Here is a 57,671-nt window from a genome sequence, read left to right as displayed (position 1 = left end):
GTACCGCTTCTTGAGAAATTTGGTACGGAAGAACAAAAAGCAAAATATTTATCTGCTATCGCTAGTGGTGACCATACGTTTACTGTTGCGTGGTTGGAGCCTAACGGAAACTACAAGCCTTCAAATGTAAAACTACATGGTACATTGCAAGATGACGTTCTGACGTTGAATGGTGTGAAATCATTAGTACCAGACGTAGAGCTTGCTAGTAGCCTACTCGTACTAGTGCGTACTTCTGAAGGGCAAGGTGCGGAAGGAATATCATTAGTCATCGTGGATTGTGATGATGTATCACTACATGTGGAGCCTCAAAAAAATATGGATGAAACACGCTTGCTTGCCGAAGTGACTTTTAACGATGTTCAAGTTTCCAGTCAGCAAATTCTTGGCACTATTGATCATGGGTGGGATGTTTTACAAGAGGGTTTATTATCATTTAATGCAGCCCTTTGCTCATCGATTGTTGGAAGTATGGAAAAAATCGTTGAAACTGCCGTCGAATATGCAAATATTCGTGAACAGTTTAATCAACCAATTGGAAGATTCCAAGCGATTAAACATCGATTAGTCGATATGAAAATGGATTTAGAAACAGCTCGTTCATTAGCTTATTATGCCAACTGGGCGATTGAAAGTAATGCAGATGATAAAGTAGAAGCGGTTTCAAGCGCTCGATTATTTGCTACCGAGGCATTTATTAAAGTGGCATCGCAAAGTATTCAAATTCATGGTGGTATTGGGTTTACAGAAGAACTTGATTGCCATTTATACGTGAAACGCGCTCGTTTCTATGAGAATTACTTAGGAAGTACACAGCAATATTATGAACAGGCAGCAGTTGCATTAGGTTGGTAATATCAGCAAGTTGATTATCTTGCTTCTTACATATTGTAAACGCAGCATTCTCAATGTGTAAGACTGTTAGAAATCTTATATTTGAAAGGGTGGGGAAAGACATTGAAAACATTGAATAATTTGAAAGACTATCAAAATGTCATTAACGGTAAGGCTATTCCATCATCTTCAGGTAATAAAATTGATAGCTATGATCCCGCAACTGGTAAGGTGTGGGCAACTATTCCTTGTAGTACTATTGAAGATGTTGAAGCAACCGTGACGGCAGCGCGTACTGCCCTTCCAGATTGGTCAGCGCTTCCTGCTAGTGAAAGAGCAAACTATTTAAGACGTATTGGCGATATGATTTCACAATATGGCGATGAATTGGCTGAACTCGAAACAAAAGACAATGGTTGGGTTATTCGTGAAACGAAGTTTGGACTTATTCCTATCCTCTCAAGTATGTGGTATGATGCCGCTGCCGCTGCTATAAATGTTGGAAGCAAAGGCGAAACAGTACAGCTTGGGCCAAACACAGTAGGATTTACAATGCGTGAACCTTTCGGGGTTGTCGTTGGCATTATTCCTTGGAATTCCGCATTGTGGACATTTACGGTAAAAGCAGCTGCAGCACTTGCAGGTGGGAACACAGTTATTATTAAACCTTCTGAGCTCGCAGCAGCAGCACCGCTCCGTTATGGTGAAATTATTCAGAGTATCTTACCACCTGGTGTATTAAATGTAATTTCTGGAACAGGTGCTGAAGTGGGCGATGCCCTCGTTCGTCATCCGAAGGTTAATAAAGTAAGCTTAACGGGTTCAGGAAAAACTGCGCAGGCAATTGTCCAATCTACAGCGCAACAACCTAAGTCAATGGTATTCGAACTTGGTGGGAAATCACCAAATATCGTTTTTGAAGATGCCGATTTAGCTAAAGCAGCAAGCGGTGTCACAGTAAATGGAATTTTTACTGGTAATGCAGGACAACTTTGTGTCGGAGGCTCTCGTATCTTAATTCAGCGCTCTGTCTTAGATAAAATGATTGCTCTTATGAAAGAAGAAATGGCAACACATATTCAATTAGGTAACACATTAGATATGCAAACGCCAATGGGACCAGTTGCCAATGAATTGCAATACAAAAAAGTTTGCTCGTATATTGAGTTAGGGCAACAAGAGGGTGGAGAAATCATCGTGGGTGGTCGCTATGGTGGTGCCAACTTGTTACCAGGTCAAGAGGAGCTAAAGGATGGCTATTGGATCGAACCAACCTTATTAAAAGTAGAAAGTAATAACTTGCAAGTTTGCCAGGAAGAAATCTTTGGACCAGTTGCCGTCGTAATTCCGTTTGATACAGAAGAAGAGGCACTTGCGATTGCCAATGATACAGAATTCGGACTAGGTGCGGGCGTTTGGACTTCTGATTTAAATCGTGCACATCGAATGATTCGTTTGATCGAATCTGGTAATGTTTGGGTGAATACGTATCGCATCGTTGGAACTGAACTGCCATTCGGTGGCCAAAAAGCGAGTGGTTTTGGTACAGACTCTGTACTGGAATTTACGCGTGAAAAAACATGCTATATTCAAATTGGCTAATAGGCAACGACCAATATAGAGGTATGGAAAATATAGTCGTAGGACAAGTAAAAATGAAACGGGGAATAGTATGCCACAAGCAAAAAATGGGCTATTTTATGGATGGTATATTGTTTTAACAAGCTTCTTAATTATGTTTTCGGCATTTTCCATTGTAAATTCTCTTCACAGTTTATTTCTTGTGCCGGTAACAAGCGAATTGGGCATGACAAGAACGACTTTTTCTATTGTTCTTTCTGTAGGGGGGCTAGGTGTCGCCATCGCATCACCTTTTATGGGCAAGCTACTTACTAAAGGCAACATGAAGTTAATTATGTCTGTATGCGTTATTTTTGCAGGCTGTGGCTTTATGTTATATTCCTTTGCACAATCGGCAATTTATTTTGCCATCATTGCTTTTATTATAGGGGTATGTGTTGCTGGATTTTCCAATATTCCGATATCCATTATGCTGACGAATTGGTTTTATGAAAAAAAGGGGCTAGCTATGGGATTAGCATTTGCTGGTTCAGGCGTTGGAACGGCTGCTCTTAGCCCTATATTAACAACGTTGATTTCTAATTATGGTTGGCGAACAACATATGTGATAGCAGGTGTACTAATTATCGTCATATCGCTACCATTAATTTTATTTTTCACAAAGAAAAACCCTGCAGAGAAAGGGACAACAGCTCTTGGGGCAGAACATATCGAAGAGGAGCAAGCAAATACTACCCAATCAGGTTTAACGTTGGCGGAGGCAAAGAAATCAGGCATGTTTTGGCTATTTATTTTCGGTGTCGTATGCTTTGCCCTTGTTGCAGGCGGAGTTCAAATGCATATACCAGCTTATTTAATAGATATTGGCCATCCTGCGCTATTCGCTGGAACAATTTTCGGTCTATTATCTTTATCTAACACGGTCGGTAAACTGATTCTCGGAGCCATTTTCGATAAATTTAGAACAACGGGTGGAATACTATTCGTAGGTGTTTGTATGACAATAGCGATGGTGTCATTGCTATTGTCAGGAGCTAAGAGCTTTGCGTTCGTATTCGCTATCGCATACGGATTTAGTATAGTTATCGCATCGATCGGCCCTCCATTTATGACAGATGATTTGTTTGGTAAAAAAGATTTTGGTGCCATCTTTGGCTTTGTACAAATATTCTTCGTTGCAACGAGTTCACTTGGCGTAATTGTATCTGGTCTTATCTACGATCTTACGCAAAGCTATAAAGTAGCATGGATTATTTTTTTAGGATTATTTATACTTAGTGTGCTATGTATTTTACTCGCAACTAGTATGACAAAGAAAAAGCGCTTAAATGTTGAAGCGATTGTCATGGAAGAAAGTGTTGAAGGTATTTAATATTGTTCAACATGATAGAAAGAGAGTTTCCTCTAAAAGGAAACTCTCTTTTTGTTATAGCTAAATAAAACTCATTAATTCACCAGGTAACGTTCCAATAATTAATTTACCCGCTTTTAAATGTTTCAAGGCAATGATTTGATTGCTTGTATTATCAATTGCTCGAAATATATGTATATATTGCTCAAGTAATATTTTTCCAGCATCTGTAATCGCAATTTTTTTCCCTATACGATCAAAAAGTGGAATGCCGAGCTCCATTTCTAATACTTTAATTTGATGGCTTAGCGTTGGTTGAGAAATATTTAATTTTTCAGCTGCCTTTGTAAAACAAAGTTCATCGCATAGTACTTTAAAGTATTCAAGCTGGCGTATTTCCATAGACGTACATTCTTTTTTTTATTTCTTATTTATACCATGAATATTATGTAGATTCTTAAAATCTAGTGGATTATGGCACCTCTACAGCCATTCACCTTTAACCTATAATTCCGAAAGAAACGAGCGATTAGAACGTTTAGTATAAAGTGCATACGGTTAACCTATTCATACTAAATCAAATATTTACATGGAGGTGTATATTGCTTGGATAATATGGCTAATTCGAAATTTCCTCCGTTAATGATTGAGCTATCTGAAAAGTTTTCTCCTTCTGATGATATAAGCTTAAAAACTTTACAAATAGAAGACAATACGGTATTTATCTTTTACTTAAAATCAGCAATAGATGGTGCTAAATTGCATGATATGCTGATAAAACCTTTTTTCGATATGAAATCAAATCAAAGTTTTACATTCTATATTGAATCGTTACCAAACTTAACAAATATGCAATTTGGGGAAGAGCTTCTAATCGAAATAACGAAGGGATATCTCCTATTAGCAATCAATGATGCGTTTTATTTAATTGATATTAAATTAGTAAATACAATGGCTTTACAGCAAACAATCATTGAGCCAACTGTATATGGTCCCCAAACCGCTTTAAGCGAGGATATTGAGACGAATTTAAACATCATTCGCCAACGCTATCATGAACCAACATTAAAGTATGACACGCATGCTTTAAAAGGAAAAAGTCATAAGACTTTAATCATTATGTATGATGAAAAAACAGTAAAGCAATCGGTTCTTCAAAACATTCAAGAACAAATAGAAAATCTCGATATCCCACTTATTCAATCGACGGGAGAATTACAGCTACACTTAAATGGCTCTAAATTTTCCCTTTTTCCTATTACTATTCTAACGGAGCGACCTGACCGTATTTCTTATAATCTTGCGGCAGGAAAAGTGGTAATTATGTTAAACGGGAGTCCTCAAGCTTTAATTGCTCCCGTTGTATTTTTTGACTTTATGACATCGATGGAGGATAACTATCATACTTATTGGATCACTTCATTTACATTGATTCTCCGATATATCGGTTTATTTGTCTGTTTTGTATTACCAGCTATGTATGTTGCGATAACCTCTTATACGCCTGATATTCCAAGAACGGAATTGGCCCTTACTGTTGCTGGTAGTCGAGTTGGCGTTCCATATCCGTCCTTTATCGAAGTAATATTTATGCTTATTTTTATGGAGTTTCTTACAGAGGCAAGTATACGATTACCAAAGGCTATTAGTGCAACGGCTACGACAGTTGGTGGCCTAATTTTAGGAACTGCGGTTACTGAAGCTACATTAGCATCCAATATTATGATTATTATTGTGTCAGCTGTTGCGATTACGAGCTTTGTCATCCCAATTAGTGAGATGAGTTTTTCTATTCGCATTTGTAGATATTTATTAGTGATCTATACGACACTGTTCGGTATGATGGGGTTAATTTTAGGTTCTTTATGGCTGTTAATGTTCTTAGTCAATAAACGGAGTTTTGGTGAGCCCTATTTAAAAGTCTATTGGCGGTCAGATAGGAAGGAATTAGAGGTGCGATCAAAAGGATGAGCAGGTACCTATATTACTTTATACTTGTCACAATGGTTACAAATCTTATAGCATCTGTGCCAAGAATATTAATGAGAGAAAGTACAAATGGTGTTATATTATCCATGATAATTGCAGTCATTTTTGGCGTTATTCTGACGATCATTGTCATTAATTTGTTTAGTTACTTCCCAAATATGACCTTACCAGAAATAATGAAAAAGAGTATGCCTAAATGGTTTTATTATCCTGTCTTATTATACTTTGGCTGTTCATGGTTTGTAGCGGGGCTCATTACGCTTACAACGTATGTTTTTATGTTTAATACATTTTTGTCCTATGAAACATCTATTACTATTACAACGCTGGCATTTTTATTAGTTATTTCTTTTGGATTGTTTATAAAAGAAAAAAGTGTACTTTATATGACAGAGCTAATACTGATTATTTTTTTACCTGTCATTATCTTTTTAATTATAAAAATATATACTGAGCCAAAATTAGAATGGGACTTTGTCAAAATTGCATTTACGTACATCAATGATTATCCTAGCTATAATTCCTTTTCAGCATCTATGTATATTTTTATTGGCGCAGTGAACATCATTATTTTTAATAAATACATTCAAATAAAGAAAAAAGCAGGCATAAAGCAATTTGCCACATTAGCTATTGTAGGTGCCTTTACTTTATTTACAACCTATTTCATACCGATTGGATTTAATGGCTTTGAGCAAATTGAAAATCTTACGTTTCCATGGATTACTACAAGTGATTCAGTACGTATGAAATACTCACTTATTGAACGCGTCACATTTCTTTTTGTCATCGTATTTATTGCGGTTGCCTTTATTAGCTTACTGATACATTGGTATGTGTCGTTAAAATTATTTGAAAGTATTTTTCATTTTAAAAAATTCAAATGGAAAGAGACAAATCTGACACCATTTTTAGTTGTTCTTCTATTTGGGATTATTGCAATCGCTACGACACGCGTAATTAATGAATTTGAGTTAGTGAAATTATCAGTGCTTTTTTATGACTTATTACCGTTATTTTACGGTGTTTTAATCGTCAGTTTACTAACTGCTAAACGGAGGCTCAAATTATAATGGCACATATAAAATATTTTGCTATGATGATTGTCGTTATAAGCTTCCTTTCAGGCTGTGGCTTTAAAGATATTGATAACCGAGTATTTGTTACAGGGATTGGAATTGACCCTGCCGAAAATGATGAAGGGGAATATAGAGTTACGCTGAAATTAGCGATACCTGTATCCATTAAATCAAAGAGTAATACTAGTTCAAGTTATCAATTTTTAGTGCATGAGGGAGATAATATCGGAGAGATTATCCAAATATTAGAGACTCATACAGATAAGGTTTTAGAGTTTGGACATGCAAAGGTTATTTTAATTAACGAAATCCTGTTAGAAGAAAACTTGAAAAATTTTATGGATTATTTATTTAGAAGAGGGGATATCCAATCTATTGCCTATATAGGGGCTGCTAGAGAGTCAGCTGAAGAGGTTTTAAGAACCTTACCAAAAGGGGAATCAGTAGTAGCGTCTCCGTTAACTAAGTTTTTTGGTGAAACGGGCAATGATAGTCCATATGTCGTTTCTGTCTATTTATATGAGATACGAAGGGATTTTCACAGTAAAGGGATAGATCCAATACTACCTATCGTTGAAATGAATAAACCTGGTACACAATTAATTGTAAATAAATTATTAGTTGTCGGGGATAGTGGAAAACCACTTGAACTTTCATCTAAATATACGCAAGCTTTTAATGCTCTTAAAAACAGCATTCCTGGATATAGTTTTAGACTCGACAGCGACGGTTTTAAATTATTAATAAATATGATGACTACTAAAATGACATACGATATTATTCAAGAAAATGGGCAACCGCAATCTATAAAAGTTAATGTCGAGATGTCTGGAACAATAAGCCAGTCAAACAAGACATTACTAATGGATAAATTGGAAGACTATAATAAATTAGCTGCGAGAGAAATAAAACAGGAATTAGAAAAATTTTTCATTACCCTTCAAGAGGAAGAACTTGATCCTTTTGGATTTGGATTGAGATACCGAACTATGCAATTACATCAAAAGGGCACCATTAATAAGTGGAAAAATGCTTATCCTACATTACCATTTGATGTCACAGTTGACGTCAATTTAAAAACTACAGGAACAATTGATTAAATTCTTGATACAAAGTATTTTAAGGCAGGAACGATAAACTATACGCAATGTAAAGAGCCTTTCTAATTTTTACTATAGAAAGGCTCTTTTTAAAAATTATTTGTCATTCGGGTAATGTATCGCTTCTTTAAATTCATCGGTAGCTAGTATATTGTAAAACATATTTCGTTCGTTTACGTTTGCTATTGTACCTGTAACTGTTTGGTCTATCCATAAGTAGTATTCGTCATCGTTAATTTTTATCTTATATTGCGGAACGATTTCATTGTCTACTTCTCCAAATTCTCTCGCTTTTTTTATTGTTTTCTCTATTATTTTAATATCTTTCGTATCGGATATTGTTTGGAATGTATCAGGTTTTACATCCTCGAAATTAATTAGCTCTTGAATTTCAATAGTGGTTGTTTCCTTCGTATCGTTACATGCAACTAGCCATAAAGAACAAATCATTAATATAATACCTTTTTTTATGTTCACCTTACTTCACCTCTTTTTTTGTTGCGTTAAACTATATATACCCATTTTTATATTTTTTTCACACTTTTGTCAAATACGCATTGTTCATGTATATTTGATAATCAGCAAAGAAGGGCATAATCTTTTGCAATATCGTATAATTGATGATTTAAACAAACGATTTAAAGAAAAAAAACGAATTATTATAATTCAAAAACTGTTTAATGTTCGTATAAAATAACCGAAAATGCCCTTTGCTCACAAGCTGGAGACATTGTCTGTTGAGCAAAACACGAATATTACATGGAAGCACAAAATGTAGAGTTGTTGGAGCGGATTGGTAGACGCTTGTAATTTAGAAGATTTACCATAGCCTAACGCGATTATTAGTTTAAGCAATCGTATTTTGTTATCTATCATGATTTTCATAATAGGCTTCATCCGCATATTTATAGTCTGTTCCTTTTAGATAAGCTAAAATGATTTTCGGCCGTTTTAGTAAAATCCAGTCGCCATGTTTATCAAACTTTCTACTTGAAGTTATCATCCCATTTTGAATCGTCCCGTATTTTTTCCCATTCTTTTTTCACCATACTTTTAATCGTTTTGCAAAATCTGCATCTTCCGCCATAAGCATATTTTCATTAAATCCACTAATGGATTCATAATCTTTTTTATAACACCAAAAGATACCGACTGAAATTGCTCCATATTTAAAGAGTAGTGGGCCAATTAATAACAAAGTTGAAACAAAAATTCCTAAAGACATTCTTTCAAATTTCCCTGTAACACCACCACCAATGTACTTTCCAGTCATTAAGTTGTCCACGGCTTTAGACAATACATGTGCATTCATTTGCGTATCCGCATCAATTGTAACGATAATTTCACCTCTAGCGATTTTAATTCCAGCGTTTCTAATTTTCGAAAGGTTCTTATCATTATTTTTTAATGTTATACAGTGATATGTTTTAGCAATTTCTTCTGTTCGGTCTGTACATCGATTTAACACAACAATGATTTCAACCTGATCTTTTAATAATTTGGAAGCTTCTATTACAGATTCTAAGCATTTTCCAATGTACTTTTCTTCATTATGAGCGGGTATAACAACTGAAATCCTTATATCTTCTAAAAAATTAGCCTTTTCACTGTTCACAACATCGCTCCTTTAATAAAGCAATTTGTACATCCTTATCAATAAATCTTTTCTTAATGAATTGTATGAACCAATGGAATTGAATATTTTCTTAGACATATTCATGTTTAATAGCTTATTAAGCATTTTCCTATTGGAAGCGGGGAACTTGCTACGAGTTAATCCTGCACGAGTGATTCTATCAAAGGGGAGTAATCGCTTTTCATAACTTTTTCATAACTACTAAATAAGGGGCTACGGATGGAGAAGCGGAGACATGTTGCCTTTGTAATAGGTGACGCATCTAAAAAAGCCTTACTACACTTAAATGTAATAAGGCTCTTCATTTTATTTAATCGTATAAATTAGATGCTCCAGTGTCTATTTGGGCTTCAAAGTAACGATTCCAAGGAAGACTAACATCTGAATCAGTTAATGTAGGCGCAGAACTAAAGAACACTAAACCTAAGCTTCGAGGTCCATTAATTTTTTCAATAACACGTCGGCCAGAAAAAGATTTGACAACCTCATTTTGGGCTGCTTGCATTTGAGTAAGCATGAAATTATCTATAGCTTTTATTTGAGAAGTAGACATCGTACTAGACTTACCAGGCACACCACTTTTCATATTCCATTCGTTACCTTTATACGTATTTATAATTTCATTTTTAACATTTTCTTGTCGATTCGATTTGTAACTATAATCTTCTATTATACGGTCAATTGACAAAGAAGCAAACGCTTTTGAAGCATCTCTTAGTTTAGTTGGATTAGTTTCATACTTCATAAAATTCATTCTTGAACCTGCTGTTCCTAAAGCAATGCCCATACGATTTCCTAATGTATTCCAAGCAGAATATGCAAGCATACGAGAAGCATTAGTTCCTGCTAATATGTTGCTCATAATATAACTATCAGCATGAGCGCTATAAAAATCCAACACAACTGTAGGTATACTGTTTACCATATTGCTTTCATAAGCCGAAACTAAGGCACCGCGATAAATTGAAGCAGGACTTAGAACTAGAATACTTACATCTGCTGAGTTTTTATCAGTTACATACGTACCACCGTTAATTTCAATTTGTTTCTTTAAAGTAGCGTGTACATTCTCATAAGCGTATTCATCTTTAATGACTGTTGTTTTTCCGTCAGTTCCAAAATATTCAACATAGTATTTTAAAGAAAGCTGGTTGTAAAGTTCTTTCGTCATACGAGCTAATAAGTTTAATGAAATACCGTCAATATCAGATACAATTCTTGATTTAGCAACCCCTAAGACGTTATTTTGTTGCCATGTTAGCCAATTAATCTCATTTGTTTGTACTGTGTTTTCTAATGTATTTGAATCATCTACACCGAAAACGGCATAATCAATTTTACCAGCAGCTGTTTTGTCAACAACTACCTTATTTAAATCAAACTTTCTCGCTCTCGCTGCATAATATTTGGATTTGGTTGCTTCAGAAATATTCGCAAATTGAATTTTTCCGCCTCCAGCTGGGTTATCTTTAGCATAAGCAACATCATAGTTAGCTTTAACATTCGCATGGCTTGAAGAATTAAGGTTGCGAGGTATTTTTCCAAATGTACGGAAGTTTTCATAATCTTTCTCTGTTAAACCTTCATACTCAAGGGTAGAAGCAAAACGCATTACTGAATCAAAAACATAAATCGGTTTGTTAGGGAAAGCTTTATCAATTTCATCAATAATATTTAGATTAGAAGTCCCTTGGGAAGTAGAGTACGCTGGTGATAAGCTTCTTGATTCCACTAAACCACCAGAGTGAATCATATCAGCAGAAAAGATAAATCCGTCTGCTAAATGGTCATTATCTTTAATCCATTGAATAACTGCAGAGGCATCACCGCCATGTGACCCAGTCCCTGTATAATCTTCTTGTAAGCTAGTAGCTATAATACTTTTAGGTGGCATGATTAATTTAAGACCAGCCGCTGCTGCTGCCTTTTTAACCGTATCCGTGTTCATAGGTCTGTCATCCAATGGCACTAGCATAACGGTTTTATTTGGATTAGCTACTTCAGGAATAGCTGCTTCCGCTTTTGAGAAAGGGAGACTAGATAAGATGAGTCCAGCTGCTAGAACGGAAGCCAAAACCTTTTTCATTTTGTTATTTTTCAAAATAAACGCTCCTTAGTTGTTTTTTATTCTAAAAATTAAGGGCTGTGAAAAATCAGCCTTCGTTTTATAAACAAGTAGTTTAATATGAATATTGATCAATTTCAGCTAATAAAGATGAGCCTGATTGGCCTTCATTAGCTGTAATACGGTCTAGTTGGTGTCTAGGAGAATCCTTAAAGGCAACACCAAATTTAACTGTAGGAGCTAAATCAAATCCTACTTCTAATGCTACTTTTTCAACAGTTGCATTCGTTTGGCCATATGGGTAAGCAAGGGTTTGTGTATTGCCGATTCCTATGTTGTTCTTAATAGCATTATAGGAAGCCTGTAAATCGGCTTTAATACGAGCTTCATATTGTGATTGAGTTTCATTGTAGTATGGTGCTGAAAGTAAGCTTTGACTGGCAGGGCCAGTTACTCCATCATGCTTTTTGTGAAGATCATGTGTGTGGCTTTGAATATCGATTAAACCTGAATTTTTCATTATTTGAGCTTGGTTCCAATCAAAATGCTTTAAAGAACCAGGAGTTTGTCCCATTTGACTTGTAACGACAAACATTGTTGCTTTCATACCATACTGTTGTAGTATTGGGAACGCTTCTGTGTAGTTATTTTCATAGCCATCATCAAATGTAATAATAATCGGCTTATCAACGCCTGAAGGTAAGTTGCCAGTCGTTTTATATGTTAGGTACTCGTCAAATGAGATCCCATCAAATCCAGCATTTTTAAGTGCAGCAATTTGCTCTGCAAATTGAGAAGTCGGCATTTCTGCTCCTGACCCAGTCCCAGTTGGTGCAGTTGAACTTATGCTGTGATACATAATAATCGGAAATTTAAACGTATCATGCACAATACCTACAACAAAGTTAGGCGACCCATCCCAATTCACTTCTGTATTATTAAAGCCTTGAGAGAATGTTCTAGTTGGAACCATTGTTCTGCCACCTTTTATATAAGGAGCTTGAGGCAGTGTAAATGGCACCCCATTTTTATAAGCTGTTTTACTTCCTACAGTTACCTTAATTACCGTACCATCATTATCTGTAATTGTGCTTTCCTTAGTTGCCCCATTATAAACAACTGTAGCACCCATCGAAGGGATAATTTGTGAAATCGGTACCATTGTTGTGCCGTTCAAAAGTTCTGGAGCAGAATCGGATGTAAACGTAATTTGTTTACCATTTACATAAACATCTGGGGAAGAAGCAGTTCCTGCATAAACATTCTCTGCAGAACCTAAAAGACCAAACCCAATTGCTAGAGCAAGAGAAGAGGATATAAATTTTTTACCCATTCCTTTAATACCAGATTGGGGATTAGTTTTAGAAAGATTTTTCGGCATTATTTGTAGCACACTCCTTTTTTTCCATAATTAACTATCTCGCTGGCATTTACCCGTAACAGGATAAATATAAACCAACATCCTTTTTCATTCATTCCTAATACACCCAATAAAGGGGGTGATTAGTACTATTGTTAATTACAACAATATTAATTTTATTATATTAGTATTTATTTTTCACTATTTTTTCGTCACTTTTAAAAATTACCTCATTTTAAATTATCTACCATTTATTCACTCCGCATCGACATTTGTGTTGTATTCAGCCATTTCACAAGCCTTCATCAAATAAAAAAATCTATCGAACAGGGTATACTGCATAATAATTTACTTATCAAAATCATACGAAGGCTCAGTTTTTATAAAGAAAAGCCGCTTCCCCTCAAGGAAACGGCTATAAACACATTGTAATGGGGAAAAATAAGTGTAAACACTGTCATTTTTCAAAAGCTAACAATAGATATACACATTTATGCAGTAGAGAAGAACAATTTTGGGTAGTTTATAAGTCTAGACGAATTTAATTCATTCTAATTAAGTTGGTTTTGTAAAAAATTTAGAATGCTTTACAAAAAAAGGGGTCTGTACATGGAAATTCTCATATCAATATTATTTCTCCTCGTATTATTATTAGTTACAAATGTGCTAGCACATTATGTTCCATTCATTCCAATTGCGCTTATTCAAATAGCAGTTGGTATTGTCGTTGCTATACTAGCAAAAGATTTCTCCATCGAGATTGAATCAGAATGGTTTTTATTATTGTTTATTGCGCCGTTACTTTATTATGATGGAGCGCATTTTCCACGAGAACAATTATGGAAGATGCGGTTACCTATTTTAGGTAATGCGATTGTTTTAGTATTGTTAACAACGATTGTTGGCGGTATATTTGTACATTGGATGATTCCTTCAATTCCATTGGCAGCTGCCTTTGCATTAATGGCTATTTTATCGCCAACTGACCCAGTCGCAGTAAACGGCATCGCCAAACGCGTTCATATTCCAGAACATATCATGAATTTAGTTCGAGGCGAATCATTAATCAATGATGCATCTGGATTGATTGCGTTTAAATATGCTGTTGCAGCGATTGTAACAGGTTATTTTTCAATAAAATCAGCAACGATTGACTTTATGTACATGTTCTTTTTAGGCGCACTTATAGGGATAATCGGTGCATTATTTCTGTTTTGGCTTCGCCTTCAATTACGCCGCATAGGAATTATAGATGTAACATTTTACGTATTGCTACAAGTACTAGCACCTTTTATTTTATTTTTCCTATCAGAAGAAGTTTTTCACGCATCTGGTGTAATATCTGTCGTAGCAGGAGGCATTATTGCAACCATTATTAAAGAAAAAGCTGAAAGTGTTATTGCACAAGAACATGTAGTAACACAACATGTATGGTCTATCCTAACATTCTCATTAAATGGCATTATATTTATTTTACTTGGATTAATGCTACCTACTGCAACAAAATTTATTCTCGTAAGTGAAGAAATAAACAATAGTGTTCTTATTTTTTATGTAGTGGTTATTGGTGTGATGGTATTAGGTATCCGCTTTATTTGGACGATGTTTTTCGACCTTTTGGATAAAAAGCTATTTAAGAGTGAAGATACTTTAACATTTAAAGATCATATTGTAACAACACTTGTAGGAGTTCGTGGAACGATTACGATGGTAGGGATTATATCGTTACCGTTCCTAACCGAAAAAGGAGAAAATTTTCCTGAGCGGCAATTACTCCTCTTTTTAGCAGCTGGGGTAATATTATTCACTCTAATCATTGCAACGATCTTTTTACCTTTATTAAACAAACAGGAAGCAATACAACAGTCTAATTTGATGAAGGAAAAACGAAAAATGATTGAACATGCTATTCAAAGTATTCAACTTGAAACGGATGAAGAAAACGCTCCTGTAGCACTAAGTTTAATAAATCAATATAACGCAATGTTATTAAATATAGAACTAGAACAGTCAGAGACAATACTTCAAACTTACAAGCAAAAAATACTGGAAGCTAGGCAAGTTGGGATGGAATTAGAAATTTTTTATACCCGTCAATATATGAATGAGCACGGATTTAATCAAACAATCCAACAGGAAATTAACTATATTCTGAAAGAAAGAAAAGATATGTTAAATAACCGCTCATTTACTTTATTAAAACGTCGTCTACGTAATTTTATACATGAACGAAAATTAAGCAAACTTCCTATCGATATTGTAGAGCAAATAAATAAGGTTAAGAAAGATTTAACAGACTATGTATCCTCTTCCATCGTGAGCCACGTGCAAGAAACGAACGAACATTCCATAGATATTGCGCAAAAAGTAGCGATGTACTATCGTCACATGCAATATGCTACTTATAAAATGGATGCCTCAAAAAAAGAAGAAACAAAAGAATATTTAGCTTTAATAGCAATTGAAGCGCAAAGAAGCCTTATAAACGAATGGTATCAAGCAGGGAATATAAACAATGAAGTCGCAAAAGAACTAAGAAGATTTGTCATTAATTTAGAAAGTGTGATTTTGCTCGAAGAAGAAGAGTGATTATTAACTAGAAAACATATCAACGTCTTGCAATTCACCTATGTTAAGGTACGGTCGATATAGTTTATAAACAAGCAATCCATTCATTATGATTGCTTGTTTTTCTTTATTTTTTAAGTCAAATGCGCAGTATTCAAAAGTGAAAAAACATAATTTAGGGTCATTTACAGTTAAATGGAATTTATAGTATGCTGATAATAAAAAAGGAGGAGAGGCATTTATGAGTATACAATTAATTGTCGGCGACGTTACACAAGAACTGGCTAATACGCGCCGTATTCTAGAACGCTTGCCAGATGAACATATGACATGGAAGCCGCATGACAAATCTATGACGCTTGGCGGGCTTTCTACGCACCTGATCAACTTACTGAACTGGCAAATCGCCATTATTCAGTACCCAGAGCTAGATCTTTCTAAAGTGCCACTCCAGCGGGAAGCTCTCGAAAAACGATCTGATTTTCTAGATGAGTTCGATGCGAATGTCGGCAAGTTAGAAAAGTTACTTGCAGCATGTGACGAGCAAACCCTTAGTGAACAATGGACGCTACGCCAAGGTGATTATATCATTCACCGTGATTCACGAGCAATTGCATTACGTACGTTTGGTATAAGTCACATGGTACATCACCGTGCGCAACTCGGGGTATACTTGCGCCTTCTTGATATACCGATACCAGGCAGCTATGGCCCTTCGGCTGACGACAAAGCTCAATGAGCTATACAAGGGCATATTCCTAAACTTTTCGTTTTTAGTAGTCTCCCTGAAGCGATAGCGATGCTTAATGATTAGAGTTGCATATGCAACTCTTTTTCCTTTATCAGGAGCTTTTTTTACATAACATACGTATTCAAGCTTTTTATCCATCTCAATTTGAACGGGAAACAATAGATGAGAGTATTCTATCTTTTGCTCGTTATTACTTGTAGAAAAGAAAGGAGGAAGCATCACTTTATGTTTGCATTAATTGAACGGCTACACAAAAAGGATGAATTTGCTTTAAGGGAAGTAATTCACGTATATGGAGGATATGTTAAAGCGATTGTCTTAAAAGTATTACAATCTAATCAAACGGCGATTGAAGAATGTATAAATGATGTCTTTCATATCATTTGGCAAAAAAGCTATCAATTTACTGGTAATGAGGATGATTTTAAAAAATGGATAGGTGTTATTGCAAAATATAAAGCGATTGATACATATCGTGCGCTTCAAAATAAGCCGAAAACAACAGAATTATTCCCATCAATATCAAGTGTAAATGCTTTACCAGAAAGTATCGTAGAAGAAAAACTTCAAAAAGAGCAACTGTTTATCAAAATTTTAGGCTTAAATAAAACGGATCAGGAAATTTTTTTGCTGAAATATTACTTGGGCTATTCCAATGGAGAAATAGCCGAGATATTTGATATTTCTAAAGCAGCCGTCGAAAATCGTTTATATCGTGGCAAGCTTAAGTTAAAAGAAGAGATGAGCTGGGGGGTATCTAGATGAGTGAAAAAGACTTTATTCGAATCGATATTGATAAAATAGAACCTGTTGAAATCTCAGATTGGGAAATGAAAAACATAGAGAAACGTATTTTACGTGTATCAAAGAAACGCGCTAAAAATAAAATCAAATGGTTAAGTGCTATCGCAATGACAGCCATAATAGTTACGAGCAGTACAATTTGGCTACCTGCAGTGGCTGACCGTCTACCAATTATTCAGCAATTAATACAAGTAAATAACAGTCCACAATTACAAGTATTTAGTGACTACGGTACAATTATTAAACAACTAGATGAAAGTAATGGTTCTACAATCGAATTAGCCGAAGCTTTTTTTGATGGTAGCATCGTATCGATAAGTTATGAAATGAAACTTGATAAACCGATCAATGGAAACCCCTTATTTTGGCTAGAACAGTTAGAAGTGAATGGGAATACTGTAACCGTACAAAGTCAGCAGATTATTAAAAAAGATGATTATACGTTGATTGGTATGTTTACGGCAAGAGTTTCAGATGAAGTGATCGATAAAACAATTAGTGTACAATGGAGCCCTGAAGTACTTAAAGGCATGGACTATACAACCCTTATTGAAGGGGACTGGGCTTACCAATTAGAGCTTTCACCAACTAAAGCTCATTCAAAAAAGCTAAACATTCCATTTGGTAATGAACAATACCAGTTAGTGTTTAACCAATTAACAAAGGGAAAATATGCAACGGCGCTGTATTTTGAGGGTAACTTAGAGTGGAATACTGAGTTTTTAATGTTTGAGATTAAAGATAATGTAGGAAATGTCTATGAGGATATAGGAACATCAAGCTTTAAAAGTGATTCAGGACGTGTAAATGGATACATAGAATTATTCGTTCCCGATACCGCTATTCAAACATTAATTCTTACACCGTCGATACGAATTGTTGATGAAAAAACATTAACAAAGAAGGAAGATATTCAATTACCAATTATTAAAATTCCACTTGAATAACTTTATATTTCATTTTGCTAGAACAAAGTTAATGAAGATAGGGAAGATAATTTAGACTGTGACGGTTTACTTAAGCTAACGAGGTATGATGATGTAAGTACGATAAACGTCCTTTTCTGTTGAACTTTTTGCATTCCAATGTAGATATAGCAATGTAAAATAAAATCACAACCAACCTTTTGTTCAATTAATAAAATATTCAAATTATTTTAAAATATAGCATTTTTCTAAGAAGCTAGACTCATTTTTTACGAATTTATGTAAACATATTGTATTCAAATAAAATCCTTAATAAAATGAAAATGGATCTACATTTAAGTGCATGCACGTTTGTTAATTAACATGAATTTCTTATTTTTAAGGAGGCATTTTAATTATGAAAGCAGCAGTCGTAACGAAAGACAAAACAGTAAGTGTAGAAGAGAAACAACTTAGACCATTACAGCCTGGTGAAGCATTAGTGCAAACAGAATATTGTGGTGTATGTCATACAGACCTACACGTTAAAAATGCCGATTTTGGTGATGTCACGGGGATTGTTCTAGGACACGAAGGTATTGGTAAAGTTATTGAAATTGCTGAAGATGTTACTTCATTAAAAGTTGGTGACCGTGTATCGATCGCATGGATGTATGAGAGCTGTGGTCACTGTGAATATTGTACGACAGGTCGTGAAACATTATGTCGTGACGTTAAAAATGCAGGGTACACAGTTGATGGTGCGATGGCAGAACAAGTTATCGTATCAGCTGATTATGCTGTAAAAGTTCCTGATAACTTAGATCCAGCAGCTGCTTCTTCTGTAACGTGTGCAGGTGTAACAACTTATAAAGCTGTGAAAGTGTCTAATATCCGTCCTGGACAATGGATAGGGATTTTTGGTATTGGTGGTCTAGGAAACTTAGCTGTACAATACGCGAAACATGTTTATGGTGCAAAAGTAATTGCATTTGATATAAATGATGATAAACTGGCGTTTGCTAAAGAAGTAGGGGCAGACGTAGTTGTTAATTTATTAAATGAAGACCCCGTTACAAAAGCGAAAGAACTGACAGATGGAAAAGGTTTAGATGCAACAGTGATTACAGCTGTAGCTAAAACGCCGTTCAACCAAGCTATTGATGTTGTAAAAGCTGGCGCACGCGTAGTTGCAGTTGGTTTACCTGTAGATAAAATGGATTTAGATATCCCACGTTTAGTACTAGACGGTATTCAAGTAATTGGCACATTGGTAGGAACTCGTCAAGACTTACAAGAAGCATTCCAATTTGCTGCAGAAGGTAAAGTAGTTCCAAAAGTAACATTACGTAAAATCGAAGAAATTAATGAAATCATGGAAGAAATGGAACAAGGTAAAATTACAGGCCGTATGGTTATTGATTTTACAAAATAATTGAGTTGTTTAACTTAGCTCTTAAATATATTTAATCAACGAGGCACTTCCAATTCGATTCAGCAATCGAGGGAGGTGCTTTTATAGCTTTTTTTCAATTTTTATCAATAGGAACATTCAAAGATAGTAGATCGTTAAATAAGTTTTTTTCATTTTAAGCAGCAAAATAAAAAATACCTGAAATAGTAACAAAAGCGAAGTATATTACTGTAAGGGAAGCTATTGAATTAGAATTAAAGTCATAAGAGTTGTACCTTGGGAAAAAGATGGACTCTAGTAAACCAATAAGAATGAGCAGCTGGATAAGAACAATCTCGGTTGGATAAAATATATATGAACTTCAGTAGTTCAAATTTAAAGGTTTGGGAGGACTAAATATGTCATCTGAAATGGGAGAAACACCTCGTACTGGTCGAGACATTAACGATGGAATTGTCTATTTTGGTGGGCAAGCTGAGAGTGTTTTTAGCTCATTGGCTGAACCAGCTCGAGTTTCAATACAAAAGAAAGCAGACGACCTAGCTGCAAAGTATCTTAGTAGTAATCCTAATCCAGACTATTACGAGTGTATTGAAATTGTAGCAGAGGGAGTTTTGACAGCTGGGAACGAAATAAAGGCTAGCAGTGGTTCTTGGGGAGATTCAGTAGATGCAGCCCTAGAGGCTGGCGTTGGAACTCCAGCAGCAAAAATAGCTTGTAAAAGAATAACGATGACTGAACATTAATTTTGAAAAGCGAAAAGCGTAGGCATAACAAGCTTATGCTTTTTGCTATTTATTGAATTCTTTTATCCTCTCGGCAATAGTAGTCCAATGTGTTGGCAGTTCTTAACCGTATACAACAAATCCAGTGGAACAACTTTATATTACTTAATGAGTTATGAGCTATTTTTTATTTTGTGTAAGTATTTTACTTATACGGTTGAGTAGCAATAAATTTACATAAAAAACGCAGCTACTAGATAGCCACGCTTGAAAGTGTAATAAACGTTAATTATTCAAATTATGAACGTAAGCTTCAATGGATTTAAGTTGATCTTTGTTAATTTTACTATGAGGTTGTGGGTGGAACCATTGAACTTCATTATCATGATAGATTCCTCGATAATCAATCCCCTCAATGTTTATTTTAAATTGAAAACGTTCGTGGATGTTTCCTTCAAACAACGGTGTAATTACCTCGAAATTTTGTAGCATAATGACAATCTCCTTTCTTCTTTTTTGTTGAATATTAGTATTCCCTTAACTAATTCGCTTATAACCTAACATTAACAATATAAAATGAAAGAAGATTAGAATTTCATAATAATAAAACAACAAAGTCCATCTTTTATGTTCATAACTTAAAAGTTACATACATATATGAAGATGTAGAAGTCATTCTTATATCTTATTATCACGTATTATACATTGAAGAGTAATAATGGTATTTTATAAATAGATAGACTTTTCACTCAATTTAAAAAAGTAGGAGGTTTTCATTATGATATCTTTTTCTAAACCAGATGTAGAACAGTTTTTAAGAACATTTTCGATTGGAGATTTTGCGGTTAGTCCAGATGAAGAACAACTAGTTTTCAGTACAAATTTAAGTGGAAAGTATAATTTATGGGGCATGAATTTACCAAATACGTTCCCGACACCGCTTACTTTTATAGACCAAAGCTGCCAGGGCCTTCTCTATGATAAACAAGGACGGTTTATCATTGCTGGTTTTGATCAAAATGGAAACGAAAATACGCAATTTTATGGAATTCCACTTCAAGGTGGAACAATGAAAAAGATTATTTATGAAGAAGGTACCCGTAATTCCATGCCAATTTTATCCGAAGATGGGAATAAGCTTTATTATACATCTTCGAAAGGAAATCCTTTGTATTTAAATGCATATGTTTATGACTTGGTAACAGGTGAGGAAGAAACGGTTCTTATTGGTGAAGATGCGCCCACTTATTTAATCGATTTTAGCCCGAATGAAAAGGTAGCCCTCTACTATAAACATTTCTCGAATACGTATACATTACTATACGCTAAACGAGGAGAGGAACATATTCTCCTGACACCACCAACAAATCAGCAACATACGGTTAGTGACGCAGTGTTTGTATCCGATGAGCTCATCTATTTATTAACGAACTATGATGCTGATTTTACGTATTTGGCTTCATATAATTTAGAGACAAACGAATTTGTAAAATTGAAAGATTTTGAGAATGAAAGCTTTACTAGGTTGAAATATAACAAAGAAAATCAGTACTTGTATGTAATCAGTGAAAAAGGTGTAGAAGATCATTTATACATGTATGATTTACGACTGAATAATTGGGAAGAACTAACTTCACCATGCAGTGTCATAGAAAAACTTATCGTTACAAAATCAGGTAGTTTGTATTTGTTAGGACGAAGTGCTACGACGCCACATAATATTTATCAATTTAAGGAAAATAGATGGACAGCTTTAACGGAATACACAGTGCCAGGTGTAAGTCCAAGTGAATTAGTTGAGCCAGATGTGATTACTTATTCTTCCTTTGACGGACTTGAAATAGAGGCCTTATTTTTCAAAGCTAAAAAGGAAAATGATAATGGAGAAATCATCTTTTGGCCACATGGTGGTCCGCAAGCTGCCGAGCGTAAATTTTTTAGAGCTTCCTTCCAATTCTTTTTAAAAAATGGGTATAGTATCTTTGCTCCGAATTTCCGTGGGTCAACAGGCTATGGATTGGCTTTCACGAAAATGGTAGAAGGAGATTGGGGACACGGTCCACGCCTTGATAATGTAGCAGGTCTCGATTGGCTCATAAATAATGATTATGCGGAAAAGGGCAATATCTTATTGATGGGCGGAAGTTATGGAGGGTACATGGCCTTATTGCTTCACGGTAGACATGCTGAATATTTCAAAGCCGTAGTAGATATTTTTGGTCCATCTGATTTGTTTTCATTTATCAACTCGGTTCCTGAGGACTGGAAGCCAATTATGGACAGATGGGTAGGAAACCCTGAACGAGACAAGCAGAAGCTTATTGAATACTCACCATTTACGTATCTAGAAACGATGGTGAAACCAATGCTAGTTATCCAAGGAGCGAATGACCCACGAGTTGTGAAAGAGGAGTCTGATCAAATCGTGCAAGCTTTAAAAGATAAAGGTCGTGAAATCGAGTACATGCTTCTTGAAGACGAAGGACATGGGTTCTCTAAAAAAGAAAATGAAATTGCTGTTTATCAAAAAATCCTTTCATTTTTAAATCAATTCGTTGAATCTAAAGTAAAAGCATAATTAACAGGAAAGAGATTCAAATATTCTTTCTTAAAATATAAAAAAGACTAGGTTCTACTATTGTAGAACCTAGTCTCGTTTACCTAATTTAGGAAACGCCCGATATGTACGAGTATTGAGCAGTCGTCGTTGCATTTTTCATTAGCATTACTTAATATGTGAGCTAAGAATAATAAGTGTAATACCCGTAAATAGGCAAACGATTCTCATCACAGGAATTTTATCTGCTAGTCCAAACAAAGCAATTGCAGTCGTCACAATTAAAACTGTTGGACCAACCAATGCCAGCATTGTATTAATATAAAATGCTTTTTCTAAACTATTTAACTTGAGCATTAAAAATCCAGCACTTACCTCAATACTTCCAGACAATACGCGTAAAATAACCATAGCAAGAAGAGATTTTTCAATAATTGTCATCATCCTACCTTTATAGAAAATTTTCGCTTCTATTAAAATTTCATTATTAGAATAATTATGAACTTCTGCTTTAATGAAATACTAAAATTAATATATGTATCGTTCGTATTAAATATACTTGTTATATTTTCATTAATAGTGTTACGTTTAAAAGTGATTTTCTAGTTAAAAGAATAAAGGATGAAATATTTCAAAACGTGACATTATTGTAAAAGTTCCTTGTGCTTCTGGGAGTAGTATTTTTATAGTAAAATGTCATATGTAATTTTAGCCGATTATGAGGAAATTTTAAAAAATATATTGACAAAATAATTTTTTTCTGTAAAATGAAAAACAATTCAAAAATATTTGTATAGAACAAAGGCTATGAAAAGAAATAGTATCAATTATTTTTACGAACAGAAAGTTACCGGTTGATGAGAGGTGCATGTAAAACGATTGAGAATTCATCTTGGAGCTGTGTACCGAAAAGATCATTCTAAGTAGGCTACACCGGTAAGCATCCGTAATCATGTGCGAGAGTATCGTCTAAATGACCGTACTTCTTAAGGTAAGTAATGTGAATTACTTATAAATTAAAGGTGGTAACACGAGTTGAATCGTCCTTTTGGTTAATCCAAAAGGGCGTTTTTTTTTATTCCTTTTTTTAAGCAAAGTATTTGAAAATCTAAACGTATTAGGAGTATGACATTATGAAAGACAATCATCAAGAAGATTCACAGCTTAAGCGCGGATTAAGTACGCGTCATATGCAGCTTATTGCACTTGGCGGATCCATTGGAGTCGGTTTATTTTATGGCTCAAGTTCAACAATTCAAATGGCAGGGCCATCTATTTTACTAGCTTATTTAATTGGTGGATTAGTTATTTTCACAATTATGCGGGCATTAGGTGAAATGGCAGTAGAAGAACCTGTATCAGGTTCGTTCAGTACGTACGCGAATAAATATTTAGGACACTTTGCTGGGTTCTTATCTGGTTGGACGTATTGGTTCATGTGGATTGTCGTGGGCATGGCAGAATTAACAGTAGTCGGTGTATACATTAACTATTGGTTCCCTGATATTCCACAATGGTTAACTGCCCTTGTAGTACTTATCATTATGACACTTGTAAACTTAGCAAATGTAAAAGCTTATGGCGAATTCGAATTCTGGTTTGCGATGATTAAAGTTGTTGCGATTATCGGTATGATCGTGCTAGGATTAGCCATTATTTTCTTCGGTGTTGGCAACCAAGGGGAAGCAATTGGTTTCGATAACTTATGGGCACACGGTGGCTTCATGCCAAACGGTTTCCATGGTATTTTAATGTCACTCGTATTAGTTATGTTCTCATTCGGTGGGGTTGAATTAGTAGGTATTTCTGCAGGAGAAGCAAAAAATCCTAGCAAGTCAATTCCTTCAGCTATTAACAACATCATTTGGCGTATTTTAATTTTCTACATAGGGGCATTAGGCGTTATGATGGTGATTTACCCTTGGAACGAAGTTGGTTCAGAAGGTAGCCCGTTCGTTCAAATTTTCGATTATGTCGGCATCCCAGCTGCGGCTCACATTATCAACTTTGTTGTAATTACAGCAGCAATGTCTGCATTTAATAGTGGTTTATACGGTTCAGGGCGTATGCTACACAATTTATCGGTCCAAAAAAATGGTCCAAAATATTTTAAAACAGTAAGCAAAAACGGTAGTCCGCATAGAGGGATTTTATTTTCTTCGGCGATGTTATTAATTGCGGTTGTCTTAAACTATGTTGTACCTGAAAAAGTGTTCATCTATATTTCTGCTGTTGCGACAGTTGCAGTCATAACAAGCTGGATGATTATTTTATTAGCACAATTAAAATTTAGAAAGTCAAAAACGAAAGAAGAAGTAGCTGAACTGAAATTCAAAATTCCGCTTTATCCACTTTCAACGTATATTGCCATAGCATTCTTATTAATGGTTATTGTGTTAATGGCGTTTATTCCAGATATGCGTGTTGCGCTATATGTCGCACCAGTTTGGTTTTTAATCTTATTTATTGGTTACAAAGCAAAAAATGTTAAAAAGTAATTCATACTTTGCAAAATAAGTGACCGATATTAGCTATGAGCGTTATCGAGATGGGCAACAGTAGGTTGTTTTCAATCTCGATAGCGCTCATAGCATTATAATCAATAATATAATCATCCCATTATCCAAAAGGATAGTTATCATTCATACGAAAATTATTAGGAACTGAAGCAAGAATCACTATAGGTAATCGACGTCCAAGCCCTCCTCCTCGCCGAATAATTTTAGTTTACATAATATAAATATCTTGGACACAGCTTTCCTCATAATTTATCGTTTAAAAGGGGATAATTCGTTTAAATAATGCTATTTATTGTTTAATGAAGATTTGTTCAATATTTTTATAAATTATTCAAACGAGTGACAAACTTAGCTGGTTGTTACAGAATCACAACTATTCTAGTTTCTTTCATTTAATGACAAAATTTAAACGCTTTTCAGGTGGATTGTTTTTTTATTCAAGCGATCCACTCCTTAGGCTCTTTAATCTTGGCATTTGCTGTATATCAATTTAATAAGTACTGATATTTGTTAAATTTAGAATGGAATTTGGTGTATTTGAAGACTAAATCTTTATACATTTTGAAACATCTCTATAAAGTTTTGAGCAGCCTTGGACAAGCTATGATCTTTTAGCCATATTAATCCGACTGATCCAGTCAACTCTGTTGTGCTTGTTATCCGATAAGCATTTATTGGATATCCTTGAAAGCGATGAAGTAAGGTTTCTGGAATAATAGATGCTGCAAAATCTGCTGTAACTAAATCCATCAAAAGACTGATATCAGAACATTCTCCAACAATATTAGGATGGAGTTTAAATCGAGAAAAAGCTTCTAGTATTAAGTAATGCACACCTAGACCCTCTGTACTGGGAATTAGGAGTGGGTAATGTTGAATTTCATCCAGTGTTACTTCCTGATCAAATGATGTCTGCTTTCTAGATGTGATGAAATAAAAAGGTTCGTTACAGAGATGGAGTACAGAAAAATCATCCAAATTTAATGGCATGCGGATAATTGCTAATTCCACAATTCGATCTCTGATTAATTGACAAAGAATAGAAGATTCATTTTGTTGAATTTTATAAGTAATCTTTGGAAATTGTTTTTGATATTGCTCAAGAATATGCGACATTCCATTAACAGAAAAGGTATTTACCCCAATTGTTAATCTTCCATTTATGCCTTTCCCGACTTCCATTACCTCAGTTTTGGTTTCCTCCATCAATTGAGTTATTTCTAAAGCATTTTTGTATAGAGCATTTCCCGCCTCTGTCACTACTAAATATTTCCCACTTCGCTCAACTAATTTTGAACCGAGTTCCGTCTCCATTGCTTTCAATTGCTGGCTTAATGGTGGTTGGGATATATGAAGTCTTTTAGCAGCAGCAGAAATCTTCTTTTCTTCTACAATTGCAATAAAATAGCGTAGTTGCCTAATATCCATCATTAACATCCTTTCCATTAGGTATATGAAAAACATTAGTAAAACAAATATTATTAATATTTTTCATATATGTAACCTCATGATAACATGTTTTTTAAGGGGAATCTGGCTATTTAAATCTGAAAGGGATTTTTTAAAGTTTCCTTGTTGTTATGATTACCGCAAGTAACTTGACTCTAAAATACGGGGAAAGTTCACCTGTACAATCAAATAAAAGGAGGAAACTAATTTGGAACTTCGGTTATTTTCCGCGACTGCAGAAGGAGACATAGAAACCATTATTGAGTTATAGGGAAGCTGGAGCAATTACAACATTAACTAATCGTCTTATAGTTGGATGAAGATAGTATTATGGTGTATCAGCGCTGGGGTGAGTTAAATTCTTAGGATATGCTTAATGATTGATAGAAGGGATTGGATGATATGAGTTCTACTTATTGGTTAACAAATACACGTTTGGAGACAAGCTTCCAAATCGAAGATGGCGTGGTAACTGCTACACATACGGATAGTTTCCATTTGCTAATTAAAGACGGAAAGATAGAAAAAATATTATCTTCTATTGAGGAGATAAACGATGATTTGCCAAGGGAAAATGCGCAACATCTACTGGCACTTCCTTCTTTTATTGAAAAACACTGCCACTTGGATAAAACATTGCTTGGTGATCGATGGCGTTCTGTAACACCCGTGCGTAATATCTTTGAACGTCTTGAAATTGAAAAAGAGGTTCTTCCTACGCTGAAAACGACCACACAGGAACGTGCAGAAAGGTTACTTGGAATATATGTGAAATCTGGTATTACGCATGTACGTACACATGTAGATATATATCCAGAAGTCGGATTAAAAAATTTAGAAGAAGTTCAAAAAGCATTGCACTCTTATAAGGGGAAATTAACGCATGAAATTGTTGCCTTTCCTCAACATGGCTTATTACGTACAGATTCAAGAGAGTTAGTAAGAAAAGCATTACAAAATGGAGCGACACATGTAGGCGGTGTTGATCCAGCTACTGTGGATGGAGATATTAATGCCTCATTAAAAGCAATGGTTGAATTAGCTGTAGAAGGAAAAGCAGGAATCGACTTGCATTTGCATGATCCGAATCATTTAGGGATTTTTACAATAAAGAAACTAGCTCAGTTAACAATAGAAGCTGGTTTGCAAGGAAAAGTATCGATTAGTCATGCTTTTGGGCTTGGAGATATCCCTTTATCTCAAGCTGAAGAGATGGCTATATTACTTGCTGATGCGGGAATTACTATTATTTCTAGTGTGCCAATTAATCGGAAATTTCCTCCGATGGGCCTATTACGACAAAATGGCGTGTCTGTTGCAGTTGGATGCGATAATATTTTTGATGTTTGGTCACCGTTTGGTAATGGAGATATTTTAGAAAATGTTGGACGTTTAGCTGAAATTTCTGGTTGGGTGGATGAACGTTCATTGGCACAAGCACTAAGCTATATTACTGACGGTAAGACGCCTCTTAATTATGAAGGTGAGCAAGTTTGGCCAAAAGTTGGCGATGAGGCAAATATTGTGTTGGTCGACGCTTCTTGTTCTGCTGAAGCAGTTGCACGGAGAGCCAAGCGAGTAGCTACAATGTTCAGAGGGCAATTAGTTTCAAGTTCTCTCTAATAAACTCTATAAATAATAACTTGAATCATTCTGTCAGTATGTAAGACATTCTAAATTTAAATATCGATGGACTAGAATGCTCACAGAATAGTTGCTAGGATTTTAGATTTTTTCAATCATTATTCTGTGAGCTTATTTATCGGAATTTTACAAACATTAAATAAATCTAATATGGTGAAGTAGTAACTAGGTATTGTTTTTAAACAATTAAGAGTTGAAGAAGGCATATCATGTCTGACATTCAAAGAAGTCCATTGGGAAATGTACCACTAATAATCTCATGATGTTGCCGTTGAGGCAGAAGGGCTTAATTCATGACATTCAAAATGCATATACCTTTGCTGTCGTCATAGCAATTATTGGTCTGATTTGTTCTCTATTTATTAAGCGAGTGCAAGTCACTTAAGTTTTAAAAGCTCTTAAGTTTATTCTATGAAACAAAGAAATATATATAAGGAGAGATTGGTTTGGCATTATTATTAAAGAATGTGCGGTTGGAAACAGGGTATTTGTATGATCAATCGTTTGTCACAGCTACCGAAACGAAAATAGTTGATATTTTGATTGAAAATGGCAAGTTTGTTGAAATATCTACAACAATTGAAGCAAATGATGCAGTAGTAGTCGATGCTAAAGAGCAACTACTCGTTCCATCGTTCAAAGAAATGCATACACATATTGATAAAACATACTTCGGTGGCGAGTGGAAAGCACCATCTCCAGCTACAGAAGGGATTTTTACTCGTTTTAAAGAAGAAGCGACTATATTGCCTAAACAACTGGATGTAGCTGCAGAGAGAGCTCATGCTATGGTAAAGCATTATATAAAAAATGGACATACACATATTCGTACACATGTAAATGTTGACCCGTATATTGAGACGAAGCATATGGAAATAGTAAAGCATGTGTTAGAAAGTTACCAAGATCAAGTAACATATGAAATCGTCGCATTCCCACAGCATGGTATATTACGGAATGGTCCAGAGTTTTTAACAATCCTTGAAAAAGCATTACAAATGGGCGCTACTCATATCGGGGGGGTTGACCCCGCTTTAGTAGATCGTAATAGCAGGGAAGTTTTAAAAACAACTTTTCAATTAGCCGAAAAATATGATGTTGCAATTGACATTCATTTACATGAACAAAACACATTAGGGGCATTAGAAATCCAACATATTCTAAATGAAATCCAACAAAGATCATTCAAAATGGAAGTAACCCTTAGTCACGCATATGCATTAGCGGACTTGCCACAACAAACATTAGACAATTTGCTAGATCAAAATGCTGCAAATAATGTTAGCGTAACAACAACGGTTCCAATAGGTGTGGGTCCGATTACAATTCCTGTGAAATATATGTATGATCGGGGCGTAAAAGTTTCTTTTGGGCACGATAGCCTGATTGATCACTGGTCCCCATTTGGAAGTGGCGATACGATCCATAAATTAAATCAGTTTGTACAACGTTTTAGCTACATCGATGAGTGGCATATTGGCCAATCCTTGAAATATGCGACAGGAGGATTAACACCATTAAATGAAGATGGTGAACAACAGTGGCCAAAAGTTGGGGATGTAGCCAATGCGTTACTCGTTGATGCAGTTAGCTCTGCGCATCTAATTGCTAGACAGTGTCCGCTTTCGACAGTAATTTCAAAAGGGAACATAATTCATGAAGAAGAGATAGAGCTAAAGGGGGAATTTCGTTGAGTACTTGGCTACGAAACGTTCGATTAGAAATTGGTGAAACAACGTATGGAGATGGTAGCATTCAAACAAAAACCGATTTGTTTCATATTCAAGTTGCTCAAGAAGGAGTAATTCAGACGATTATTCCCGCAACTGAAAATGTCTTGGACGCAGATGCAGTTGATATGGAAGGGAAATTAGCTCTTCCTGCATTCAAAGACATGCATAATCATTTGGATAAGACCTACCTTTCATTAGGATGGAAAGCTTGTCGTCCTGTGAAAAGTTTATCCGAGAGATTGGCTCTTGAAGCAGCTGAATTAGAGGAACTTGTTGAAACTGCGGAACAGAGGGCATCTGCCATGATTGAACTGCATTTGAGTAATGGTGTGAATCATATTCGTACACATGTCAATATTGATCCATACATTAAATTAAGAAATTTAGAAGCCGTTAAAAAAGCACTAAAAGCTTATGATCAATATGTAACATATGAAATTGTCGCGTTTCCACAACAAGGCTTACTTGAGCATGAAGAAATGCCTGCCTTATTAAGACAAGCATTGGAATCTGGTGCAACAATCTTAGGGGGACTTGACCCGTCAGGCATCGATAAAGACATCGAAAAATCACTGCAAGTCACAATGGATATAGCTAGAGAGTACAATGTGGATGTCGACATGCATCTGCATGATCAAGGACAAGTAGGTTTCTATACTATGGATAAATGGCTGGATATGGTGAAAGAACAAGATTATAAGGGAGCCACTGCTTTTAGCCATGCATTTGGTTTAAGTAAATTGGCACCTCCTATGCAAAAGCAATTTGCCAAAAAATTAAGCGAGTATAATGCGGGAATAATGTCTACTATTCCTATTTCTATAAACTCTCAACTCATTCCAATTGATATTATGATAGCGCAAGGCGTTAAAGTTGCCTTGGGCTGTGATGGTTTTTTTGATTCTTGGAGTCCATATGTGCCAGGTGATATTTTAGAAAAAGTGTATAATTTTTGCGAATACACTGGGAAATCAAGCGAGCGCTCGTTACGTGAAAGTTTAAGTTTAATTACACAAGGCGTAACACCACTGAATGGTGAAGGTGAACAAGTGTGGCCTCTGGTTGGGGATGAGGCCAGTTTTGTATTTATAGATGCCAGCTGCAGTGCAGAAGCGGTTGCAAGGCTACCGAAAAAAAGACAGTTGATGCATAAAGGTAGGTTATACAAATCAAAACATTAGAAGGGTTCGACGAAAATCATCTAATGAAGAAGTGGAATAAAAATAACCTCTGACTCCATTGATAAGGTGATTGTTTTTATGTCTGCTCACTTTACGAATTCTCACTAACAATTAACGCTCTATAAAAATATTTTTAGTTCGAAAGAATCTTCTGATAAGGCAATAATTGCATCAGAGTGATTAACTTAATGTAAGATTAATTTTTTTATTAAATGTTTTATGAAAGAAAGGAAAGTACTAATGTCTAAAGAAACGAAAAAATGGAATTCAATTCTATTAATATTTTCTATTTTTTCAATCGCCATAAATATGCGTCCAGCAATTACATCTATTGGCCCAATGCTGGAAACCATTCGTGAGCAATTATCGTTATCAAATGCACAAGTGAGCCTGTTAACAGCAGTACCAGTCATTTGTATGGGAATTTTCGCCACATTGGCTCCGTTATTGAATCGGAAATTTGGGTTGCTAAGAACTATGGCTGTAATGATAACTCTAATCGGTGTAATGACCGCTTTACGTGGCTTTATTTCAGGATTTATAGTGCTTGTAGTTACAGCATTTATTATCGGAATCGCAATCGCAGTAGTGGGACCGCTTCTTTCAGCAATGATCAAACAGTATTTTCCTGACAAAGCTGCGTCAGTCATCGGAATTTATTCTTTCGGGATGGGAGTAGGATCGGCAGCGAGTGCGGGTTTGACAGCAGTATTCTTTGACACTACTGGGTCTTACTTTTTTGCTTTAAGCATCTGGTCCATACTTGCGCTAATTGGTCTTGTCGCATGGTTCTTAGCGATGAAAGGACAGATGGAAGGTCCGCAAATCAATTCTGTTAAAGCGAAAAGTCAGCGAAACAAGGTGAATTCTCCGTGGAAATCACGGAAGGCATGGTTGTTTTTGCTATTCTTCGGATTGCAATCCTCCGCATTCTTTTCAATCATTACATGGCTTGCACCGATTGCAACGTCTTCAGGGTTGACTTTACTACAGGCTGGGACACTTCTGAGTATAATGACGACAGTTCAGATATTTTTTAACATCCTTCTACCGCTGCTAATGGAGCGTTTTCCTGCACGGAAGTTTTGGCTATTGCTGATCCTAATAGCTGGGATGTTAGCAGTCGTAATGTTCTGGACAGGGGTTCATTCACTTATGTGGGTTGGCGCATTCATCATGGGAATTCCCCTTGGTGGTTTATTCCCAATTGCACTGCTTTTACCTCTTGATGAGACAGAGACTGCAGAAGAGGCAAGTTCATGGACAGCGATGATGCAGACAGGAGGTTTCATCATTGGTGGTTTATTGCCACTTCTAATTGCACTTGTCTTTGACTGGACGGCGAATCATCAGTATACGCTTGCGATTATTATGTTGCTGTATGTTATGATGTTTGTCTTGACGTTTTTGATTGGCAATAAAAAATATCGTTAGAATTAACAGGTTTATTGAATGAAATCATTATGATTCATACTGTTTTAGTCAAAATATAAAATGAAAGTTCATAGTATTCAATTAAAAAAGAGTAGCAGAAGCTACTCTTTTTTCGGTTCTATAATCACGCTCGATCTTAATAAGCATTACTATGTATTCGTATCTTATAAGTATATTAACTTATTAGTAGGTCTCGTTTAATACTAGAATGTGTTCTTTCTAAGAAAAAACCTTCAATAAGTTCAGTTTTAAATATAGGCATAGCACTCTTCAGCTATGCCTATTTCTGAGTAAGCCTTTTAAGGTTAATTAACTTTAATTACTTCAATATATCTATACATTCCCCTTAACATAACTTGGTCATCCTTTAAAATGTTAAGCCTGTGTTTATTCTTACTAAACAATACCTCAAAACTTCGACCAATGTCTGTTCCTAATATGCTTATAAAAGGCCTTAACAGTTTTTTTGTTAGTGTTAATTTTTGATTTTTAGCAGCAAATTTATCAAAGATCAGAATTCTTCCATCCTTCTTTAAAACTCTTATCATCTCTCCAAAGCATTTATTTTCATCAGGAACGACAGAGAGAATTAAACTCGCTACAATATAGTCAAATGATTCATCTTCAAAAGTCATATTTTGAGCATCCATTTCTAAAAATTCAATTGAAGAGTGCTCGAATTTACGTTTAGCTTTAGCTAGCATGTCAGGAGAATAATCAATAGCTGTAATATCAAAATCACCATAGTTAATTAATTCTAAATCAGCTCCAGTACCAATCCCTACATATAAGATTTTTTGGTTACTTTGAAAAGGGGCTTTTTGAAAAATTCTTTTCCTAGTCTTTAAAAAAATACCTGTATTAAAAAATTTATCGTAGAAAGTAGAGCCCACTTTGTAAATAATCTTGTTCCACGTATTATTCAATATATCATCCACCTTTCTACAGTAATATCGAACCATTTGAATTCCTTAAATCCTGTGAAGCCTCCGAAGCTAGGAGTGACCTTACTCCACCAACCTTTTAGCTCGAGACATCACTAACATACTAATAGTAATGAGCGCAAAGGCTGTTAACGCAAGAAAGGGGATTGATACAAACCCAAACCAATTTATATATTGAATATTACAAGGGACATCACTTACACACGGTTTAAATCCACCGAAGCCAGGAATCTTCTGTTCAAGATAGTGTATTAATGATATGCAGCCACCAATAAGTATGATGAGGTTGGGAATCGTCTTGCAAAAAGCGTGAAAAATGCAGGAAAAAATGAATCTATTACCTATAAGTATAATAAAGCGAATAAATATCGTTTGTAAACAATCTGGAATACTTGTACGATCAAGATGGAAACTTACATTTACCTGCTGGACAGTAGTTTACGCACATAGTTATAGACCGAAAAAATGAGGTGAACTTTTTGATATTTTTTAGTATAGGTTTATTAGTTGTGGGGATGATATTCGCAATAATACGTAGAAGTATCTATCCATTCATTGAAATACTTATCTATGCAAGTGTTGCATTACTATATGATCTTTTTCAATTCATCTTCAGCTTATTAGGGAATAATTGGATGTATCATCTAGCTATTCCCGTTATATTAACATGGATAGCATTCTATTTAGCAAATAAAATAATAAAAAAAATAGATTGGCAGTATTAATAAATTCATTTAATAAATCCTCTCTAAATACAATTTATAAGCTTTAAAAAATCATTAAATTACAAACTATTACAATTTTATAACCAAAACTAGAGTTAGATACACGCTTAATCACTTTTAGGCTACTTAATTCCCATTTCTCAATGGGTTAAGTAGCCTGATTTTTCTTGTTTCAGCACTTCATGATGAATATAAAATAAGATTTATTAAGATTGAGGAAGAATAGTTCAAGATTTATTAAGAACTATGCAATTGAAAAGCGAGTAGAGCAAATGGTTTTTTCAGCTTGTCAAAAATCTAACTATTTCATCGTAGAATCATTAAACCTTATTCCCGTAAATTTTTCATCTTGTTCAGGAGCTTTTACTAGAAGATGAATTACTTTACATTGAGAGAACGTTTGAACAGCACTTTGGTAGACCTCAAATGAAAATAAAATATGTACAAACGACGAAAAGAATATGAAATTGAAGAGAATTTTAGAAACTGCATAAATTTTTATGCAGTTTTTTCTTTACTTTCAAATAATTATTTTGTAAGATAAAGCCAACTTCAAAAGTGGCCAGACCACTTTTGGATTCATTCATTAAGAGACGCCATCATCTGAAGATGGTGGATTTTGTTTCTTTTTAATAGGTATCCAAACACCAACTGAATGAAGATAAAGCCTTTGGATGCATTGTTTATCTGCGCGAAAGGAAAGCGACAGTAATAATTATTCCAAGGCGAATAGATTGACTAAGAAGTTGATCTTATAGATAAAAAAATCGAACAAAGAAAGTATTTTTAGATATCGTCCAACAATTACGACAACTTATTAAAATAGAAAAAATATAGGCTGGTGAAAAGTCATCTTCCGAAAGAGTCCTTTCAGACATCTAGGTGTAGGGCGTTCCTCTGAGAGAGGCATTGCGAAGTTTAGAGTAATTAGGACTTATTGAAATGAGACGTGGAGCAACGTTTCTAGCTTCTACAAAAGCATCAGCTCGTAGAAATATTGTCGATGTTTATATTAGAAGATGAAAAATCAAAAAGGATGTCCAATTAACGCGACAAATTTATGAAAAGGAAGCCATTCGCGTTATAAGTTGTACAGAGACTCTGCGAACACTACCAGAGTGGGGCAGCTTTTTTGTAAAGCTAGAGATAGAAAGTACGATTAATTGTCGGGATGTTTTACGAGAAATAATCATCACGTCAAGAAATCTTCTTTCACTAAAAGTCTGGTTTTAGATAGCAGTTTATGACGGTGACCGTTTAAATCGAAACTCAACAGAAGAAGAAAAATTAATCATTCAAACGAAATCAATGCAGCTTGGCTATGAAAAAGAAGCATTAAATGCTTACCAACAGTGGATGAATGCTGAACAAGGCATTTAGAAATCAAAGGGGGAGTAAAACATGGTAATACGTAACGTATTTAGTAAAAAGAAAGAGGACGGACAGGAAAAGAGATTTCCAGAAGGACTTATGACAAAATGTCCAGAATGCCGTCACATTCAGTTAACAAAGGAATTAGAAAAAAATCATAAAGTGTGTACAAAATGCGACCATCATTTCAAAATGACTGCACAGGAGCGCGTAGCATATCTCTTAGATGAAGGTTCATTTGTTTCAATGGATGATCATTTACAAACAAGTAATCCACTTAATTTCCCTGATTATGTAGAAAAAATTTCAGTGGCTAAACAACAAACGGGATTAAGCGAAGCTGTACTGACTGGGTTTGGTACTCTTGATGGAGAAGAAATTGTTGTAGCCATTATGGATTCTCATTTCCGTATGGGCTCAATGGGCTCCGTTGTAGGAGAAAAAATCACACGTGCCGTTGAAAAGGCTATTGCATTACGTGTACCGATTATTATTTTTACTGCTAGTGGTGGAGCGCGCATGCAAGAAGGTATTCTATCATTAATGCAAATGGTAAAAACGAGTGTGGCATTAAAACGTCATAGTGAAGAAGGACTATTATTTATTTCGATTATGACGCATCCTACATACGGGGGCGTTTCAGCAAGCTTTGCCTCTGTTGGAGATATTAATATTGCTGAACCACAAGCATTGATTGGCTTTGCTGGTCGCCGTGTCATTGAAGAAACATTAAGAGAAAAATTACCAAATGATTTCCAAAAGTCAGAGTTTTTACTAGAGCATGGTCAGCTTGATGCTGTTTTCCATCGGAAGGATTTACGAAATCAAGTAGTAATGCTTGTAAAAATGCATACAAAAGGCGGTGGGCAACATGTCTAAAAATTTAGCTTTTGAAGAACCAGTAATACAATTACGAGAAAAAATTGATGAATTAAAAATGATTGCTACAAAGACGTCTAACACAGCTGAGCTTTTTTGTATGAATATTGTTTATACAGCTTTTTATGCAAATATATAAACAAGGCTATTATAGTACTTTTAAATTTTATGTAGAGAGTATTATCTGAAAAAAACTTGTATATTTGACGCTTTAAAACAAACTGCATTTTTATCGTTCCCATACTTTAATTATAAAGCCTTTAATTAAAAAACGATATTCAACAAACGTGCGCGATTCTGAAATAAGGATCAGCGCTCTTTTTCATTAAAGGGCCATTTAATGGAGGAAGCGTGCTAATATTAATTGTAGGGGGTGTGGACTTGAAAAAGACTTTTATAATATTAATAGGACTACTTTTAATATGCGTTGGATTCACAGCATTTTTCAATGGTAATCAGAAGCAAGAAGACCCAAAAATACTTTCACAATTAGAGGACAAAGGAAATGCTAATGGCAAAAGAGAATTCCTTTTCAGTCTCACTAATGTTGGGGAAAACAAGGCAGAGTTGGAATTCCCCACTTGGTTAGAATACAATATGTCAATCGGTAATCTAGATAACAAAGAGATACCTTCTGGAGAAATAATAGTGGAACACATAGATTTAAATGAAAACGCCAATGAAGGTAGAATATTGGTATTAGAACCTAATGAGAAAATTGAATATAGATTATTGATAAGTAAAATCCCAAAAGGAAACTATGAAATCGCTATTGACTCGTCATCGGGGTATGGTAGCACTCATCGTCAAGAATTTACAATTGAAAAGTAGTTTTCACTAATTCAGCAATTGGACGCGTTTCTGTAACAAGGTTAAGTTTTTCACTAAAGGGCTAATTTATTTAGTAAACAACTTTTAAGCAATGGTACCAAACGACGATTTGGTTGTTTTTCCCTCAACTAACGAAGCAGTTTTGTTCAATAAGGAGTTGAATAACTCTTAGCAGGAATATATTTATAGATGGAGGTGTTCACTTGAAAAAGATATTGTTCAGGTATCGTTGTTATGGCAATGATTTTTTTATACATATATCAGTCGCCTATTATGAGTATAGTAGAAGCGATATCCAGTGTAGAACGATACTTGCAAAAACCACCAGAGGAGTGGAGTAAGTCAATTTCTTATGTTGATTTAAATGGTCCCGATAGAAAATATTAGTGCAACGCTCAATCAAAAGAGTGGGTTTTGGAATCAATTAACAAATAGAATGCAGTCGGAAGTGACAATAAAATATAATGGCATTGAGCCAACGATTGTGATGGATGCCTATACAGGGAGTTTTATTGATATATACGGACCCTTAAACTAAAGTTTTTACATTTTTAATTGTTCAACTAACGGGTCTTTAGTTCAAAAACGATCTTAAACAATAGGGCGCAAATGTTGAACAAATTAGCTGGAAAATGAGCAAAATTTTTTTAAAAAATCTCATGCACCTATTTAAAAAGAGTAACTCCATTTTGAAGTTGCTTTTTGATAAGGATTCAGGGATATTTTTTAATCAGTCTTTTTTCCATAGCTACAGTCATATCGATAAGAAGGTAAAGATAAACCAATCTTAATTCTGATGGATTTTTTAACAGAGTTAAAAAAGAAATTTTCAAATTAAGTAAATATCTGTTGCATTTCAAAACATCAAATCATAATATAAGAATATAGTTATATATGTATCAAGTCACCTTTTTTAACGAGGTGATTTTATTTAAAACGATATATAAGCAAATGATTATATAAGGAGTGTAGATAAATGGAAAACATACTAATTGAAAAACAATTAAAAGCAGCAGCTGATTTGAATCGCATTAAATTACTTGCATGCATGAAGAACGGGGAGGTATGTGTATGTGATTTTGTGGAAGTTCTAGGCATATCACAACCAGCAGTTAGTCAGCATTTACGAAAATTAAAGGAGGCAGGCATTATTACGGAGCGTAAAGTAGGGACTTGGAAACACTACCGTTTAGTAGAGGATCAAACGCCACTAATGAAAGGCATTTTAGAACAAATTCAGCCTTTAAAAGGGTGTAACTGTGTCACAGATTGTTGCCATGTAGGGGGAACTGATATTGAGTAATGAGTCTTTAACCAAACAGCTTTCTTTTCTAGATCGTTACCTAACACTTTGGATATTTGTGGCGATGGGAATAGGTGTCTTATTAAGTATCACCTTGCCCACTATTGGTGAAGCATTAGAGTCCATGTCTATTGGAACAACATCGATACCGATTGCTATAGGATTAATTGTCATGATGTACCCGCCATTAGCGAAAGTAAAGTATGAAGAGATGTGGCGAGTGTTTAAGGATTGGAAAGTGCTTTTATTATCCCTTTTTCAAAACTGGTTACTTGGACCGTTCTTAATGTTCTTTTTAGCCATCATCTTCCTACATGATTATCCTGAGTACATGGCTGGACTCATTATGATTGGTTTAGCTCGCTGTATTGCCATGGTCATTGTGTGGAATGATTTAGCACGAGGAGACCGTGAATACGTAGCTGGTTTAGTTGCTTTTAATTCAATCTTTCAAATCGTAACGTATTCAATGTTTGCTTACTTTTTCTTAAATGTATTACCTGGTTGGTTTGGTTTAGAGAATTTCAATGTATCTATTTCTATGTGGGAGATTACAAAGAGCGTTCTAATTTACTTAGGGATACCATTTGCTGCAGGGTTCTTTACACGATGGATAGGGATTAAAGCAAAAGGAAAACAGTGGTATGAAGAAAAGTTCTTACCGAAAATTTCACCACTTACTTTAATTGCACTTCTGTTTACGATTGTGATGATGTTTGCTTTAAAGGGTGAGCAATTAGTAGAACTGCCACTTGATGTAGTGCGAATTGCTATTCCATTATTTATTTACTTTGTGATTATGTTTGCTGTGTCATTCTTCTCTTCCCGTAAAGTTGGGGCATCTTATCCTGTCACAGCAGCTCTTTCTTTTACAGCGGCAAGCAACAACTTCGAGTTAGCAATTGCTGTGGCAGTGGGTGTGTTTGGCCTGCATAGTGGCGTAGCATTTGCCGCTGTTATTGGACCACTAGTGGAAGTACCAGTCCTGATTGGACTTGTATGGGTTGCCTTACGTTGGCAGAAAAAATACTTTAAAACCATTAAATTATAAGGAGTAATTACTATGACAAATACACTTTATTTCTTGTGTACAGGAAACTCTTGCCGTAGTCAAATGGCTGAAGGTTGGGCAAGAAAATTACTACCTACAAATTGGACAGTAAAAAGTGCTGGGATTGAAGCACATGGAGTAAATCCGAAGGCCATTAAAGCGATGGCGGAAATAGGAATTGATATATCAAACCATACTTCAGACTTAATTGATCTTGAGACATTAAATACTGCAACGTTGGTTGTTACGTTATGTGGGGATGCGGCTGATAAATGTCCGATGACACCTCACATTCGCCGAGAGCATTGGGGATTTGAAGATCCAGCAAAAGCGACAGGAACAGATCAAGAGAAGGGGGCTGTCTTCCAAAATGTGCGTTATGCAATTGGTAAACGCATTGAACAATTTGTAGCTGAGGAGCTGTAATACTGTCTGTTAGCAGTTATTCAATCCGATGAATGGAGGATTAAAAATGACAGTAAATAATGCTAGCGTATTAACTAAAGATTATTTTATCGCTTATTTAAAGTTAATAATGAATAGTAGAGAATACACTTTAATGGAGGCTAAAGAGTTTGCTTTTGATTTCTTCTTTAAAGGAGATATGAAACTCTACGACACCTCTACATGGTTACAATTCGAAAAAGCTTTAAAAGAACTTGATAAAACGATATGTAAAATTGATATGTAGTAAATACACTCACAAAGTTTAAATAAACGTCTAGCTAACTGCTAGACGTAAAAAATACTTTTTATATAAGGGAATGCTTATGTAAAAAATGAAAGAGGAGAAGTTAATTATGAAAACACTAAAAGTAATCAATCAAAATGGATCTTGTTGTACTCCCGCAAAGGAAATTGAGGTACAGGAGACTGTAAATAATTCTAATAAGAATTTACCGATTGTAATAATTGGCGCAGGTCCAATTGGATTAGCTGCAGCTGCTCATTTAGTGCAACAAAAGCAAGCATTTATTTTACTAGAGTCTGGGAGTGAAATAGCACATAATGTACGTACTTGGGGGCATGTTACACTATTTTCACCATGGCGATATAACATCAATAAAGCAGCTAAAGCTTTATTAGATGCCTCCGATTGGGTAGAACCTAATTTAGATATGTTACCAACGGGAAATGAATTAATTGATCTCTATTTAAAACCTTTGTCTGAGTTAGTACAAATAAAGCCTAACATTCAATTGAACGCAAAAGTAGTTGGGATATCACGAAAATTTAATGATAAGATGAAGACAAAAAATCGAGTAGAGCAATCCTTTAATATTTATGTTGAACAAGAGAATGACATCAATATCATTGAGGCGAAAGCTGTTATTGATGCCACGGGTACATGGGGAAATCCTAACCCAGCGAATACTACAGGTGTTTGGCTACAAAATGAAAAAGCTTTAGCAAATCACATTGAGTATGGTATTCCAGATATAAATTCGAATGCTAAGAGATATGCAAATAAGAAGATTGCTGTTATTGGTGGTGGCCATTCAGCTATTAATACCTTATTGGCACTTGCAGAATTACAAGAAGAGAATCCTGCAACAAAATTAGTATGGATTATGCGTAAAAGATCTGTTGAAGAAGCATATGGTGGCGAAGAAAAAGATGCATTAGCAGCACGAGGCGCACTCGGGGTACGTATTCACGAATTAGTAGATACAGGTAAGGTTGAAGTAATAACACCTTTCTATATCTCACAGCTGAAGAAAGATGAGAGCATCCAAATTGTTGGTACTATTAACGAGGAAACAAAGATATTAACAGGATTTGAAGAGCTTATTGTCAACGCTGGAAATCGACCAGATCTTACGATTAACAGTGAACTACGCCTTTCCATTGATGCAGCAACAGAAAGTGTGGAAGCATTGGCACCTCTAATTGACCCTAATGTGCATAGTTGTGGAACAGTAAGAGCTCATGGAGAAGTAATACTAAGACAACCAGAAAAAGATTTCTATATTGTCGGTGCAAAAAGCTATGGACGCGCACCAACATTTTTAATGGCAACAGGTTATGAACAAGTCCGTTCAATAACAGCTTACTTATCAGGTGATAAAGAAGCTTCGAAACGTGTAGAATTGGAGTTACCTGAAACAGGGGTCTGCGGTATAAATCTTGCCAATCAATCAAATTCATGTTGTTAAAATATGTATATGGACAAGAAAGTCCAGACATTAAATATTTTACTTGATAACTGGTATAATAGCATTTTAAAAAAAGAAGTCCGGACATTCTTGTCTAAATTTAGAGACAAGAATGTCCGGATTTTGTATAATAAAGACAAGAATATCCATACTTATTATTTTCAGAATATTCAATTTATATAATGGGGTGATATTTTTGTATAAACCATTAATTACTTCTGCTAGTAAAAAATTTGGCAACAATAGGTGGGAATCTTTTAGTAATAAATTAAAACGAAATGTTTTTTTATTTAGCGATTTAGAATATCAGCATTGGATACAAATAGAAACGGATCCAAACATAATTGATTTTTGTGAACAGGCATTAAAAATGGAGATAATAGAAGATAATAAGAAACAATTCTCTATTATAGATATGTGGGTAAAATACAAAAATGGGGAGCAACTTTTTATTGAAATAAAATATTCAAAGGATTTAAATAAGGATTCTGTAAAGAAACAAATAAATGTACAACGACTATGGTGCAAAGCAAATCAAGCAAATCATTTAATTAAGACAGAAAATGAGATAATACTCAACCCTATTAAATTATCAAATTTAAAGCTTTTAATACGACAAATCAATAATACTCTGGGAACTAAAGAAGAAAACGTAGAAATAGTTGAGAAACATATTATTGAGCAACCAAAATCAATACAAGAAATAACACTTGAAACAAATATTGAAACTAGTGAATTGATAAATATTATATGTATTCTTCTATATAACGGATATATTATGTGTGATTTAGATACACGGCATATAGGGAAGAATACGGAGGTATGGAAGATATGCGCAGATACCTAACAGATAAAGTACCTATTAATGATTTAGATATTACAAATTGGGAAGATATTTATACAGGGGATATGACAGCGAATGAACTACAAACGTTTAAATCGCGGAAGAAGGCAATTGATCTCTTTTTCAGTACCGATATTCCCATAGATAGAATAGTAGAAATAACAGGGATTGTAAGGAGTGAAATATATCGTTTTGCTTCCCGCTGTATTATATATGATGAAGCAAACAAAATTCTAGGTTATAGAGGATTAATACATTATCAAGCTGTTATCCCATATAATCGTAAATCGACTTGCAACATAAGTCCAACTAATTATTCAGGTGCTTTCCAATTACTTTTGAAAAATTACCCTGAATTAAAAATCTTCTTAATAGAAGAGTATTTTAATAAATCTAAAGCAAAAATTAGCGCTAGAGAACGTAAAATTAGTTATAAAAATTTGCATAGGAAATTCATTAATGAGTGTAGGAAGATCGGTATTAAACCTAATGAGTATCCATTTAACACAATTAGTTTAGCCCGAAAGTCCGTCGAAAGATTTATTAAAGATGTTTCAAATAATTATATCCGTGAAGTAACTGATCTAAATGGAGGGCAATCCTCCATGATTTTAAATAATGTTAACAATTCTATTAACTCGAATACAACAATCACTAGACCATTAGAAAGAGTAGAATTTGATGGCCATAAACTTGATGTAATAACCGCAATTGTATATCAAACACCCAAAGGAGAAGAAATAATAGATATACTTAATCGTTTTTGGTTATTAACTGTTGTTGACGTCGCAACTAGGGCAATTGTAGGTTACCATTTATCTTTCAATAAAGAATATAACCAAGAAGATGTTAAGAAGTGTTTTCAATCATCAATTTTACCTTGGAAATCTAAAACCCTTACTATACCAGGTTTAAACTATTCTAAAAATGCGGGTTTTCCCTCATCAAAATTTTCTGAAGCTGAATACGGCATTTGGGATGAAATTTGTTATGATAATGCGAAATCACACCTTTCAAATGAAATAAAAAATTTATTAACAAAACAAATAGGCTGTTCCATTAATATGGGACCTGTAGCAGTTCCAGTTAATAGGCCAATTATTGAACGGCTTTTTAGAAGTATAGAAGAGAACAGTTTTCATCGGCTGCCCTCAACTACAGGTAGTAACGTATTGGATCCTAGAAGAAAAGATGCTGAAAAGAATGCTATAAAATTTTCTATTACCTCAGATGCGATAGAGGAGTTATGTGACGTAATTATAGCAAATTACAATGCAACACCACATGACGGTAATGATGGCTTTACGCCTTTAGAGGTATTTGAAAGTAGGATTAATCAAGGTATGCATATTTCTACAATCCCAGTAGAAAATAGAGCCTTAGTTAATTTATTTCCAATAACTTGTGTACGAAGAATTAAAGGAAATTTAGATCAAGGCAGGAGGCCATATATACATTATAAACATGAACGTTATACTAGCCCTGAACTTAGTAGAGATTTTTCAATGGTAAATGAAAATGTAACTATTTTTATTAATACTGAGGATCTTCGGTCAGTTGTAGTTTATAGACAAGATGGCTCAAGATATGGGGTGTTAACTTGTAGTGGCTATTGGGGAACAGTACAGCACTCCTTGAAATTAAGAGATGCAATAAACAAATTTAAGCGCGAACGTTATTTTCATTATACCGAAGATGAAGATCCTATGGATGCTTTCCAAGCTTTTTTAGAAGAAAATGCAATTAACGATAGAAAACTTAGAAATCTATTAGCTGAATTAAAATCCTATAAAAAAAGATATAAAATTGACTCAATAAATAAAGAGAAGAAAAAAGTACAGGTAAGGTTAAAAAGAGAACAACAAAATCTACACCAAGAAGTTATTGATGTCAGAAAGGAAGCTAAGGCTGAAGAAAATATATCAAAAATTAATCCTAGTAATAAGCAGAATAATGAATTCAAATCAACTCATGATTTAATCATAGAACAAAAATTAGATCAAAAAGAAAAACATTCTATTGCGGGTAATACTAGTTCAGATAAAAATGAAATCAAATTAAATATCTTTAATCCTGAAATCACAGAAACAAACTACTATGAACATTTAATAAACGTAGAAAAAAACAAAAATAAAATCAAAAGAAAATCAATCACACTGTAGGTGGTGTATATATTATGGTGAACTCATCTAGTATTAGTGTACCTTTTGGAAAACATCCTATTGACACTGGAAAATATCTAATTGCCACAAATGAAATTGATAAATTATGTTATATCGTAGGGAACTGGATTGATAATAGATTTCCAGGTGCTATTATTCATGGTCGCCCTCGCCTAGGTAAGACACGTGCTATTAAATACCTAATCAAAGTACTTCCCAAAGAATTAAATCAAAATATTCCTATGTTCCATATTAAATGTAAAACCTATAAAAATCCTAGTGAAAACAGCTTTTTTGAGGATTTGTTAGATGGAGTTGGACATGCGACACCTGATCTAGGAAGACCAAGTGAAAAACGAATCCGTTTAAAACATTTTTTTATAAATGCAGCAGAAAAATCAAAACAAAATAAAATTGTTATTTTTATTGATGATGCCCAAAAACTATCTGGCATTCAATATGACTGGTTAATGGATGTATACAATGAATTAGACGAATATGGGATAGTATTAACTACTATTTTAGTAGGACATGATGAATTAATTGATCGTAGAAAAAAATTTATTAAAAATAAGGATTTTCAAATAGTAGGTAGATTTATGAGTGATAGCTATCAGTTTAATGGATTAAAAGATGCAGAAGACTTTAAGATATTACTAGAGCAATATGATGAAGGAACTGAATTTCCAGCTAATTCAAATGTGTCGTACACAAATTATTATTACAAGGATCATTTTAAAAACGGATTTAGGTTATTTAACTACGCTGAAGAGTTTTATGAAGTATTTCAAGAACTTCAATTAGAAAAAGGGTTACAAAATAATAAAGAAATACCGATGCAATATGTTACGCTAACTATAGAATATATATTAAAAAACTATGGCTATTTTAGTGAAAACATTCAACTTTTAAATAAAAGTCACTTCAAAAAGGCAATAATTAATTCTGGGTACATTCAATCTGAGTTAGTTTTATTAGAATTTGATTAAGGTCAACGGAGGGGTAATTTGAATAAAAAAGAGTTTGTTTGGGATAGGGGTTGGATCCACAGTTATTTATCCAATTGGTGTATATTCGAACGCTTTAAATACTCGAATGCCTTAAACAATAATGATATACTTCGTATTTTTGGAAACAATAATGTTAATGCGGTTAAGCGTATTGAAGGTGTAGGTGATTACTTAAGAGACCTAGTAATCTTAACTGGTATAGATGAAGGAAAAGCTATTGAAATATTTGGGATAAACCTAAAAAGACGAAATTCATTGATATACAAGAAAATAAGACCTATATTAGGTTTAACATTTGCTTATGCAATCAGAGAGAATATTACCATTTGTCCGTGTTGCATTAAATTTGGTTTTCACAGTATTTTTCATCAAATGACCCTTTTTAAAACATGTATTTATCATACTAATGAAACATTAGTAGATAGCTGTGAAAAGTGTGGAAACATTCTAGGGAAGTATCTGTTGTCCAATTTTTCAAATCCACCGTTTACTTGTGCATGTGGATTTTGTTTATTAGATAATAATAATGTGGTTTCAATTTTTAAAAGTTGGAAAAACAAATTTAGAATAGATAATGAGGAGCTAATAAACCTCCTTAACATATACAAAAGTCAAAAGGAAACTCCATTACTAATCCAACCAATACGTATTTTAAGAAAATATAATGAATTCGACCAATCCAATTTAAGTCGGTTAATTGATTATCAAAAAAATTACTATTTAAACAAAGAATTTAACGAGAATACAATTTTAAAAGAAGTATATTCTCAGAACTTTCTATCCTCTAAAAATGCTTTAAAAACTATAATGACTAACTACAAATACAATTTCAATTATCGTTATAACATTCGTTCATTCTTGAAAAAGGATAAGATTGACGCTGTGTTTTATGATGTATATATGCAATCAAGAGAGATTTATAAAGCGATCAAAAGATATTTAATGAAAAACTATTTAAATGACCATACCACTTGTATCCAATTAAATAATGAATTAAAAGCAAATGACTCTTTTTGTGGATTCTCTTTAGCTTTTACTTTTTGGAGAGAAGAGTTTGAAGAAATAAATTTATCACAAAAAGTAAAACAAGGCTCTATTGAATCAAAAATCTTTAACTTTGAGTGTTATTTAGAGAGATTTTCACTTTATCCTAAGGGTATTTATGCTAATTATCTAGAAGAGTTATTAGATAAATGTTTTAACATCACACAAGATGTTAATTCGATAGATATAAATCAAATAAAAAAAGTAATAAATACGATGCTACCATATTTATTGCTCGAAAGGTTCGCTGAATATTTAGATTTGATATTAAATCCTACAAAATATAAACCAAACAATTATTATTTACACGATATTATACCAATGCATTTAATTGTAATAGAACAACACATACAAGAAACTACAATATATCACCAAAATATATTTAATAAATTAGAAAAATTAATTCAAGACATGCAAAAAGAAAAAAATATATGCGGTTTTGATAAAAATTTTAAATATGAACGGTATAGAACACCTTCAGAGCTTGCAATTTTAAAGATGGATCTTAATAGGGGGGAGAATGCAACTAAATAATGATAATAGTCCAGTATATCTAATACTTCTTGAAGATTACGGTGTATATAGTGTCTAGTAAAGGATCAAATATACTTACTGTTTGTGGTTAAATAAAAGTAGTCTCCAATAAAATGGAGGCTACTTTTTATATAGCTAACCTTTAAGACAATTTAAAATATCATCAGCAAGCATTTTAGACCCTGCAGCCCCTTTAATGTACTTTAAATTCCCTGAAGATAACCAATCAATCTCTTTCAGATTACTTAAAAGCTTAGTCATTTGAATAGAATTAGGTTGGTGGGATTTCAATGAATAATTTTCATTAATTATTATGTTTCCTACAATCGCCAACGCATTTAAACATGTTATATGTGTCATTCTGTACAACTGATTATCATCCCACTGTTCTGGAAATAAATCTTTTATTAAATTGAAATAAAATAAAGCTAAATTTAATTTTCGTTCTTTTGGGAGATTAGCAAGAGGTGATTTCTTAGTTAATAAATTTATGATATTATATAAATTTTGTAATGTTACGTTTTTTTCCTTTGTTCTTCTTCCGATTAAGGTGCCTTTACTAAAGAAAGGACTCTCTGGCTTAAGAATTAAGTTTGTAGCTACCCAACTAAGGTCATCATTATCTCTATTTAAATAGCGACTTAGTGATGTGCCAATACCCTTAGCTTTTGAATTGATTACATCAAATAATTTAATTTCTTCATCTTCATCTAAATAATGAAAAGCCAAAAAGGGAACGTTTAATGTGCTATCTGTTTCATTGATATATTCACTAATTCCGCCTAATCTATGCTGTCCATCCATTAATGTAGCTTTCTTTGTGCAAACCAATCTCCCAAAATTTCTTCTTTGCCCTTCATATGCGTGAAACTCCCAATTACCTGAAGCATTTAATAATATAGGGGTGTAAAGAGCATCTTCACCTTGAGAAAGGTAATTTGCAAAATCTTTACATCTCTTTTTATCTATAGGGCGTTGATAGCCTTTGCCAGAAGAGTCATTATAAAGTTTAGAGTATGAAAAATTGACTGCGATTTGAGATGATACAAAGCCCTGGTAAGTTACACGACCACGCATCTTAGATTGTAATACATTTTCTATTGCTATATTTGAAGGTAAGTGATTACTCAAAATAAAAACTCCTTAAGTTAATTTAATACCCAAACATTATAGTACTTATAAGTATATATTTCAAACAATTTTATACTATATGTAACTGTAAGGTAGTACAAACCTCACATAGTCTAAATGTGAGGTGATTTTGTGGATAGTTTAGTCAAATTAGTTGGTAGCAATATCAAGGAAATTCGGAAATTGAAAAAACTAACGCAGGAAGAATTGGCCGAAAAATGTGGACTGCAAACTTCATATTTGGCTGGGGTTGAAAGAGGGGATAGGAATATTACTATTCAGACCTTAGAAAAAATTACGGAAGGCTTGGAAGAAGCACCTAGTAGTATTTTTAAATTTGACACACTAAATTTCGATAATAAGTACTTTGAGAAAAAAGAGTTGGTTATAATATTACAAAATCTAATTGAGGACAGAAATGAATCAGAAATCAGGTTGATTTTAAATATTGCGAATGAAGTATTTAATACTTATGAAAAAAAAGAGAAATAATCAAGAATTCCTTTTAACTTCATAAACCACTCAGTAGAGTGGTTTATTTTTATATTAAGAACAAAATAATCATTTAATAACAATAGGGTTAAAATTATTGGTTTTTATTTTTAAGATAAATACTTGCAAATTACAAATAATTTAAAGGGAATAAGAATGAAATAGCTGTTAGATACAGTTGTTATTGGAGGAGGGCAGGCTGGAAGTGAGCGCGTTTTTTTATTTTATAATTAACTTTTTGTGTTCTAATCTGTCAAAGGCACAATATTTAACTGATAATCAATCTTAATATCCATCTTCTTGAATATTTCAATCCATTCTTTTTCATCCATTGGTTTTGAAAAAGGTTTTAATGTATGAATACCTAGCTGTAATGGATCTACCTTCAATTCTTGCATCTTTTTGATTAGCTCTTGTGTTTGTTTTTCAAGTTTTAATTGGATTTCTTTTTTCAAATCTTCTAATTCCTTTGGTTCAAAAATTTGCTTTTCTCCCCGGTATTCTTCAATTCTCGAGTCTAAATTCACTGTATAGGTCATTGTAGACAAGCTTTTATTGATCTCTACTTTCGTATTAGACCTAACATGACCTAGAACAACTTCTAAATCTGGGATTGGCAGAACTGATAAGTAGTAATCATCTTTTAACAGTTGGAAGATGCGATCATCAAAAGTTGTTATTATTTCAACTAGTTTATCATTTTGAAACAGGGCTGTACCTTCATAACTGATAGCGTCATTTTCTATTTTAAATACAGGTAAGAATGGATCTGAATAAGGCGTATATAATAAATTTTTAAATTCATGTAAATTAACAACGCTAATTTCGCCCTGATTCTTTTCCTCATAATGCTTCAGCATTCGGTAAAAAGAGTAATCAAGATTGTCTTGTTTATCCAATTGATTTTCCAAGTAACCTTCAAAATTTCCTTTTACGACAACTAAATAAATTCTTAAAGAAATATCCGGATCATTTAATAACACATTAATAATGGACATAATTCCTTCTTTACCAATGTCTTCATTAATAATTAGCATTCTCATTTGCCCAGATTTCATTTCCTGGTAAAAGTTTGAGTTAAAGACCATTAATCCTTCTTTTATTAAGCTTACTTCTCGCGTCATCACACTCTTTTTTTCTTTGCTTAGAGGAGGCAATATCGTACTAATTTTTATTTTACCTTCATCCCCTTTACGAAGTGATAAAAATGTGACTGGAGCAAGCTCTTCAATAATGTTATTTTCAGTAAATGGGGCACATCCAGTTAACCATACTGCAATAAATAAAATTGAAAATTTTTTAGCCATCTTCTTTCGTAGTATCATCTTTATGAACCCCCTTTACCTTCATAGCTACGATAATAATAATTGGAACCGCAAAATAACTTAAGCTTCCTGCAATAATTTGAAGATTAAGTAAAACAACTTGTTTTTCATCTGACTTCCAAATCCATTCATTAACAAGTAACATTCCAATAAAAATTATAAATACACTGAAAATAAAGCCTATACGACTGGAAGGTTTATACACTTTTTCGTTAACTATTTTAGATGCTCCATAAAATAACAGAAGAAAAATTGATCCCGCAAAGACGATGTTAAATAATTCTAAGGCAAGCATGACCATATCAATACGTTCAATTACTGGATTTTGAAAGTAACGGGCCATAGTGACAATGGGAAATGGGGTTTTGCTTAAATAATTGGAACCGAAATAGAATAAGGATGCCATATAAAAAGTTACATACTCTATAACGGTTAGCGCATTTCCATAAGACAAATAACGAAATGTCCTATTATTTGCTTTAAACCATGGTCCTAAAAAAACCAGAAATTCAGGCCCTGAAAAAGAAGATAATATTAATAATATTCCTTTCCAGGAATCCCTTGTTAATTCCATTGGAACAATAGGGTACAAATCACTGAGATGAGCTATTGGAGGAAAAAAGAAAAATACAAAGAATAAGAACATCCAAAATGTACAAAAAAAGGAAATTATGACAAAACGTATTGTTTTTCCAACACCCTTCCAAGCTACATACAAACAAGTCAACAGTATAAAAAATATAAGCCAATTGGAATCTGTAGCTGGAAACATAAATATTTGTACTATTTCGGTGAAGCCTAACATAATAACGAAAAGTTTAAGCAGGATAAAGAACAGACCGACCAAAGAAAGAAAACGCACAAGTTTTTTTCCGAATAATTGGACAAATCCGTTATAACCGTCGCTAGAAAACCGGGTTAAAAACCATCTGGATAAAAGAAGAATGTTTAATTGGGACAATAAGCCGACCAATATAATAACCCAAATCATAAATGGATGAATTAAATACCTTGGCATAATTAAAAAAAAGTAAAGTAATTGGAGGCGATTAACCATCAACATGATATAGAACCCGTTATAGGTTTCATTCTTATTAAATAATTGAAGGGCTTCCATCAGTTCATCTCCTAGCTTGATATCTTTTCTTCTTCAGTGGTTTAAGATGTTCCGGCCGTTCCTTCATTTTAACTAAAGGCCCTCTAATGAATAAATCAAGCCAATCTTTTCCGTAGAAAGGAGCTACAGGAGATAAATATGGCTGCCTTAGTGAAGATAATCCATTAAGGTGAGCTAAAATGATAATCATCGCAAGAACAATCCCTATAATCCCTAGAAACGAAGAACATACAAGAAGAATGAATTGAATTAATGAATTTGCCTTTGTCACAAGATAATTAGGAACAAGAAAGGATGCGATAGTTGAAATCCCTACCATGACAATTAACACTTTGCTAGCCAAACCAGCCTCAACTGCTGCTTGACCAATTACAATACCCCCAATAACCCCAAGTGTTTGACCAGTCTTTGTTGGCATCCTTAAACTTGCTTCTTTTATAATTTCAATAAAAATCAACATGATAAATGCTTCCCAAAAAGGAGTGAAAGGAAGCTTGCTCCTTGATTCCACCAAGACGAAAAGCGTTTGTAAAGGAATCATTTGATAGTGATGAGTTGTTAGTGCCACGTAGAAGGGAATTAATGTGATAGAAAGAATAAAACTTACATATCTTATGATGCGCAAAAAACTCGCAACGACCCATCGATTAATATAATCCTCTGGTGATTGGAACAAATGAAACATAGTAATTGGGGCAACCAGCGCAAAAGGTGTATTGTCTACCAGGATCGTAATTTTTCCTATTCCCAGAGAATAAGCAACAACATCAGGTCGGTCAGTCTGCTGAAACTGAGGAAAAATACTGTCTGGATTTTCTTCAATAAATGCAGCTACTTGAGATGATTCAAAAAATAAATCATAATTAATTTCCGAAATTTTCTTTTTCGCAATTGAAACAAATTCTGGATTGGTCAGTCCCTCTATGTATAATAAGACAACATTTGTCTCACTTAAAGAACCAACGGTGAACTTCTCTGTTTTCAGTTCATGTGTTGGAAGGCGTTTCCGAATAAGCGTAATATTTTGTTCAAGCTGTTCACTGAAGCTGTCTTTTGCGCCTAATAGGATGGTTTCAGTATCCGAAGGTTCAATTGCACGTCCAAGCGGATTTTTTAATGGGATAGCGAACCAAAGGCTTGACAAAGATTCAAATAACACAACAGATCCTGTAAACAGCTGCGTTTTTGCTTCATTTAAAGTAGAAATAGCGTTTATTGTTGAATGAACATAGCATTCTTGAATGGACTGTTTGGAACAATTAGATAAAGGTTTTACAATGCTTTCATTTAATCTCTCTTGGTCAATTAAGGTTCTTATGTAGATAAGAACAACATGTTGATTTTCAGAAATGTTAAGCTCGACAAATTCCGCATCATCCATTTGAACGAGGGCTTTTTTTAGAGACTCTATTGATATTTTTAATTCCACGTTTGATTGAGAAACAGGCTTATTTTCATTTGATTGTATTTTCCGAAACATGTACATCCCTCATCTCTATAAAAAATTGCATCTTTGAAAGAACGTTAAAATTCCATATTAATTCGATTTTTAGCTCCTTAAGTGTTAAATATTTATACACCTTAACCACCTAAGACATTAAAATTGATCCATACAACCAGGCTTTCGCTCCATCCTTTCTTTTAACAATCGGGGAGTACAGGAGCATTAATGAGCTTTTAAATAATTTCACTCGAATATAACTAGCTAATACAGAGTCGCTGGCGTCAAATTGTAACGCTTCTATTTGCCACTATTACAACAATTTGAATGATTCAACATTTAGCTTTACCAGATACGGATGGATTTACACACCAGCAAGCTCCATTATTAAATATATTACTCTTTTTTCCGCTATTATTTTTGCTGACTAATGGCAGTATGAGTATTGCTAGTGATAAAGAATCAGGCTGGCTTGGGCGCTTACGAAAATACTTAAAGATGAGTCAATAGTTTTTAACCATCGAAGTATATTGTAATATGTGTAGTCTTAGCAGGAGTTATCCTGTGTTTTTTATTATCGAATAAGGGCAAAGTAAATAATTTTTCTTTGAAAAAGACCTTGGATAAAAAGGCGTTTTTTAGGGGTATACCATCGTATTAATCAAAAATCGCACAATATTTTGGCATAGAGTAACAAAAGTTTTTAACTTTTATTAAATTAAACAACACACTTTAGGTAATCGTTAAAAAACATTTTATGTAAATATTAATTGAGAAGAATTAATAGTGCTAAATGCAATTTTTTTTCACCAAAAATAATCGTTGGGAACATTCAAAAAGCCACGAAACGCCTTTATATCAGCGTTTCGTGGCTTTAATTTTAAAATCGTTTGTGAGCTCGTTATTCAACTGAAGTTTTATCAGCATTTTCTTTCAAAAATTCTCTAAAATTATCTCCCCAATCACAAATGGAAGTTACAACGGGTTCTAAGCGTAAACCAATTTCACTTAGTTGATACTCTACTCTAGGAGGCACAACAGGGTATACATCTCTAACAATGATTTGATCTTCTTCTAATTCCCTTAATTGTCTAATTAACATACGTTGATTGACATCGGGAAGGTATCGCTGTATTTCACTTAACCTTAAAGGAGACTGTTGGAGTAAACACCATATAATCGCTATTTTCCAACGTCCACCTATAACGGATAAAGCCAAATCTTTGCCAGTGAAAAAAGTTTTTTCTTTATAATGGATTTCCATATAATGTTACCCCTTTACTATTAATGTTTCATTTATAGTGACAAAAAAGTCAGTATTGTATAGTTTATCATAAAGTGTAATCATGGGAAAAGTAATTATTAGTAAGGAAAAGAAAGAAGGTATTCATTTGAAGAGTAGAGCTGCTGTGGCATTTAAACCAGGTGAGCCACTAGAAATTGTAGAAATAGATGTTGAAGAACCAAAGGCAAAAGAGGTATTAGTAAAAATTTTATATACTTCTGTCTGCCATACAGATGCTTTTACCTTATCAGGTGATGATCCAGAAGGCGTATTTCCTGCTGTACTAGGTCATGAAGGTGCTGGGATAGTCATTGCTGTAGGTGATGAAGTTACTTTAGTAAAACCTGGGGACCATGTTATACCACTATATACAGCTGAATGTGGAGAATGTAAATTCTGTCGTTCTGGTAAAACAAACTTATGTAGTGCAGTACGAGAAACTCAGGGTAAAGGTTTAATGCCTGACGGAACAACTCGTTTCTCATATAATGGTGAACCTATTTATCACTACATGGGAACAAGCACATTCAGTGAATATACAGTCGTGCCTGAAATCTCTTTAGCGAAAATTAACAAAGAAGCGCCGCTTGATAAAGTTGGTCTATTTGGATGCGGTGTTACTACAGGGATTGGCGCTGTACACAACACAGCAAAAGTGCAAGAAGGAGCTGTCACAGCCGTATTTGGTTTAGGAGCCATTGGATTAGCTGCTATTCAAGGTTTGGTTCAAGCAAAAGCAAGCCGAATTATTGCTATTGACTTAAATGAGGATAAATATGAATTAGCTAAAAAAATGGGTGCAACTGATTTTCTAAATCCATCTAAATTTGATAAACCAATTCAAGAAGTCATTGTTGAAATGACGGATGGAGGAGTAGATTATAGCTTCGAGTGTATTGGAAATGTTGAAGTAATGAGGTCTGCTCTTGAATGTTGTCATAAAGGTTGGGGTGAAAGTACGATTATCGGTGTAGCAGGCGCAGGTAAAGAGATTCATACTCGTCCATTTCAACTAGTAACAGGTCGAGTATGGCGTGGTTCTGCCTTTGGAGGTGTGAAAGGCAGAACGCAGCTTCCAGGAATGGTTGATGATTATATGAATGGTGAAATCGATATCGATTCGTTTATCACACACCACTTAAACTTTACAGACATCAATGAAGCATTTGATTTACTTCATAAGGGTGAGTCCATTCGTACGATGTTAACATATGGAGAGTGAGAAAGTGAGTCTTAAACTTATTGAAAAACATCGCTCGTTCGGCGGTGAGCAATATAAATACCGTCATTATTCACAAAGTTTAAAATGTGATATGACATTTAGTATCTACTTACCAGCAAATAAAGAAGAAAAAAAAATCCCCCTAATTTGGTGGCTATCTGGCTTAACTTGTACAGATGATAATTTTAGTCAAAAAAGTGGATTTCAAAGATTAGCTGAAAAATATCAAGTGGCAGTCATTATTCCGGATACTTCACCACGTGGGGATAATGTTGCTAATAATGAGGGATGGGACCTTGGACAAGGGGCAGGTTTTTATTTAAATGCGACACAAGATCCTTGGGCAAAGCACTATAACATGTATACGTATATAGTAGATGAATTAACTGCCATTGCGACATCTTTAGTACCTCATTATTCAGGTGAACAAAGTATAATGGGTCACTCGATGGGGGGACATGGCGCATTAGTGATTGGTATGAAAAATGCTACCATATTCAAAGCGATTTCTGCCTTTTCACCTATTTCAAATCCTAGTGAAGTCCAATGGGGAATAAATGCGTTCTCAACTTATTTAGGTGAAGAAAAAGCTTCCTGGAAAGAATGGGATGCGTCAGAACTGGTCAAAGAATCTGGTATGCCGCCTATTCTCATTACGCAAGGAACGCAAGATGAGTTTTATCCAAAACAATTAGACGAAACAAATTTTTTAAAGAATGCAAGGGGAAACAATCAGGTAGTACATTACAAGAAAGCTGAAGGTTATGATCATAGTTATTTCTTTATTGCAACTTTTTTAGAGGAGCATTTCGCTTTCCATATGGAGTACTTAAGATAATTTCTTTTATATCCACATTGTAGCAGAATGTGGATATTCTCGATCATTTCCTTTTGTCGTGCATTGCAGGTAACTAAATAATATATAAGAAACATCTGAAGGGGTGAGCAAATTGGAGGCTATTTTTAAAATGGATTATAAAAAAATGTTAGTTAATGACCATGTGAAACCATACTTATTAAAAGCTCGTTATGGGATTGAAAAAGAAAGTAAACGAGTAGATTTATCCGGAAATTTAGCTAAAACGGATCATCCTAAAAGTATTTCTCAACAAGATGACCATCCGTATATTCAGCGGGATTTTTCAGAATTACAGGTGGAATTAATTACACCTGTTACTGATACTTTGAACGAACTTTTTGATTATTTAGCAGCAATCCATGATGTTGCTTATCGTTCTATGGGTGAGAATGAAATGCTATGGCCATTAAGCATGCCGCCACAGTTACCAGAGAAAGACGAAGATATTGTAATGGCGAAATTGAAAAGTGCTGAAAATGTTCGATATCGACAATCATTATCGAATTCTTATGGCCGTCGTAAACAAATGCTTTGCGGTGTTCATTTTAACTTCGAGTTTGGCGATGAGTTAATTCAAGCATTATTTAGCGCACAATCGGAAATTAAAGAGTATCAGCATTTTAAAACAGAGATTTATCTAAAAGCTACAAGAAACTATTTGCACTATCGATGGTTAGTCACTTATTTTTATGGAGCTTCTCCTAGAAGTGAAAAGAATTTCTTTGAAGAAAAATTATCGAATGAGGTAGTAAGAAGCATTAGAAGCAGTAAATATGGTTATACGAATTCGAAAAATGTTCAAGTGTCATATAGTAGTATACAGAATTATGTATCAGACCTTTCTTCGATGGTTAAAAGAGGGCTTCTATCAGCAGAAAGAGAATTTTATTCACCTGTCCGTTTAAGAGGAGGACATCATGTTTCAGAACTAGAGGATAATGGCATTAGATATATTGAATTGCGAAATATAGATTTAAATCCTTTTGAAACATACGGCATTAGCTATGAGCAAGCAGAATTTCTCCATCTTTTCTTAATTTATTTACTATGGAAAGATGAAGGGGAAAATAGTGATGAGTGGGTAAAAATAGGCGAATGTTACAATGATATAGTGGCTCTTGAGCATCCATTAGAGCATACACAATTTGAAAAAGAAGCAAAAAAAATGATTGATGAAATGGAACATTTAGCAACAATTTTAAATTTGACTATTTCAGATACGTTATTTGTTCATCTGAAAGAAATGCTAATGGATCCAAGTAAGAC

At 34.3% G+C, this 57,671-nt stretch carries 46 protein-coding genes, 3 pseudogenes and 1 other annotated feature (2 of these 50 only partly in view); of the genes and pseudogenes, 34 read left to right on the top strand and 15 right to left on the bottom strand.

All coding sequences use genetic code 11. From position 1 onward, the window contains the following. From FH508_RS11700 to FH508_RS11690, 3 genes are all read left to right on the top strand, one after another. Positions 1 to 855, top strand: partial view of an acyl-CoA dehydrogenase family protein gene (locus tag FH508_RS11700; RefSeq protein ID WP_172771494.1) — the 3' portion only. 282 nt of this gene lie to the left of the window's left edge; the window shows 855 of its 1,137 coding nt (coding positions 283–1,137); the start codon falls outside the window, past its left edge; it ends in the stop codon at positions 853 to 855. 102 nt (positions 856 to 957) lie between these two features. After that, positions 958 to 2,436: an aldehyde dehydrogenase family protein gene (locus tag FH508_RS11695; protein WP_172771493.1), complete on the top strand. Its 1,479-nt coding sequence runs from the start codon at positions 958 to 960 to the stop codon at positions 2,434 to 2,436. Positions 2,437 to 2,506: 70 nt separating this feature from the next. Beyond that, positions 2,507 to 3,787, top strand: a complete 1,281-nt coding sequence (locus FH508_RS11690; RefSeq protein WP_172771492.1) for an MFS transporter — start codon at positions 2,507 to 2,509, stop codon at positions 3,785 to 3,787. A gap of 63 nt (positions 3,788 to 3,850) precedes the next feature. Here FH508_RS11690 and FH508_RS11685 read toward each other — a convergent pair. After that, positions 3,851 to 4,168 (bottom strand): annotated as a pseudogene (locus FH508_RS11685) (LysR family transcriptional regulator); the annotation flags it as partial. A gap of 213 nt (positions 4,169 to 4,381) precedes the next feature. Between FH508_RS11685 and FH508_RS11680 the strand changes: the two are divergent. Genes FH508_RS11680 through FH508_RS11670 form a run of 3 tightly spaced genes read left to right on the top strand, consistent with a single transcriptional unit; the run spans position 4,382 to position 7,934 of the window. After that, complete coding sequence (locus tag FH508_RS11680) at positions 4,382 to 5,737, top strand: spore germination protein (RefSeq protein ID WP_228134512.1); 1,356 nt, start codon at positions 4,382 to 4,384, stop codon at positions 5,735 to 5,737. Further along, positions 5,734 to 6,828, top strand: a complete 1,095-nt coding sequence (locus FH508_RS11675) for a GerAB/ArcD/ProY family transporter (RefSeq protein ID WP_172771490.1) — start codon at positions 5,734 to 5,736, stop codon at positions 6,826 to 6,828. Before FH508_RS11680 ends, FH508_RS11675 begins: the two co-directional genes overlap by 4 nt. Continuing rightward, entirely contained in the window at positions 6,828 to 7,934 is a 1,107-nt protein-coding gene (locus FH508_RS11670; RefSeq protein ID WP_172771489.1) for a Ger(x)C family spore germination protein, read from the top strand. Before FH508_RS11675 ends, FH508_RS11670 begins: the two co-directional genes overlap by 1 nt. Before the next feature lie 96 nt (positions 7,935 to 8,030). Here FH508_RS11670 and FH508_RS11665 read toward each other — a convergent pair whose 3' ends face one another. The 4 genes and pseudogenes from FH508_RS11665 to FH508_RS11650 all read right to left on the bottom strand — a co-directional run bounded on the left by FH508_RS11665 (position 8,031) and on the right by FH508_RS11650 (position 13,016). Beyond that, positions 8,031 to 8,411, bottom strand: coding sequence for a hypothetical protein (locus FH508_RS11665; protein ID WP_172771488.1), 381 nt, complete (start codon positions 8,409 to 8,411; stop codon positions 8,031 to 8,033). A 388-nt stretch (positions 8,412 to 8,799) separates the two neighbouring features. Next, positions 8,800 to 9,549: pseudogene (locus FH508_RS11660) on the bottom strand (glycosyltransferase). 331 nt (positions 9,550 to 9,880) lie between these two features. Then, on the bottom strand, positions 9,881 to 11,671 hold the full coding sequence (locus FH508_RS11655) for a DUF4127 family protein (protein ID WP_172771487.1): 1,791 nt from the start codon (positions 11,669 to 11,671) through the stop codon (positions 9,881 to 9,883). Between the two features lie 79 nt (positions 11,672 to 11,750). Next, complete coding sequence (locus tag FH508_RS11650; protein WP_172771486.1) at positions 11,751 to 13,016, bottom strand: stalk domain-containing protein; 1,266 nt, start codon at positions 13,014 to 13,016, stop codon at positions 11,751 to 11,753. 588 nt (positions 13,017 to 13,604) lie between these two features. Between FH508_RS11650 and FH508_RS11645 the strand changes: the two genes are divergently transcribed. The 6 genes from FH508_RS11645 to FH508_RS11620 all read left to right on the top strand — a co-directional run bounded on the left by FH508_RS11645 (position 13,605) and on the right by FH508_RS11620 (position 20,183). Next, positions 13,605 to 15,584 carry a cation:proton antiporter gene (locus FH508_RS11645; protein WP_172771485.1) on the top strand — a complete coding sequence of 660 codons (1,980 nt, stop codon included), beginning with the start codon at positions 13,605 to 13,607 and terminating at the stop codon, positions 15,582 to 15,584. Positions 15,585 to 15,804: 220 nt separating this feature from the next. After that, complete coding sequence (locus tag FH508_RS11640; protein ID WP_172771484.1) at positions 15,805 to 16,302, top strand: DinB family protein; 498 nt, start codon at positions 15,805 to 15,807, stop codon at positions 16,300 to 16,302. 237 nt (positions 16,303 to 16,539) lie between these two features. Continuing rightward, positions 16,540 to 17,079: a sigma-70 family RNA polymerase sigma factor gene (locus FH508_RS11635; RefSeq protein WP_172771483.1), complete on the top strand. Its 540-nt coding sequence runs from the start codon at positions 16,540 to 16,542 to the stop codon at positions 17,077 to 17,079. Next, positions 17,076 to 18,065: a DUF4179 domain-containing protein gene (locus FH508_RS11630; RefSeq protein WP_172771482.1), complete on the top strand. Its 990-nt coding sequence runs from the start codon at positions 17,076 to 17,078 to the stop codon at positions 18,063 to 18,065. Before FH508_RS11635 ends, FH508_RS11630 begins: the two co-directional genes overlap by 4 nt. A 376-nt stretch (positions 18,066 to 18,441) precedes the next feature. Next, positions 18,442 to 19,458 (top strand): alcohol dehydrogenase AdhP, encoded by a 1,017-nt coding sequence (gene adhP / locus FH508_RS11625; protein ID WP_172771481.1) that lies wholly within the window; start codon positions 18,442 to 18,444, stop codon positions 19,456 to 19,458. Positions 19,459 to 19,835: 377 nt separating this feature from the next. Then, a complete protein-coding gene (locus FH508_RS11620) occupies positions 19,836 to 20,183 on the top strand; it encodes a hypothetical protein (protein ID WP_172771480.1) in 348 nt (115 codons plus the stop codon). Between the two features lie 264 nt (positions 20,184 to 20,447). On the opposite strand, the gene FH508_RS11615 is transcribed toward FH508_RS11620, so the two are convergent. Then, positions 20,448 to 20,654, bottom strand: a complete 207-nt coding sequence (locus tag FH508_RS11615) for a hypothetical protein (protein ID WP_172771479.1) — start codon at positions 20,652 to 20,654, stop codon at positions 20,448 to 20,450. Between the two features lie 286 nt (positions 20,655 to 20,940). On the opposite strand from FH508_RS11615, the gene FH508_RS11610 reads away from it, so the two are divergent. Then, entirely contained in the window at positions 20,941 to 22,740 is a 1,800-nt protein-coding gene (locus FH508_RS11610) for a S9 family peptidase (protein WP_172771478.1), read from the top strand. Between the two features lie 147 nt (positions 22,741 to 22,887). Here the strand turns inward: FH508_RS11610 and FH508_RS11605 are convergent, their stop codons facing one another. Beyond that, positions 22,888 to 23,163, bottom strand: a complete 276-nt coding sequence (locus tag FH508_RS11605; RefSeq protein ID WP_172771477.1) for a YqhV family protein — start codon at positions 23,161 to 23,163, stop codon at positions 22,888 to 22,890. Between the two features lie 354 nt (positions 23,164 to 23,517). Further along, positions 23,518 to 23,770, top strand: a binding site (T-box leader). Positions 23,771 to 23,852: 82 nt separating this feature from the next. Here FH508_RS11605 and FH508_RS11600 point away from each other — a divergent pair. After that, positions 23,853 to 25,217, top strand: a complete 1,365-nt coding sequence (locus FH508_RS11600; protein WP_172771476.1) for an amino acid permease — start codon at positions 23,853 to 23,855, stop codon at positions 25,215 to 25,217. Between the two features lie 573 nt (positions 25,218 to 25,790). On the opposite strand, the gene FH508_RS11595 is transcribed toward FH508_RS11600, so the two are convergent. Next, complete coding sequence (locus tag FH508_RS11595) at positions 25,791 to 26,666, bottom strand: LysR family transcriptional regulator (protein ID WP_172771475.1); 876 nt, start codon at positions 26,664 to 26,666, stop codon at positions 25,791 to 25,793. A gap of 423 nt (positions 26,667 to 27,089) precedes the next feature. On the opposite strand from FH508_RS11595, the gene FH508_RS11590 reads away from it, so the two are divergent. The 4 genes from FH508_RS11590 (at position 27,090) to FH508_RS11575 (ending at position 32,679) form a co-directional block, all read left to right on the top strand. Beyond that, positions 27,090 to 28,310 (top strand): amidohydrolase, encoded by a 1,221-nt coding sequence (locus tag FH508_RS11590; RefSeq protein ID WP_172771474.1) that lies wholly within the window; start codon positions 27,090 to 27,092, stop codon positions 28,308 to 28,310. 467 nt (positions 28,311 to 28,777) lie between these two features. Further along, positions 28,778 to 30,025 carry an amidohydrolase gene (locus FH508_RS11585; RefSeq protein WP_172771473.1) on the top strand — a complete coding sequence of 416 codons (1,248 nt, stop codon included), beginning with the start codon at positions 28,778 to 28,780 and terminating at the stop codon, positions 30,023 to 30,025. Continuing rightward, positions 30,022 to 31,245, top strand: coding sequence for an amidohydrolase (locus FH508_RS11580; RefSeq protein WP_172771472.1), 1,224 nt, complete (start codon positions 30,022 to 30,024; stop codon positions 31,243 to 31,245). The genes FH508_RS11585 and FH508_RS11580 overlap by 4 nt, the downstream gene beginning before the upstream one ends. 240 nt (positions 31,246 to 31,485) lie before the next feature. Next, positions 31,486 to 32,679: an MFS transporter gene (locus FH508_RS11575; RefSeq protein ID WP_172771471.1), complete on the top strand. Its 1,194-nt coding sequence runs from the start codon at positions 31,486 to 31,488 to the stop codon at positions 32,677 to 32,679. A gap of 305 nt (positions 32,680 to 32,984) precedes the next feature. Here FH508_RS11575 and FH508_RS11570 read toward each other — a convergent pair whose 3' ends face one another. Together FH508_RS11570 and FH508_RS11565 are read right to left on the bottom strand one after the other, a co-directional pair. After that, positions 32,985 to 33,605, bottom strand: coding sequence for a class I SAM-dependent methyltransferase (locus FH508_RS11570; RefSeq protein WP_172771470.1), 621 nt, complete (start codon positions 33,603 to 33,605; stop codon positions 32,985 to 32,987). A gap of 81 nt (positions 33,606 to 33,686) precedes the next feature. Continuing rightward, positions 33,687 to 33,899 (bottom strand): annotated as a pseudogene (locus FH508_RS11565) (disulfide bond formation protein B); the annotation flags it as partial. A gap of 1,850 nt (positions 33,900 to 35,749) precedes the next feature. On the opposite strand from FH508_RS11565, the gene accD reads away from it, so the two are divergent. The 12 genes from accD to FH508_RS11505 all read left to right on the top strand — a co-directional run bounded on the left by accD (position 35,750) and on the right by FH508_RS11505 (position 47,533). Then, on the top strand, positions 35,750 to 36,598 hold the full coding sequence (gene accD / locus FH508_RS11560; protein ID WP_172771469.1) for an acetyl-CoA carboxylase, carboxyltransferase subunit beta: 849 nt from the start codon (positions 35,750 to 35,752) through the stop codon (positions 36,596 to 36,598). Continuing rightward, positions 36,591 to 36,737, top strand: coding sequence for a hypothetical protein (locus FH508_RS11555; RefSeq protein ID WP_172770964.1), 147 nt, complete (start codon positions 36,591 to 36,593; stop codon positions 36,735 to 36,737). The genes accD and FH508_RS11555 overlap by 8 nt, the downstream gene beginning before the upstream one ends. Before the next feature lie 242 nt (positions 36,738 to 36,979). Continuing rightward, positions 36,980 to 37,429 (top strand): hypothetical protein, encoded by a 450-nt coding sequence (locus tag FH508_RS11550; protein WP_172771468.1) that lies wholly within the window; start codon positions 36,980 to 36,982, stop codon positions 37,427 to 37,429. A gap of 976 nt (positions 37,430 to 38,405) precedes the next feature. Beyond that, positions 38,406 to 38,732 (top strand): ArsR/SmtB family transcription factor, encoded by a 327-nt coding sequence (locus FH508_RS11545; RefSeq protein WP_172771466.1) that lies wholly within the window; start codon positions 38,406 to 38,408, stop codon positions 38,730 to 38,732. After that, positions 38,725 to 39,783: an ACR3 family arsenite efflux transporter gene (arsB, locus tag FH508_RS11540; protein ID WP_172771465.1), complete on the top strand. Its 1,059-nt coding sequence runs from the start codon at positions 38,725 to 38,727 to the stop codon at positions 39,781 to 39,783. The genes FH508_RS11545 and arsB overlap by 8 nt, the downstream gene beginning before the upstream one ends. Before the next feature lie 12 nt (positions 39,784 to 39,795). Further along, positions 39,796 to 40,209 (top strand): arsenate reductase (thioredoxin), encoded by a 414-nt coding sequence (gene arsC / locus FH508_RS11535; RefSeq protein WP_172771464.1) that lies wholly within the window; start codon positions 39,796 to 39,798, stop codon positions 40,207 to 40,209. 46 nt (positions 40,210 to 40,255) lie between these two features. Next, positions 40,256 to 40,474 (top strand): hypothetical protein, encoded by a 219-nt coding sequence (locus FH508_RS11530; protein WP_172771463.1) that lies wholly within the window; start codon positions 40,256 to 40,258, stop codon positions 40,472 to 40,474. A 109-nt stretch (positions 40,475 to 40,583) separates the two neighbouring features. After that, positions 40,584 to 41,939, top strand: coding sequence for an NAD(P)-binding domain-containing protein (locus FH508_RS11525; RefSeq protein WP_172771462.1), 1,356 nt, complete (start codon positions 40,584 to 40,586; stop codon positions 41,937 to 41,939). Between the two features lie 196 nt (positions 41,940 to 42,135). Next, positions 42,136 to 42,786: a TnsA endonuclease N-terminal domain-containing protein gene (locus tag FH508_RS11520; protein WP_172771461.1), complete on the top strand. Its 651-nt coding sequence runs from the start codon at positions 42,136 to 42,138 to the stop codon at positions 42,784 to 42,786. Beyond that, positions 42,762 to 44,945 carry a hypothetical protein gene (locus FH508_RS11515; protein WP_172771460.1) on the top strand — a complete coding sequence of 728 codons (2,184 nt, stop codon included), beginning with the start codon at positions 42,762 to 42,764 and terminating at the stop codon, positions 44,943 to 44,945. Before FH508_RS11520 ends, FH508_RS11515 begins: the two co-directional genes overlap by 25 nt. A gap of 14 nt (positions 44,946 to 44,959) precedes the next feature. Further along, positions 44,960 to 45,934: an AAA family ATPase gene (locus FH508_RS11510; RefSeq protein ID WP_172771459.1), complete on the top strand. Its 975-nt coding sequence runs from the start codon at positions 44,960 to 44,962 to the stop codon at positions 45,932 to 45,934. Between the two features lie 18 nt (positions 45,935 to 45,952). Beyond that, complete coding sequence (locus FH508_RS11505; RefSeq protein WP_172771458.1) at positions 45,953 to 47,533, top strand: hypothetical protein; 1,581 nt, start codon at positions 45,953 to 45,955, stop codon at positions 47,531 to 47,533. Between the two features lie 135 nt (positions 47,534 to 47,668). On the opposite strand, the gene FH508_RS11500 is transcribed toward FH508_RS11505, so the two are convergent. After that, positions 47,669 to 48,664, bottom strand: coding sequence for a DGQHR domain-containing protein (locus FH508_RS11500; RefSeq protein ID WP_172771457.1), 996 nt, complete (start codon positions 48,662 to 48,664; stop codon positions 47,669 to 47,671). 132 nt (positions 48,665 to 48,796) lie between these two features. On the opposite strand from FH508_RS11500, the gene FH508_RS11495 reads away from it, so the two are divergent. Next, positions 48,797 to 49,156: a helix-turn-helix domain-containing protein gene (locus tag FH508_RS11495; protein ID WP_172771456.1), complete on the top strand. Its 360-nt coding sequence runs from the start codon at positions 48,797 to 48,799 to the stop codon at positions 49,154 to 49,156. A gap of 245 nt (positions 49,157 to 49,401) precedes the next feature. Here the strand turns inward: FH508_RS11495 and FH508_RS11490 are convergent, their stop codons facing one another. From FH508_RS11490 to FH508_RS11475, 4 genes are all read right to left on the bottom strand, one after another. Then, on the bottom strand, positions 49,402 to 50,481 hold the full coding sequence (locus FH508_RS11490) for a Ger(x)C family spore germination protein (protein ID WP_172771455.1): 1,080 nt from the start codon (positions 50,479 to 50,481) through the stop codon (positions 49,402 to 49,404). Next, positions 50,456 to 51,598 (bottom strand): GerAB/ArcD/ProY family transporter, encoded by a 1,143-nt coding sequence (locus tag FH508_RS11485; protein ID WP_172771454.1) that lies wholly within the window; start codon positions 51,596 to 51,598, stop codon positions 50,456 to 50,458. Before FH508_RS11485 ends, FH508_RS11490 begins: the two co-directional genes overlap by 26 nt. A 4-nt stretch (positions 51,599 to 51,602) precedes the next feature. Next, positions 51,603 to 53,084 carry a spore germination protein gene (locus FH508_RS11480; RefSeq protein ID WP_172771453.1) on the bottom strand — a complete coding sequence of 494 codons (1,482 nt, stop codon included), beginning with the start codon at positions 53,082 to 53,084 and terminating at the stop codon, positions 51,603 to 51,605. Between the two features lie 856 nt (positions 53,085 to 53,940). Continuing rightward, complete coding sequence (locus tag FH508_RS11475; protein WP_172771451.1) at positions 53,941 to 54,303, bottom strand: winged helix-turn-helix transcriptional regulator; 363 nt, start codon at positions 54,301 to 54,303, stop codon at positions 53,941 to 53,943. A 127-nt stretch (positions 54,304 to 54,430) separates the two neighbouring features. Between FH508_RS11475 and FH508_RS11470 the strand changes: the two genes are divergently transcribed. From FH508_RS11470 to gshAB, 3 genes are all read left to right on the top strand, one after another. Then, a complete protein-coding gene (locus FH508_RS11470) occupies positions 54,431 to 55,546 on the top strand; it encodes an S-(hydroxymethyl)glutathione dehydrogenase/class III alcohol dehydrogenase (protein WP_172771942.1) in 1,116 nt (371 codons plus the stop codon). Positions 55,547 to 55,550: 4 nt separating this feature from the next. Continuing rightward, entirely contained in the window at positions 55,551 to 56,384 is an 834-nt protein-coding gene (gene fghA / locus FH508_RS11465) for an S-formylglutathione hydrolase (RefSeq protein WP_228134492.1), read from the top strand. Positions 56,385 to 56,514: 130 nt separating this feature from the next. Then, positions 56,515 to 57,671, top strand: partial view of a bifunctional glutamate--cysteine ligase GshA/glutathione synthetase GshB gene (gshAB, locus tag FH508_RS11460; protein ID WP_172771449.1) — the 5' portion only. Its footprint extends 1,102 nt past the window's final position; 1,157 of the gene's 2,259 nt are visible here — the first part of the coding sequence; it begins with the start codon at positions 56,515 to 56,517; the stop codon falls past the right edge of the window.

Source organism: Lysinibacillus sp. CD3-6, assembly GCF_006351725.2.
Taxonomy (GTDB): domain Bacteria; phylum Bacillota; class Bacilli; order Bacillales_A; family Planococcaceae; genus Lysinibacillus.
Note: the sequence above shows the minus strand (reverse complement) of the source record. Positions and strands in the feature narration are given on the sequence as shown.

What these genes read in the sequence shown, in the direction of transcription:
- FH508_RS11690 (WP_172771492.1), top strand. Translation starts at nt 2,507, where the DNA reads ATGCCACAAGCAAAAAATGGGCTATTTTATGGATGGTATATTGTTTTA.
- FH508_RS11680 (WP_228134512.1), top strand. Translation starts at nt 4,382, where the DNA reads ATGGCTAATTCGAAATTTCCTCCGTTAATGATTGAGCTATCTGAAAAG.
- FH508_RS11675 (WP_172771490.1), top strand. Translation starts at nt 5,734, where the DNA reads ATGAGCAGGTACCTATATTACTTTATACTTGTCACAATGGTTACAAAT.
- FH508_RS11670 (WP_172771489.1), top strand. Translation starts at nt 6,828, where the DNA reads ATGGCACATATAAAATATTTTGCTATGATGATTGTCGTTATAAGCTTC.
- FH508_RS11650 (WP_172771486.1), bottom strand. Translation starts at nt 13,016, where the DNA reads ATGCCGAAAAATCTTTCTAAAACTAATCCCCAATCTGGTATTAAAGGA.
- FH508_RS11645 (WP_172771485.1), top strand. Translation starts at nt 13,605, where the DNA reads ATGGAAATTCTCATATCAATATTATTTCTCCTCGTATTATTATTAGTT.
- FH508_RS11640 (WP_172771484.1), top strand. Translation starts at nt 15,805, where the DNA reads ATGAGTATACAATTAATTGTCGGCGACGTTACACAAGAACTGGCTAAT.
- FH508_RS11635 (WP_172771483.1), top strand. Translation starts at nt 16,540, where the DNA reads ATGTTTGCATTAATTGAACGGCTACACAAAAAGGATGAATTTGCTTTA.
- FH508_RS11630 (WP_172771482.1), top strand. Translation starts at nt 17,076, where the DNA reads ATGAGTGAAAAAGACTTTATTCGAATCGATATTGATAAAATAGAACCT.
- adhP (WP_172771481.1), top strand. Translation starts at nt 18,442, where the DNA reads ATGAAAGCAGCAGTCGTAACGAAAGACAAAACAGTAAGTGTAGAAGAG.
- FH508_RS11620 (WP_172771480.1), top strand. Translation starts at nt 19,836, where the DNA reads ATGTCATCTGAAATGGGAGAAACACCTCGTACTGGTCGAGACATTAAC.
- FH508_RS11615 (WP_172771479.1), bottom strand. Translation starts at nt 20,654, where the DNA reads ATGCTACAAAATTTCGAGGTAATTACACCGTTGTTTGAAGGAAACATC.
- FH508_RS11610 (WP_172771478.1), top strand. Translation starts at nt 20,941, where the DNA reads ATGATATCTTTTTCTAAACCAGATGTAGAACAGTTTTTAAGAACATTT.
- FH508_RS11605 (WP_172771477.1), bottom strand. Translation starts at nt 23,163, where the DNA reads ATGATGACAATTATTGAAAAATCTCTTCTTGCTATGGTTATTTTACGC.
- FH508_RS11600 (WP_172771476.1), top strand. Translation starts at nt 23,853, where the DNA reads ATGAAAGACAATCATCAAGAAGATTCACAGCTTAAGCGCGGATTAAGT.
- FH508_RS11595 (WP_172771475.1), bottom strand. Translation starts at nt 26,666, where the DNA reads ATGGATATTAGGCAACTACGCTATTTTATTGCAATTGTAGAAGAAAAG.
- FH508_RS11590 (WP_172771474.1), top strand. Translation starts at nt 27,090, where the DNA reads ATGAGTTCTACTTATTGGTTAACAAATACACGTTTGGAGACAAGCTTC.
- FH508_RS11575 (WP_172771471.1), top strand. Translation starts at nt 31,486, where the DNA reads ATGTCTAAAGAAACGAAAAAATGGAATTCAATTCTATTAATATTTTCT.
- accD (WP_172771469.1), top strand. Translation starts at nt 35,750, where the DNA reads ATGGTAATACGTAACGTATTTAGTAAAAAGAAAGAGGACGGACAGGAA.
- FH508_RS11555 (WP_172770964.1), top strand. Translation starts at nt 36,591, where the DNA reads ATGTCTAAAAATTTAGCTTTTGAAGAACCAGTAATACAATTACGAGAA.
- FH508_RS11545 (WP_172771466.1), top strand. Translation starts at nt 38,406, where the DNA reads ATGGAAAACATACTAATTGAAAAACAATTAAAAGCAGCAGCTGATTTG.
- arsC (WP_172771464.1), top strand. Translation starts at nt 39,796, where the DNA reads ATGACAAATACACTTTATTTCTTGTGTACAGGAAACTCTTGCCGTAGT.
- FH508_RS11530 (WP_172771463.1), top strand. Translation starts at nt 40,256, where the DNA reads ATGACAGTAAATAATGCTAGCGTATTAACTAAAGATTATTTTATCGCT.
- FH508_RS11525 (WP_172771462.1), top strand. Translation starts at nt 40,584, where the DNA reads ATGAAAACACTAAAAGTAATCAATCAAAATGGATCTTGTTGTACTCCC.
- FH508_RS11515 (WP_172771460.1), top strand. Translation starts at nt 42,762, where the DNA reads ATGGAAGATATGCGCAGATACCTAACAGATAAAGTACCTATTAATGAT.
- FH508_RS11510 (WP_172771459.1), top strand. Translation starts at nt 44,960, where the DNA reads ATGGTGAACTCATCTAGTATTAGTGTACCTTTTGGAAAACATCCTATT.
- FH508_RS11490 (WP_172771455.1), bottom strand. Translation starts at nt 50,481, where the DNA reads ATGATACTACGAAAGAAGATGGCTAAAAAATTTTCAATTTTATTTATT.
- FH508_RS11485 (WP_172771454.1), bottom strand. Translation starts at nt 51,598, where the DNA reads ATGGAAGCCCTTCAATTATTTAATAAGAATGAAACCTATAACGGGTTC.
- FH508_RS11480 (WP_172771453.1), bottom strand. Translation starts at nt 53,084, where the DNA reads ATGTACATGTTTCGGAAAATACAATCAAATGAAAATAAGCCTGTTTCT.
- FH508_RS11475 (WP_172771451.1), bottom strand. Translation starts at nt 54,303, where the DNA reads ATGGAAATCCATTATAAAGAAAAAACTTTTTTCACTGGCAAAGATTTG.